Annotated in this window: 36 protein-coding genes and 1 pseudogene; 28 read left to right on the plus strand and 9 right to left on the minus strand. The window is 64.0% G+C overall.

Annotated elements, in window-relative coordinates:
* Positions 1-29: 29 nt before the first annotated feature.
* Positions 30-1,073, minus strand: a complete 1,044-nt coding sequence (locus tag R2601_RS22575) for a TRAP transporter substrate-binding protein (RefSeq protein WP_007803067.1) — start codon at positions 1,071-1,073, stop codon at positions 30-32.
* A gap of 304 nt (positions 1,074-1,377) precedes the next feature.
* On the opposite strand from R2601_RS22575, the gene R2601_RS22580 reads away from it, so the two are divergent.
* From R2601_RS22580 to R2601_RS22595, 4 genes are all read left to right on the plus strand, one after another.
* Entirely contained in the window at positions 1,378-2,118 is a 741-nt protein-coding gene (locus R2601_RS22580; protein ID WP_007803068.1) for a maleate cis-trans isomerase family protein, read from the plus strand.
* Positions 2,119-2,143: 25 nt separating this feature from the next.
* Positions 2,144-2,833: a GntR family transcriptional regulator gene (locus R2601_RS22585; protein WP_007803069.1), complete on the plus strand. Its 690-nt coding sequence runs from the start codon at positions 2,144-2,146 to the stop codon at positions 2,831-2,833.
* Between the two features lie 463 nt (positions 2,834-3,296).
* The gene (locus R2601_RS22590) at positions 3,297-5,138 is read left to right on the plus strand and encodes a sensor histidine kinase (protein WP_040545726.1); all 1,842 of its coding nucleotides are present in this window, start codon (positions 3,297-3,299) and stop codon (positions 5,136-5,138) included.
* Positions 5,135-5,764, plus strand: a complete 630-nt coding sequence (locus R2601_RS22595) for a response regulator transcription factor (RefSeq protein ID WP_007803072.1) — start codon at positions 5,135-5,137, stop codon at positions 5,762-5,764. Before R2601_RS22590 ends, R2601_RS22595 begins: the two co-directional genes overlap by 4 nt.
* A 152-nt stretch (positions 5,765-5,916) precedes the next feature.
* Here R2601_RS22595 and R2601_RS26830 read toward each other — a convergent pair whose 3' ends face one another.
* A complete protein-coding gene (locus tag R2601_RS26830; RefSeq protein WP_007803073.1) occupies positions 5,917-6,093 on the minus strand; it encodes a hypothetical protein in 177 nt (58 codons plus the stop codon).
* A gap of 525 nt (positions 6,094-6,618) precedes the next feature.
* Here R2601_RS26830 and R2601_RS22600 point away from each other — a divergent pair.
* The 7 genes from R2601_RS22600 (at position 6,619) to R2601_RS22630 (ending at position 13,441) form a co-directional block, all read left to right on the plus strand.
* Positions 6,619-7,134, plus strand: coding sequence for a nuclear transport factor 2 family protein (locus tag R2601_RS22600; RefSeq protein WP_007803074.1), 516 nt, complete (start codon positions 6,619-6,621; stop codon positions 7,132-7,134).
* A gap of 72 nt (positions 7,135-7,206) precedes the next feature.
* Positions 7,207-8,280 (plus strand): sugar ABC transporter substrate-binding protein, encoded by a 1,074-nt coding sequence (locus R2601_RS22605; protein ID WP_007803075.1) that lies wholly within the window; start codon positions 7,207-7,209, stop codon positions 8,278-8,280.
* 72 nt (positions 8,281-8,352) lie between these two features.
* A complete protein-coding gene (locus R2601_RS22610; protein WP_007803076.1) occupies positions 8,353-9,894 on the plus strand; it encodes a sugar ABC transporter ATP-binding protein in 1,542 nt (513 codons plus the stop codon).
* Positions 9,894-10,871 (plus strand): ABC transporter permease, encoded by a 978-nt coding sequence (locus R2601_RS22615; RefSeq protein ID WP_007803077.1) that lies wholly within the window; start codon positions 9,894-9,896, stop codon positions 10,869-10,871. Before R2601_RS22610 ends, R2601_RS22615 begins: the two co-directional genes overlap by 1 nt.
* Positions 10,872-10,875: 4 nt before the next feature.
* Complete coding sequence (locus tag R2601_RS22620; protein ID WP_007803078.1) at positions 10,876-11,850, plus strand: ABC transporter permease; 975 nt, start codon at positions 10,876-10,878, stop codon at positions 11,848-11,850.
* A gap of 33 nt (positions 11,851-11,883) precedes the next feature.
* Complete coding sequence (locus tag R2601_RS22625; protein WP_007803079.1) at positions 11,884-12,660, plus strand: SDR family NAD(P)-dependent oxidoreductase; 777 nt, start codon at positions 11,884-11,886, stop codon at positions 12,658-12,660.
* A gap of 31 nt (positions 12,661-12,691) precedes the next feature.
* The gene (locus R2601_RS22630) at positions 12,692-13,441 is read left to right on the plus strand and encodes an SDR family NAD(P)-dependent oxidoreductase (RefSeq protein WP_007803081.1); all 750 of its coding nucleotides are present in this window, start codon (positions 12,692-12,694) and stop codon (positions 13,439-13,441) included.
* Positions 13,442-13,538: 97 nt separating this feature from the next.
* Here R2601_RS22630 and R2601_RS22635 read toward each other — a convergent pair whose 3' ends face one another.
* Entirely contained in the window at positions 13,539-14,018 is a 480-nt protein-coding gene (locus tag R2601_RS22635; protein WP_007803082.1) for a nuclear transport factor 2 family protein, read from the minus strand.
* A gap of 478 nt (positions 14,019-14,496) precedes the next feature.
* On the opposite strand from R2601_RS22635, the gene R2601_RS22640 reads away from it, so the two are divergent.
* Positions 14,497-15,594 (plus strand): alkene reductase, encoded by a 1,098-nt coding sequence (locus tag R2601_RS22640; protein ID WP_007803083.1) that lies wholly within the window; start codon positions 14,497-14,499, stop codon positions 15,592-15,594.
* A 162-nt stretch (positions 15,595-15,756) separates the two neighbouring features.
* Here the strand turns inward: R2601_RS22640 and R2601_RS22645 are convergent, their stop codons facing one another.
* Complete coding sequence (locus tag R2601_RS22645; RefSeq protein ID WP_007803084.1) at positions 15,757-16,572, minus strand: IclR family transcriptional regulator; 816 nt, start codon at positions 16,570-16,572, stop codon at positions 15,757-15,759.
* 4 nt (positions 16,573-16,576) lie between these two features.
* A complete protein-coding gene (locus tag R2601_RS22650) occupies positions 16,577-17,395 on the minus strand; it encodes an IclR family transcriptional regulator (protein WP_007803085.1) in 819 nt (272 codons plus the stop codon).
* A gap of 462 nt (positions 17,396-17,857) precedes the next feature.
* On the opposite strand from R2601_RS22650, the gene R2601_RS22655 reads away from it, so the two are divergent.
* From R2601_RS22655 to R2601_RS22670, 4 genes are all read left to right on the plus strand, one after another.
* Positions 17,858-19,444, plus strand: coding sequence for a GMC family oxidoreductase (locus R2601_RS22655; RefSeq protein WP_007803086.1), 1,587 nt, complete (start codon positions 17,858-17,860; stop codon positions 19,442-19,444).
* A gap of 94 nt (positions 19,445-19,538) precedes the next feature.
* A complete protein-coding gene (locus R2601_RS22660; RefSeq protein WP_007803087.1) occupies positions 19,539-20,645 on the plus strand; it encodes a substrate-binding domain-containing protein in 1,107 nt (368 codons plus the stop codon).
* 67 nt (positions 20,646-20,712) lie between these two features.
* Positions 20,713-22,221, plus strand: a complete 1,509-nt coding sequence (locus tag R2601_RS22665; protein ID WP_007803088.1) for an aldehyde dehydrogenase family protein — start codon at positions 20,713-20,715, stop codon at positions 22,219-22,221.
* A 102-nt stretch (positions 22,222-22,323) separates the two neighbouring features.
* Entirely contained in the window at positions 22,324-23,412 is a 1,089-nt protein-coding gene (locus R2601_RS22670; protein ID WP_007803089.1) for a substrate-binding domain-containing protein, read from the plus strand.
* 19 nt (positions 23,413-23,431) lie between these two features.
* On the opposite strand, the gene R2601_RS22675 is transcribed toward R2601_RS22670, so the two are convergent.
* Positions 23,432-23,917, minus strand: a complete 486-nt coding sequence (locus tag R2601_RS22675) for a MarR family winged helix-turn-helix transcriptional regulator (RefSeq protein ID WP_007803091.1) — start codon at positions 23,915-23,917, stop codon at positions 23,432-23,434.
* 182 nt (positions 23,918-24,099) lie between these two features.
* On the opposite strand from R2601_RS22675, the gene hmgA reads away from it, so the two are divergent.
* The 12 genes from hmgA to R2601_RS22730 all read left to right on the plus strand — a co-directional run bounded on the left by hmgA (position 24,100) and on the right by R2601_RS22730 (position 37,449).
* Positions 24,100-25,467, plus strand: coding sequence for a homogentisate 1,2-dioxygenase (hmgA, locus tag R2601_RS22680; RefSeq protein WP_040545727.1), 1,368 nt, complete (start codon positions 24,100-24,102; stop codon positions 25,465-25,467).
* Positions 25,468-25,547: 80 nt separating this feature from the next.
* Complete coding sequence (gene fahA / locus R2601_RS22685) at positions 25,548-26,789, plus strand: fumarylacetoacetase (RefSeq protein WP_007803096.1); 1,242 nt, start codon at positions 25,548-25,550, stop codon at positions 26,787-26,789.
* Positions 26,790-26,806: 17 nt separating this feature from the next.
* The gene (locus R2601_RS22690; RefSeq protein ID WP_007803098.1) at positions 26,807-27,775 is read left to right on the plus strand and encodes an MBL fold metallo-hydrolase; all 969 of its coding nucleotides are present in this window, start codon (positions 26,807-26,809) and stop codon (positions 27,773-27,775) included.
* Positions 27,776-28,004: 229 nt separating this feature from the next.
* Positions 28,005-28,634, plus strand: coding sequence for a maleylacetoacetate isomerase (maiA, locus tag R2601_RS22695; protein WP_007803100.1), 630 nt, complete (start codon positions 28,005-28,007; stop codon positions 28,632-28,634).
* A 426-nt stretch (positions 28,635-29,060) separates the two neighbouring features.
* Positions 29,061-30,662, plus strand: a complete 1,602-nt coding sequence (locus tag R2601_RS22700; RefSeq protein WP_007803102.1) for an IclR family transcriptional regulator — start codon at positions 29,061-29,063, stop codon at positions 30,660-30,662.
* A gap of 497 nt (positions 30,663-31,159) precedes the next feature.
* A complete protein-coding gene (locus R2601_RS22705) occupies positions 31,160-32,341 on the plus strand; it encodes an NADH:flavin oxidoreductase/NADH oxidase (RefSeq protein WP_110740118.1) in 1,182 nt (393 codons plus the stop codon).
* A gap of 42 nt (positions 32,342-32,383) precedes the next feature.
* Complete coding sequence (locus R2601_RS22710; RefSeq protein WP_007803106.1) at positions 32,384-33,079, plus strand: EthD domain-containing protein; 696 nt, start codon at positions 32,384-32,386, stop codon at positions 33,077-33,079.
* A gap of 295 nt (positions 33,080-33,374) precedes the next feature.
* Positions 33,375-34,442 carry a TRAP transporter substrate-binding protein gene (locus tag R2601_RS22715; RefSeq protein ID WP_040545728.1) on the plus strand — a complete coding sequence of 356 codons (1,068 nt, stop codon included), beginning with the start codon at positions 33,375-33,377 and terminating at the stop codon, positions 34,440-34,442.
* Between the two features lie 114 nt (positions 34,443-34,556).
* A complete protein-coding gene (locus R2601_RS22720; protein ID WP_195903884.1) occupies positions 34,557-34,877 on the plus strand; it encodes a TRAP transporter small permease subunit in 321 nt (106 codons plus the stop codon).
* Between the two features lie 90 nt (positions 34,878-34,967).
* Complete coding sequence (locus tag R2601_RS27620; protein WP_007803111.1) at positions 34,968-35,090, plus strand: hypothetical protein; 123 nt, start codon at positions 34,968-34,970, stop codon at positions 35,088-35,090.
* The gene (locus R2601_RS22725) at positions 35,087-36,556 is read left to right on the plus strand and encodes a TRAP transporter large permease (RefSeq protein WP_007803112.1); all 1,470 of its coding nucleotides are present in this window, start codon (positions 35,087-35,089) and stop codon (positions 36,554-36,556) included. Before R2601_RS27620 ends, R2601_RS22725 begins: the two co-directional genes overlap by 4 nt.
* A 350-nt stretch (positions 36,557-36,906) precedes the next feature.
* A complete protein-coding gene (locus R2601_RS22730; RefSeq protein ID WP_007803114.1) occupies positions 36,907-37,449 on the plus strand; it encodes a VOC family protein in 543 nt (180 codons plus the stop codon).
* Here R2601_RS22730 and R2601_RS22735 read toward each other — a convergent pair.
* The 3 genes and pseudogenes from R2601_RS22735 to R2601_RS22750 all read right to left on the minus strand — a co-directional run bounded on the left by R2601_RS22735 (position 37,420) and on the right by R2601_RS22750 (position 40,806).
* Positions 37,420-37,959, minus strand: a complete 540-nt coding sequence (locus tag R2601_RS22735; protein WP_040545729.1) for a hypothetical protein — start codon at positions 37,957-37,959, stop codon at positions 37,420-37,422. The genes R2601_RS22730 and R2601_RS22735 overlap by 30 nt on opposite strands.
* 187 nt (positions 37,960-38,146) lie before the next feature.
* Positions 38,147-39,318 (minus strand): annotated as a pseudogene (locus tag R2601_RS26250) (IS5 family transposase).
* 357 nt (positions 39,319-39,675) lie between these two features.
* Positions 39,676-40,806 carry an IS110 family RNA-guided transposase gene (locus tag R2601_RS22750; RefSeq protein ID WP_040545730.1) on the minus strand — a complete coding sequence of 377 codons (1,131 nt, stop codon included), beginning with the start codon at positions 40,804-40,806 and terminating at the stop codon, positions 39,676-39,678.
* Between the last annotated feature and the right edge of the window lie 51 nt (positions 40,807-40,857).

Below are 40,857 nucleotides of genomic sequence, written 5' to 3' on the forward strand. Positions count from 1 at the left end.
CCCCGCACAGGGTCTTGCTCTGGACAGGCTCAGTTGATGGTCAGGCCTGCGGCGTCGCCCGCGGTCTCGTTCCAGGTTTCCGTGCAGGACGGGTCGACATTGTTGCAGGTCTCCTTCCAGATCGGCAGCACGACGGTCTCGGCGATCTCCTTGATCTTCGCGCGGTCGTCGTCGTTGATCTCGACCAGCTCCATGTCGAACTTCGTGTGATCCGAGCAGCTGTCGGCACCGGTGTTGCAGGCCACCGCGTCACCGTTGGCCGACACGGCGAGCTCCCACAGCTGGTCCTCAAGTGATTTGAACTCTTCTTCCAGCGCGGCCTGTTGCTCGGCCGTGAAAGAGTTCCATGTGTCGAGGTTGATGAAATGCCCCTGCACCGAGCCGGAGACCGACAACGGCAGCTGATGGGTGGTCACCTCGGGCCAGTTGCCGGTGTTGCCGGACGTCGGGGAGGTCACGCCGCAGGTCACGACGCCGCGCTGCAGGGCCGGGTAGACCTCGGAAAACTGCAGGGTCACGGGTGTGGCGCCCAGAGATTCCAGCATGGCGGACATCGACGGGGTGAAGCTGCGGACCTTCATGCCCTCAAGATCGGCCAGCGTCTCGATCGGCTCGTTGCAGTAGAAGACCTGCGGGCCGAAGGGCCAGAGGGTCAGCGCCTTGGCGTTGAACTTCTCCTGCAGGCGGGTGTCGAAGGCGTCGCGATAGGCATCGACGACGGTGTGCAGGCTGTCCATGTCGGTGGCGACGCCGATCAGGTCGATGCCCTCGAAGAACGGGTCATCGCGCGACGCCATGCCGATTTGTACCGACATCACGTCAAAGGCGCCGCTGCGCAGCAGGCGCAGGGCGTCAGGGGCCTTTACGCCCACCACATCCATCGGGTTGTAATTGACTTCGAGGTCGACGCCGGCGTCCTCGCCGAGGGTCTCGAAGAAGGCCTGCTCGATCGAGACCTGCTTGGTGTTCTGCGAGAAGTTGCCAGCGATACGGAGCGTATCCTGTGCCGAGGCGAGGGCCGGGACGCTGGCCAGAGCGGCGGCGGCCAGGGCTGTGGTGAACCTGTTGCGCATTATTGTCTCCCTGATATTGCATTCATTTTGTGACTGATTGGAGCGTCTCAGGAAGCCAGTGTCGCGATCAATGGAAATCCCGGCCTGCCGCCCAGCTTTCTGTAGATCTATTGGTTTTGGCGCAAATTTAGGCGAAAACAGCGGCGAAATGCCGGTGATGTGCCCGTTTCGTGCATTTTTTTGGCTTTACTGCGTTGACGTGGTTGCTCTGGCGTGGCGCAAGTTGTCAGGACAGATCTGAACGCGGAGCTGCAAGAAATGAATGCAATTCTTCCGCGACCTCCGCAGTGAATGGAACTTCTGAATGCAGACAAGCGCTTCTTCCGGCCCGACCATCATCGGCATGCTGACCCCGTCATCCAACACGGTGGTCGAACCCTACACTGCGGCGTTGGCGTGGCCGCTCTTCCCGGATGTCTCGGTGCATTTCGGTCGCCTGCAGGTTACGCGGATCGCGCTCGATGAAGGGTCCGACAAGCAGTTCGGGACCGATCCCGTCCTTGCGGCGGCGGATCTGCTGGCCGACGCCAAGATCGACGTCATCGCGTGGAATGGCACTTCGGCCAGCTGGCTGGGCTTTGACAGCGATGACCGGCTCTGCGCCGCGCTGAGCGAGCGCACGGGCGCCAAGGCGACCACGGCGATCAAGAGCCTCAACGCGCTGCTCGAGGCGTTCGGGGTGAAGACGTTGGGCCTTGTGACACCCTATACACCGGATGTGCAGCAGCAGATCATCGACAATTACGCGGCCATCGGGATCGAAACCGTGGCAGAGCGGCACAGCAACCGGTCGGACAATTTTTCGTTCTCGGAAGTCTCCGAAGAAGAGATCGCAGGCATGTGCCGCGAAGTGGCCGAGGCCAAGCCCGACGCGATCGCGATCGTCTGCACCAACATGCGCGGTCCCTTGGTGGCGGCCGAACTGGAGCGCGAGCTTGGCATTCCGGTGCTTGATTCCGTGGCCTTCACCCTGTGGGGCTGCCTGAAGGAGGCCGGGACGGACATGACGCCGCTGTCGGAATTCGGCATGATGTTCGCAAAATGACCTGCGCGCAGCACGAGGAGGCGGGATGGGGGACCTGGAGGTGAGGGATGATCTGCTACCGGCGGACGATGGCGAGGCCTCTCTGCACGAGACCCTTGTGAGCCGGATGCGTCAGCTGATGATCGAGGGCACTCTGGAAAACGGCCAGCGCATCCCCGAGGCCGAGCTTTGCCGCATGTTCGGAGTGTCGCGTACGCCGCTGCGCGAGGCGCTCAAGGTGCTGGCGGTGCAGGGGTTCGTTCAGCTCCGCCCCAACCGCGGAGCGATCGTCGCGCCAATCGATCCGGACCAGATTCAGCCAATCTTCGAGCTGAAGGGGGCGTTGGAACGGCTGATCGGTCTCACCGCCGCCGAACGGGTCACGCAGGAGGATCTCGACGCGATCGGCGCGCTGCACCACGAACTCGGCGCGGCGCTCGAACTGGGGCAGATGGATGAGTACACCCGGTTGAACTATGCCTTTCACAAGAGGCTGGCGCAGATCTCAGGCAATGCGCTGCTGTGCGAGACCTACGAGGGGCTGCAGCAGCGGATCTGGCGGTATCGCTTCGTTGTGAACGAGGATTTCTCACGCGTGGCGGATAGCTTCTCGGAGCACGAGCAGATCATGATCGCCCTTCGTGCAAAGACCCCGCTGGATCTTGCCGCGCGCCTTGAGGCGCATAACCGGAGGACCTGCGAAGCGATGCTGAGGGCGATCCAGCAGATCCCTTGAACGGTCTGCGGGGCAAGTTTCCTCGCGATGCGCACCTCGATCGTCCATGGTTTCTTTCTGTAGCCGAGTGGTCCAGGGCCGGTCGGCATGCGGCCTGCTGCCTTCGAGACCGAACCTCTGCGGATCCACGTCCGGAAAACACAGGTTGACCAGCATCAGTCCGGTCAGGATGTCGATCGCAGTAACCGTGCCCGGCTTGAGCTCGTCGTGCTCGTTGACGTGGAGCACGCGTTGGTGTTTCGGGCCGGACCGCCACCGGAAAGTCGATCTCGCCGGTCACGCCGCGATCTGCCTTGACTTGACGCCCGATGGAGAACCGGCATTCTGTCGGCGACCGGTGTGACTGGTCCACAAGCATCGCCCCCTTTTCGGAGCGTTGCGTGCGGTTCACTCGCGGTAGATTTTTGAATTCGACCTTTTGGGGGCAAAGCTGCGCAGCTTCGCCGAGACAATAAGACAGACCATGTCAGCCCGCGCCTGCAGGTGTGCCCTTCTTGGCATTGTCGCGCTGTTGTGGTGGTCTGCGGCCTGGGCTCAGGAAGGCCGGCCATCGTCCCAGCTCAGGGTCCTCGCGATCTACTCCGGGTCCAGCACGCTCGCGGCCAATGTTGCGGTCGAGGAGGGCATACGCTCTGTCTTCTCCGGGGCTGAGAGGACCTCGAGATACGAGATCTACGAGGAATACCGCGACGCGCAGCGCTTTCCTGATGCGGTGGACGAGCAACGCTTCATCGACGCGCTGGATGCGAAATACCGCGACCAGACCATCGACCTGATCATGACGATCGGCCCGGAGGCGGTGCCCCTGGCTGTCGGGATCAGGGAGCGCATCGCGCCCGGTGTGCCGGTGGTCTACGGGGGCATTCTCGAGGCCACGCGGCAAGCGTTTGCGGAGGTCGAGGGGCTGCATGCGGTGGTGTCGAGATTTGACCTGCGCGGCACCTTCGAGCTGGCGCGGCACTTGCAGCCGGAGGCGCAGCGCGCGGTGATCTTCACCGGATCGGCCGATTTCGATCGAAGATGGAGGTCCTTTGCGGAAGCGGCGCTCGCCGATGTCTCCGATATCGAGATCGCGTTCGTCTCCGACCTGTCGCTTGAAGGTTTTCGGGACCGGGCGGCGGCGCTCGATCCCTCGGACATCCTGATCGGGCTGACGATCTTCGAGGATGCCGACGGACGCCGCTTCGTGCCGGCGGATGCGCTGGCCTCGATTGCCGAGGTGTCCGCCGCACCGACCTACGGCGTCTACAGCTCCAACATCGGTCGCGGGGTGGTGGGCGGGAGCTTTTCGACCTTCGAGGACACCGGCGCCGCGATCGCGGAAAAGGCGCTCAGGGTCCTCGAGGACCCGTCCGGCGCCAGGCAGGCGGTGTCGGTGCCGGTGTCGGCGGTGCTCGATTGGCGGCAGCTCAGGCGCCACGATCTCGATCCCGAGCTGCGCCCGCCCGACAGCCGGCTGCTCTATTACGATCCGGGCATCTGGGAGCGCTACCGGCTGGAGATCCTGCTGGCGCTGGCGATCATCCTGCTTCAGGCCAGCACCATCGCCGCCCTGATCATCATGGAGCGCCGCCGGCGCCGGAATGCCGAGGAGCTTGCCCGGCGGCGCATGGAGATGGCCAGGCTGTCGCGCATCGCCCAGCTCGGCGAGCTGTCCGGGGCCATAGCGCACGAGCTGAACCAGCCCCTGACCTCGATCCTCGCCAATGCCGAGGCAGGCTCCGCGATGCTCGCCCAGCCGGCTCCGGACCTTGCGGAACTGGAAGAGGTGTTGCGCGACATCGCCCATGACGACCAGCGTGCGGCGGACGTGATCATCAATCTGCGGCGTCTGATGACGAGCGACAGTGCCGGCCTCGAGGACACGGATCTCAACAAGGTGGTGAGGTCGACCGTCCGGCTTGTCAGCAGCGAAATTCTGTCGCGCAAGATCGCGCTAGAGTTGAAACTCTCCAGCAATTCCCTCATGGTAAAGGGAGATGTCCAGCAATTGCAGCAAGTGCTGCTCAACCTCGTCATCAACGCGGCGGATGCGATGGCCGACCAGACGACCCGGCATATGATCATCGAGACCGGACTGGGTCCGAAGGATCAGCGCGTGCTCTCGGTGACGGACACCGGGCCCGGCCTGCCCGAGGCCTTGCGGGACAATCCCTTCAAGCCCTTCGCGACCTCCAAGGTCCAGGGCATGGGGCTGGGGCTGTCGATCAGCCAGACCATCGCCGAAGCGCATGGCGGATCGCTGCGCTTTGTCAGCAGCACAAGGGACGGGGCGCGGGTTGCGCTGTCCCTGCCGGCGCCATGAACGCGCCATCCGAAGAGCCCTTCGTCGTCCATCTCGTCGATGACGACGAGAGCGTGCGCCGTGCCCTGGCGCGGCTGATCCGGGCCGGCGGATTCGACGTGCATCCCCATGCGAGCGGCGAGACGTTCCTGGACGATTTCGATCCGGCGGTTGCGGGCTGCGCCATCCTCGACATGTATCTGCCCCGGCTCGACGGCTTCGAGCTTGCCGAGCGGGTCGCGGCGCTCCAGCCGGAGTTGCCCGTCGTGTTCCTGACCGGACGCGGCGACATCGGCATGGGGGTCAGGGCGATGAAGGAGGGGGCGTTCGACTTCCTCACCAAGCCGGTGCAGCCGAGCATGCTGCTGACAACGCTTGCCGCCGCGAGGGCGCTGGCCCGACAGGCGCAGGCCGAGACGCACTGCACCGCGCGCTACGAGGAACGGCTGCAGAGCCTGACCCCGCGCGAGACGGAAGTGCTCGATGCGGTGGTCTCGGGCAGCCTCAACAAGGAGATCGCCCATGATCTCGGTCTGGCCGAGAAGACGGTGAAGGTTCACCGGGCGCGGGTGATGAAGAAGATGGGCATGCGCACGATTGCCGAACTCGTGCGCGCCAGCGTCACGCGACGGATCGACGCCCCCTAATATGGGCGAAGAGGGCTCCCGTTTCGACGGAAACCGGTCGCGCCAGGTGATGTCATGATCGCGCACCGAAAATGACGTTGTGGCGAAGCTCTGAACGTGAGGGCTTCCTGACCATGAGGACAGTCAGCGAGACGACCGGTACGAGGGGCTCATCACGTGCCCGGCGACATGTACCGTGTCACCCCGACCGAGGCGGCGATATAGGTCAGCGGCTCGCACACTTGCCCCGCTTCGCTGCAGCGCGGGCCGAGGGTTGGGATGTCGCGCAGCCACAGTCCGATGACCCCGATCGCTTCGGCGTGACGGAGGGCATCGAGACGCGCTTCCATCCGAGACACGCCACTTGTCGGATAGGTTCGAGCGGCAGGTCGCGCCAAGGCCTCCTCTCGTCCGGGGAGAGGGGGCGTCGGAAATCGGCATGATGGGCCAGGGCGCTGTCCGCCGACGTCTCTGGTTGGCCCGGCATTGCGGGAGGCGCGCTCGTGCCGGTGTGGCCAGACTTCAACCCTGCTGAGATGCCGATCCACGCGGTCTAGCAGCGCGCACGTGGTCTGAAGTCCGGAAAGTAGGCAGTGATCGGCATGCTGCACGCGGCCGCATCGCGTAGGTCGCCGCATACTGGATGTGGCCGATTCTTCGCTCATCGCGAGAACGTTTTACATGCCACTCAGAAGTCAGAAAATAATTTTACTATACTTTACAGTTTATTGTCCCATCTGCGGCTGTGGCAATCATGCCGCCAAGGCTGCGACTGAAAGTTATGTATTGACGAATAGCTTCGTTAAATGACAAAGTTTGTTCTATCAGCGCAGGTGACGTGACCCCGTCCAGCGCCGGTAAAACGGGAGGGATTCATGACGGAACAGTCCAATATCACCGCCTCGGCGGTGAACGATCTTGCACGCCTTGTCGCGCTCGAAGAGATCCGGGCCCTCAAGGCCCGTTATTTCCACGCGGTGGACACCAAGGACTGGCCCGCCATCATTGACATCTTCACCGAGGACGCGCGCGTCGACTTTGGTGGCGAGTTGCAGCATCACGTCGGGCACCACGGCGTCACCGAGGCCGATGCGGACCCGGATGCCTGGGTTGTCATCGGAGGCGCAGCCACCGCGAAGGTCATCGAGCAGGCGGTCGGGAGCATCGTGTCGGTCCACCAAGGCCATGATCCGCTGATCACGCTTCAGTCGGCCGATGCGGCTTCGGGGCGCTGGACGCTCTACGACAGGCTCGAATACGGCCACGAGGTCATGCACGGCTTCGGGCATTACGACGAGACGTACCGGAAGATCGGTGGCCAGTGGCGGATCGCCAGCCTGACCCTGACCCGGCTGCGCGTGGCCTGGGAGGACACACGCAGGACAGGATGACGCGCCCAGGCGCTGGCTCGGAGGGGGCCGCGCAAAGGCAGCGAAATACGATTTCCAATAGGGAGGAGACCAATGGAAAACGGCAAGAAACTGCGCGCTGGCGCGGTAACGATGGCGCTTGCGCTCGGCGGCAGTGCCGCGCTGGCAGAGCTGCCCGACAGTGGATCGATCGTGATGTTCGGCCAGTCGCGCGAAAACCCCTATTTCGGGCAAAACGCCGTGGGGGCCGCCGATGTGGCGAAACAATTCGGCTGGGACCTGACCTACGTCGAATCCGCGACCCAGGAACAGCAGGACGCGGCGATCCAGCAGCTGCTGGCCACGGGTGGCGATCCCCTGGGCATCGTGCTGAACCCGGTTTCGGGTGCTGCGGCCGTCGCCTCTGAGCTGGCGATCACGTCGGCGGAGATCCCGCTTGTGCTGCTCAATCAGGTGCCCTCGGCCGAGCAGGGCGCGCTTTTCGTCGCCTATGGCGGCGTGAACGACTACCTCTCGGGCGTCAATGCGGCTCAGCTGCTGGTCGCGGGCGCGGAGAAAGCGGGCGTGACCCTCGGCGACGGGCTCGTGGTCAACACCGTTGCCGGACACACAGCGGCTCAGCAGCGCGTGCAGGGTTTCCGCGACGAGATGGCGCGGAGCTTTCCCGATGGCGTGTCGATCCTCGCGGACGTCAATTCGGGCGGCTTTCTCGAGAACGAGGGCTATTCCATCGGCTCCCAGATCATTCCCGCCAATGCAGGCAAGTTCAACTGGGTCTACGGTGTGAACGATGCGCTCGCCTACGGGGCCATGCGCGCGGCAAAGGAAAGCGGGCTGGAGCCGGGCAAGGACGCGCTCTTCGTTGGCGGGACCTGCATGAACGCGACCACCAACGAGGCAGTGATGAACGGCGAGCTGGTCGGGACTTCGATCCAGTCGCCCTATATCGAAGGCGCTGCCGCAATGTGGGCACTGGCGGCCTACCTCAATACCGGTGAGGTCGTGGATGGCGAGACGAGCCTGTCGCCCGATACGCCTCCGTCGATCGACGAGCCGCCGCACAAATGGAACTTCATGCCGAACACGATGCTGGATGGTTCACCTGCGTCCTACGAGCAGACCAAGATCTGGGGCAAGAGCGCCTCGGAACTCTGCGACTACAACTGAACTTCAACTGACATTTTCCCGAAGTGAAGCGACGAGGCCGCCGGCCCGAGCCAGGACCGGTGTGCCCGTCGCATGGCGAAAGCGGATATGATGAACATGACAGGACAGGGGCCGGGAGACGTGGTCCTCGAGATGAAGGGGATCTCCAAATCCTTCGGCGCGGTAAAGGCGCTGCGGGGTGTGGACTTTGAATTGCGCAAGGGCGAGGTGATGGCCTTGCTGGGTGAGAATGGCGCCGGAAAAAGCACGCTGGTCAAGGTGCTCGCAGGTCTGCACGCGCCTGACAGCGGTGAGACCCGCATCGACGGCAAGCCGTTCAGCCTCGGCAGCGCGCGCCTGTCACACGCGGCGAGCATTGCCGTCGCCGAACAGGAGCTGAGCGTAATCGGAGCGTTGAGCGCTGCGGAGAACATCTTTCTCGGCGGCGTGCCGTTCCGCGGCCCTTGGACCCGCAGACGGCTGGCCGAGAAGGCGCGGCCCTATCTCGAGGCGGTCGGCTTGCATCACCTGGATCCGTCCACGCGGGTCGAAACGCTCGCGGTTGCCGAGCGTCAGTTGATCGAGATTGCCAGGCTTCTGGCGACGGATGCGCGCATCCTTATCCTCGACGAGCCCACTGCCGCGCTCAACGATTCCGACATCGAGCGGGTCAAGGCGATGGTCGTCCGCCTCGCGCGGGCGGGGCACAGCATCATTTACGTCACCCACCGTCTCGGCGAGGTGTTCGAGATCGCCGATCGGATCACCACGCTTCGCAGCGGTCAGAGCAGCCCGCCGGTGAATGTGTCGGACATGACGCTTGAAAAGGTCATCAAGAAGATGATCGGGCGTCCGCTGGAGGAGATGTTCCCGCATCGCGCCTCGAGTCTGGGCGCGATCGCGCTCGAGATGCAGGGCGTGACCACGCCTGCACTGCCGCTGCCGCAGAACCTTCAGGTGCGCAAGGGTGAGATCCTCGGGATCGCCGGGCAGATCGGCTCAGGCTCGGAGGCTCTGCTGCGGGCGATTGCCGGTGCGGATATTGTCGAAGGTGGCAGTATCGAGGTGCATGGCAGAGCGTTTCCGCGGGCCCATAGCCTGCCCGAGGCGATGAAGCGCGGCGTCGCCTACTGCTCGAGCGACCGAAAACTCGATGGCATCTTTGCCGAGCTGCCGGTCTCGACCAATATCATCTCGCCCTCGATGCGGCGCGTGTCGCCCGGCGGGCTGGTCAACCGGCGGCGCATCCGTGCGTTGACCGCGGAGGTGTCGTCCCAGATGGCCATCGACGGCAGTCGGGCCGAGTACAAGGTTGGTGCGCTGTCGGGGGGTAACCAGCAGAAGGTCGCCCTTGGCAAGTGGCTCGGCATCGCGCCGCGCGTGCTGCTGGTGTCCGAGCCCACCCGCGGCGTCGACGTCGGCGCCCGCGCCGAGATCTACGGCCATCTGCGGCGTCTTGCAGAAGAGGGGATGGCGATCATTTTCGCCTCGTCGGACATCGACGAGGTCCAGGGCCTCGCCGACCGGGTCGTCACCATGTACCGCGGTCGTCAGGTGCGCGTCGTCGATCCCACCCGCGTCACCAGCCACGAGCTGGTGCGCGACATCACCCACCCGGAAGAGGAGGCGGCTTGATGTCGGATTCAGCCATGCAAATCAGTCAGGTACACCCCCCGCGCAGCCGAAGGCTGCTGAAGCTCATCCTGCTCGCGGCCGCTGTAGTCGCCCTCGTGGCGCTTGGCGGCTGGTTCAACCCGGCGTTCCTGACGCCCGAGAATGGACTGGCGATCCTGAGAGCGGCCGCAATGTCCGGCATCGTCGCGATGGGGGCGACCTTCATCACGATCTCGGGGCGGTTCTTTTCGCTCGCGCTCGGTCAGACGGCGATGTTCGCCGGTGTCTTCATGGCCGTGTTGATGGCGCAGGGGCTGCCGTTCGGGCTGGCGGTGGCTGTCATGCTGCTGGCGGTCGTTGCGATCGGCGCGGTGCAGGGGGCGATCATCTCGATGGGCGCGAACCCGATCATCACGACGCTCGGGGCAGGGGCGCTTCTTGCAGGTCTCGCCGGCCTGACGACCGGCGGACGCAACATCGCCATTGAAAGTGCCGTGGTCGAGTGGATCGGGAACGGGCGCATTCTTGGCGTGCCGACACAGACCTGGGCCTTCCTCGTGTCCGTTGCGGTGGCTTGGTGGGTCATCAACAAGACCCGCTTCGGGCGCGAGACCATCCTGATCGGCGCAAACCGCGCGACGGCGGGCGCCTCGGGTTTGAACGTGTCGCGGATCACGATCCTTGTCTTCATCATCGCAAGCCTCGCCGCCGCCATGATGGGCGTCTTCGAGGCGGCGCAGTTCAGCAAGGCGCGGGTGGCCGGCTTCGGAGCGGTGGATTTCGACGTTATCGCGGCGGTGCTGATCGGTGGCACCGCAATCCAGGGCGGCAAGGGATCTCCGTTCCGCGCGGCCTTGGGGGCGGTCTTCATCGCCACTTTGCAGAACTACATGCTGCTGCTCGCCTGGTCGTCGGGTGTGCGGACGCTGATCACCGGGGCCTTCATCGTGCTGATCGTCGCGGGCTTCCACATCGCTGGCCGCCGGAAAGGAGCCTGAAACCATGACCCTCCTCAAAAATCCACTCTTGCAGCGCGTTCTGCTTCTGGTGATCGTCTATGCCGCCATGGCGGCGAGCGTGACCAACTTCGGCACCACCGGCAATGCCTATGCGATCCTTGAATCCTCGGCCATGCTGGGCATCGTCGCAGCCGGGCTTGCGGTCAACATGATGGCAGGTGAGCTGGATCTCTCGGTCGGCTCGGTCGCCGCATGCGCGGGGCTTGTGGCGATCATGATGTCGGGCCACGGGCTTGTGATCGCGATCATCGCGGCGGTCGTTCCGGCGGTGCTCTACGGCATCCTGCAGGGCTATGCGATCGCGCGGCTTCAGATCTCGTCTCTGGTGTTCACGCTGGGCACGTTTATCGGCATTCGTGGCCTTGCCTATGTCATCTCCGACGAACGGACCCTGTCGCTGGCTCTCTCGGACCTCGGCATCTCGATGGCGCTGCGCGAAAGGATGCTTCTGATCTTCTCGCCCTTCAGCCTGCTGATGATCGGCGTTCTGGTGCTGACGGGCCTGCTGCTGCGCTACAGCCGGCCGGGGCGCGAGATCTTCGCCATCGGCGGCTCACGCAAGGAATCCCGGGCGGCGGGCGTGCCGCAGACCCGGCCCCTGGTCCTGAGCTTCGCCACCTCTGCGGGTCTTGCCGCGCTGGCCGGGGCGCTGGCTTCGCTCAAGGGCGGCAGCGCGACACCGGGCAGCTACGAGACGGTTCTGCTCGCCGCAGTGACCGCCGCGCTGATCGGAGGCGTGAGCCTCTATGGCGGGCGTGGCAGCATGCTGGGTGTTCTGATCGGGGTGCTGACTCTGCAAGTGCTCTTGTCGGGGCTGCAACTTCTGGGTGCGCCCAACTGGGCGGCGAACCTTGCCACCGGATTGATCCTGCTTGCCTTCCTCGGGGTGGACCTCGTGAACGGACAGTCGCCGGTCGCCGATGCAGTGCGGCGCTATTCGCTGAGGGCGCGGGCCTGACGGCCCGCCCAAACCAACTTCACGGAGACAGACATGACTGACACGACCACAACGGGCCGGCTGGCTGGCAAGACTGCCGTCATCACCGGCGCCGGTTCAGGCATCGGCCGCGCGGCCGCCAGCATCTTTGCCCGGGAGGGCGCTGCCGTCGCGGTCTGGGACATCGTGCCGGAGCGCATCGCCGAAACCGTCGAAGCCGTCCGGGCGGCTGGCGGCACCGCCGAAGGATTTACCGTCGACATCTCGGACAGCGCCAGCATCGCCGAGGCTGCACGTGCCACCGAGAACAGCCTCGGCCCGGTCCGGGTGCTGTTCAACAACGCGGGCATTCTCGACGATTATGCCGATGCGCTGACCACGGACGAGGCGCTCTGGGACCGGATCATGGGCGTCGATCTCAAGGGGATGTGGCTGGTCTCGAAGGCGCTGCTCCCCGGTATGATCGACGCGGGTGGCGGCGCCATCGTCAACGTTGCCTCGATCGCGGCCTTCATCGCGGGCGGAGGGGGCATCGCTTACACGACAGCCAAGCATGGCGTCGTCGGCTTCACCCGGCAACTTGCGCTGGAATACGCGCCCAAGGGGATCCGCGTGAACGCCGTCGCGCCCGGCGCGGTCGAGACCGGGATGACCTCGGAGATCCTCAACAACGAAGACCTGCCGGTGGTCCACGCCCTGCGTCAGGCTCCCGCCGGCCGTCACGCCCAACCCGAAGAGTTGGCGAATGTGGCCCTGTTCCTGGCGAGCGAAGAGGCGAGTTTCGTTCACGGGGCGGTGCTCTTGGCCGATGGCGGCTGGACCATCAAGTAGGCGGCCGCGTGTGGCGGGGGAAGGAGAAGACATGGACGTGACAGGAAAAGTGGTTCTGATCAGTGGCGCGGCGCGCGGTATGGGCGCACACGAGGCGCGCCGTTTCGCCGAGGCGGGAGCCTGCGTGATCCTCGGGGACGTGCTCGACGATGAGGTGCGAGCGTTGGCGGAGGATCTGGGTGATGCACGCGCCTTGGCGGTGCCTCTCGATGTGAGCCGGTCCGAGGACTGGGAAGGTGCGGTTGCCGCCGGGGTCGCCCGGTTCGGGCAGATCGATGTCCTGGTCAACAATGCCGGTATCCTGCGGTTCTCGAATATCGAAACCTGCAGCGACGAGGAGTGGGAGAAAGTGCTCTCTATCAATCTCGGCGGGGCTTTCAAGGGAATACGCGCCGTGCTTCCCGTTATGAAAAGAAACGGCTCCGGATCGATTATCAATATATCCTCCACCGCGGGCCTCAAGGCATTTGGCGGCGTATCTGCATATGTGACTTCGAAATTCGGGATCCGGGGTTTGACCAGGGCCGCTGCAGTTGAATTGGCGGGCCACGGAATTCGAGTAAACTCAGTTCATCCGGGGAATATAGATACGGATATGGTTGAAGATCTGTATCCGAATTTTAACCATGTACCGATGAAGCGCATGGGTCAGCCGGATGAAATTGCAAACCTCGTGATATATCTGGCCAGCGATGCCAGCTCATTCTCCACCGGCGCGGAATTCGTTGCCGACGGCGGAGAGACAGGCGGCATGCCGGATCTGTTCGCGCAGCCCTCCTGACGCCACTGTGTCGAGCTGAGGAAAAAGGCGCCGGACCTGATGTGGTCCGGCGCCCTTCGGCGTTCTCGGTGGCGCCCGGAGGCCGGGCGCCACGGGCTCACGCGTCGGTGCTGCCCCAAGGCACGTCGAGCCGGGTGTGCGAAATCTTCCAGGCGCCGTTCTCACGCACGTATTTGTCGACGTAGAGCCCGACCAGAAGCAGCGGATGCTGGTCGGCCTCGCGTCCCGTGACGAAATCCAGAAGGTAGCACTGGCCCTCGGCGCTGTCTGGGCCGGTGATGCGAATGTCATGGTTCGTCACCGCGTGCATGAAGGGATAGCTGTCTTTCTGCTTCCAGTTATAGAGGTCGAACGCCCCTTTAAGCCCTTCTTTTATGGCGCTAATTCCTTGCATGTCCCCCACTGTGACGGACAGGACGGCGTCCTCGGTGAAGACGTCGTCGAAGCCGTCGATCTTGCCGGTGTCGAGCACGTTGCTGTAGCGCACGCGCAGAGCCCGGATTTCCTCGATGTCCAGGAGGCGACGCAGTGCGGCCTCGGTGCTCTGGGTGTCTCTCGTCAGGGTGTCGGTGGTCATGGGTCTATCCATTTCTGCGGCATCGCTTGGGGTGAAAATCCGCTCGGGGACGGCCAGGCTGCGCGATGCCTCCTCCTCCCTGCCGTCCGTCCGGGCGTGATCTCCGGAAGGGCCGCTACGACGTCAGGCCGACCGGCTCTGCGGGCATGGCCAGCGACGAGCTGTCGTGACGCTTCCGGGTGGGCCGAAAAAAAAGGGGTTTTCGCGGTCCTTATTCAGAACACATAAAACGAAACGAGTCGTCAATGGAAAACGCCTGCATTTGTCCTTGAGGTGCCGAAATTTCTGAGGTCGCAGCTGAAATGAAACTTATCGTCTTCGTAAAAGGTGCATGCCGCCCATAAGCGTGCCGATGTCTGGAGGTGAGAAGTTTGTGTCAGGTGTACAGATTCGGTATTGACTAACACACGTGCTGAAATAATATCGCCGGCAAGCTTCGCTCGCGATTGTGCGGAGCGCTCTTCGAGGGAGGAATTCGATGTATGAGAAATTGCTGTCGCCCGCCAAATTTGGCCCCTGGGACCTGACGAGTCATATCGTCATGCCCCCGCTCACGCGTAATCGCGCCGAGGAGGATTTCAGTCCGAACCAGCGCGCGCCCGAGTATTACGGCCAGCGCAATAGCGCAGGCCTTGTGATCTGTGAGGCGACCCAGGTGAGTCCCGAGGCCACGGGCTACCCCCGCACGCCGGGCATCTGGAGCGAGGCGCAGACCGAGCGCTGGACCGAGATCGTGTCGCAGATCCACGCGGGCGGCGCCAAGGCGCTGATCCAGCTCTGGCATTGCGGCCGTATCGGGCACCCCGACAACCAGCCCGAAGGCTGCTTCCCCATGGGGCCGTCGGCGGTCCAGCCCGGGCTGCCGATCTACACCGACACGGCAGAGGATCTCGTCGAGAACCCGGTGCCCAAGGAGATGACCGAGGAGGATGTCCAGTGGGTGATCGACTCCTATCGCAGCGCCTGCGCCAACGCCAAGAAGGCCGGGTTCGACGGGGTCGAGCTTCATGCGGCGAACGGGTATCTCGTGGATCAGTTCGCCTCGACCAACACGAACCTGCGCACCGACAAGTGGGGCGGGTCGCTCGATGATCGGCTCAACTTCATGCGCGCGGTGCTGACAGCGATGATGGAGGTCTATCCGAAAGAGTGCATCGGTGTGCGCATGTCGCCCTATGGCACGTTCAACGACATCCAGGACGAAGACCCCAACGCCAAGTACGAAGCCATGCTGAAGCTCTGCGAAGAGATGGGTGTCGGCTATGTGCACGTCATCCGACCGGTGGTGAGCGGCAACATCCAGATGGAAGCCTCGGGCCGGGATGTCGAGGTGATCGACACCGCGCGGCGCCTCTACTCGGGTCCGCTCATCGCGGCTGCCGGATACACGCCGGAGAGCGCCGAGAAGGAGCTCGAGGCCGGCCGGGTGGATCTCGTCGCCTTCGGGCGCGCCTTCGTCAGCAATCCGGACCTGGTGCGCCGCGTGGCCGAGGGCATCCCCTTTGCCGAGGGCAACCCGGATACCTATTACACCCCCGGCATGACCGGCTACATCGACTACCCGATGGCGAGCTGAGGCGCATTGCGCTCGGGCGGAGGGCTTTGGCGTAGGCAGCCCTTCGCTTGCTCCTCGATACGTCGGAGCACTGGCCCGACGCGCATGTGAACAGCAGTCAGCTGCGGTCGCCGATTCTTCGGCGGCCGCGGTTTCCATTCAGGCGGTCCGCCAAGGGCCGCGTCAGCTTGAGTGCGTGTAGCCGAGCTCGGTCGACAGGCCTCGGGCGGCCTCGATCAGCGCGGGAATGAACTCATCCTCGGCGTGAGCTTCGAGGTAATAGTCCTGCCCGATGATGGTGATCGCCATGACCAGCTGTCCGGAGTGATCGAAGACTGGCGCGGAATAGGCCGAGATCCCGGGAACGGGCGGCTGTTCGACCGTGGCATAGCCCTGCTCGCGGATCTGGTCGATCTCCTTGCGCGACATGAAGCGCGCCGTCCCGACCCGGCCGCTGTCGGCTCGCTCGCGCTTCTCGCTGGCGATGGCATCTCGGACGATGGCATCGGGCAGGAATGCCGTGAAGATCCGGCCGCTCGCTGTGCCCGCCATCGAGTAAACCGTGCCGGGGCGAGTGTTCATGTTGAGTTGCCCGCCGCTCTCCTTGACCGAGACGACGGTCGGCCCGAACGAGCCCCAGACCACCAGTGCAACGTGCAGGGCGGTGCGTTCCGACAATTCGGTGATCGCATCGCCGGCCAATGCCATGGGGTCGGTCGTGCGCATGCTGGTGATGCCGAGATCGAGCGCGAAGCGTCCAAGCCGGTAGCGCCCGGTGTCGGCGTCCTGCTCGACCAGGCCCGTCTTGCGGAAGCTGACCAGATAGGCATGCGCCTGCGCGGGGGCAAAGCCGGCCACCTGCGCGAGGTCCTTGAGCATCATCGGCTCGACTTCCTCGACCAGGGCCGACAGCAGACGTGCGCCGATTTCGATGGATTGGACGCCGCGCCCCTCGGATTTCGGCTCGGTCGATTTTCGCTTGCTCGTGGTGGGGGGCATCGTGTCAGCTCCGTTCTGTAAGCTGGGCGTCGTGCGTCTCGGCAATGCCGCCGGACCTGATCCGCTTGCGCATGAGTTCGGACAGCTCCAGCAGGCCGACCTGGGCAGGCGATCCGTGCGAGACCGGCAACCGTTCGTCCGGACCGATGAGGCCCGCCGCGAATTGCAGAGTGCCTTCGGCATCAAAGATCGGCACGGAAATGGCGTTGGTCCGCGGGATCGGGGTGCCTTCGGCGATCGCGTAGCCATATTCCCGCGTGGTCTCGAGTTGGGCTTCGAACTCCGCGCGTTCCAATATCGTGCCGATCGATCCCGGAGGAGTATCCCTGTCGAATTCCGCCGCGATCTGCGTCTCGATCTCGGGGGACTCGCCGAAAGCCGCAAAAATGCGTCCCGTTGCGGTTCCCGTGACCGAGAAGGTGGTGCCCTGCCGCACGTTCAGCGCGCTTTGCCAGGCGCTCGCATTGATCTGGATGATGGTCGGCCCGCCCGTGCTCCAGGCCGCGAGCACCGACATCACGCTCAGGCTGTCAGACAGTTTCTTGATCTCTTCCGAGACTTCGAGCACCAAAGGGCTGCTGCGCAGCCACCCGATGCCGAGCCGCATGGCAAATGATCCGGTGCTGTAGAGCCCCGTCGACGGGTTCTGGTGCACGAGGCCGACGTGGCGCAGGCTGGTCAGGTACGCATGGCATTGCGCGGGGGCGAGGTCGGCAGCGAGGGCGAGCTCCTTGAGCATCATCGGCTGACAGGTTTCGACAAGAGCGCGGAGAATCCTTCCGCTAACCTCGATCGACTGAATGCCGCGCGCGCCCTGACGCATACATGCCTCTCCTTTCCTATCGCCGCGTCCTGAGGGGACGGGCCCACGCCGAATGATCGGCTTGAAGCTTGATACCGCGATTGCGCGCGACGGAAAACTCTTTTCGCCCGAACTGTGGTGGTGTTCTTCGCGGTGAGGTGACCGATTCGCCAGAAATCCGGCGCCGAACGGACCTGACGCAGAGCGGCCTCAGCACTTGCGAGGTCGTCAACCACTGGCCGAAGACGGTTGGGCGCCAGCGATTTGAGGGCCGTAACAGGCGGGTTTTGCCGAAGATCAGCGCCCTTATGCAAAGGATCTGCAGGGAGCCTCCAGTTCAGAGGGCGCGAGATAATAGATTCATTATTGACTAAGAGTTTTGCGGATGGCAAATGTTGCGACAGAGGAGGCACCCCGTCGAAAACGCTGGGGCGCAGAAGGCAAAGGCCCGGCCATCTTGCGTTGGCGGGGCGGGAGGAAAAAATGGCTGACTACATCATCATCGGTGCAGGCTCCGGCGGAGGCGTGCTTATCAATCGCCTGAGCCAGGACGAGAACGCGGAAATCGCAGTGATCGAAGCGGGCGGCTGGGACCGCAGCCCCTGGATCCACATGCCGATGGGCTATTTCCGGCTTATGCAGACGCTTGCGCTGGATTGGGGCTATCACACCGTCCCGCAGAAGAACGTCAACAACCGGGTGATGTTCGTCCCGCGCGCCCGCAGCGTCGGAGGCTGTTCGACGGTGAACGGCATGATCTACACGCGCGGCCACCGGAGCGACTACGACCGCTGGGCGCAGATGGGCAACCGTGGCTGGGACTACGACAGCATCCTTCCCTACATGATGCGCGCCGAGAACTGGGGCGGTGGCGGCAAGGAAGAGGTTCACGGATTTGACGGGCCTCTCGCCACGACTCGCAACCCGATTCAGGCAGAGCCCTGCGTTGCGTGGCGCGATGCCTGCATGCAGGCGGGCTATCCGTTCAACGAAGACCTCAACAGCGGCGAGCAATACGGCGTCGGCCCCTGTGATGGCACCGTCCGCGACGGGATCCGTTCGAGCGTTTCGCGCTGCTACATCACCCCGATCAAGAAGCGCAAGAACCTGACCTTCTACACCAACGCGATGGCCTCCAGGATCATCATGAAGGGCGGCCGCGCGGTCGGCGTCGAGTTCGTGCAGGGGCGTAGCAAGAAGACCGTCTATGCGGACAAGGAGGTCATCCTCTGCGGTGGCGCCTTCAACTCGCCGCACCTGCTTCAGATTTCCGGCATTGGCGATCCTGAGCACCTCAACCGCATCGGCGTCAAGGTCGAGCACGAGCTGCCCGGTGTCGGCCGGAACCTTCAGGACCACCTCGCGAGCTCGGTCAAGCAGGGCCTGTCCAAACCGGTATCGCTTCTGGGTCAGACCAAGCCCTACGCCGCGGCCATGGCGCTGCTTCAGTACTACACCACCGGCAAGGGGCCGGTAGCCGGTCACGGCGTCGAGGTCATGTCCTTCCTCAACTCTCGAGAGGGGCTCGAGGCGCCGGACATCCAGGTTCATTTCAACAACATCATGTACAAGGACCACGGACGCGAGATCATCAATGTAGAGGGCTGCATGCCCTACTATAATATTTCGCGCCCGCAGAGCCGTGGCACGGTGATGGCAAAGTCCTCTGACCCGCTCCAGCTGCCCGAGCTTGATCCGAACTTCCTCTCGGAGCCAGAGGATCTGCGGGTCCTGCGTGAAGGTCTGCGCATGATGCGCGACATCCTTGCGCAGCCGGCCTTCGACAGCATCCGGGGCGACGAGTATGCGCCGGGCAAGGGCGTCGTGTCCGACGCCGAGCTCGATGAGTATATCAAGAACGACTGCAACAGCGTTTATCACCCGGTCGGCACCTGCAAGATGGGCTCGGACGAGATGGCGGTGGTCGATGACGAACTGCGCGTGCGCGGTATCGGAGGCCTGCGGGTCGTGGATGCCTCGATCATGCCGACACTGACCTCCGGCAACACCAACGCTCCGACGATCATGATCGCGGAGAAGGCATCGGACATGATCCGCGCCGCCGCCTGAGCGCAAGCCGCCTGCTTCAGACAACACCACCTCGCGCGGCCGCCACCGGTGGCCGTGAGCGAGGAGACACGTCCCACGACGGGGAGAGAATCCAATGATCAATTCCATCATCACCCGCTCGACCGCACGCCTCTTGGCCGGTTGCGCCGGCGCAGCCGTTCTCGGGAGCGCTGTACTTGCTCAGGATGCGGGCCCGGCCCGTGTCGATCAGGGGGTCGATATTGCGCCTTTCTGCGGCACCGACCCGATCCGCGTGGCGCTGGTCGACGGCTGGGGTGGCGACACCTGGCGCAAGATCACCTTCGCCGAGCTTCAGGATGAAGCGGCCGCCTGCCCGAACGTGACGGTCGAGGATCACACCGACGCGGGCGGCGATCAGCAGACCTACAACGCCGCCATCAACGGATATGCCACGCAAGGCTACGAGATCATTCTCGCCTTTACGGATTTCGGCGATGCGGCGATCCCGGCCTACCGGATGTCGAATGGCAACGGAACGACCATGGTGCCTTACTTCAATCAGCTCGCAGGGCGCCCGGGCTTCGACTACGCGGTGAACCCCTATCAGGACTCCTTTGCCATCGGGAAGCAATACGCCGAGTGGCTCGGCACGGCGCTCGAGGGAGAGGGCAACGTATTGATGCTCGGCGGTCCGGCAGGTGCGACCTCGTCGGCGGTATTCCTCAAGGGGTTCAAGGAAGGCCTAGCGGCCCACCCCGGCCTGACCCTGCTGGACGAGAACTTCATTGCCACCAACTGGAACCCGGCTGACGCGCAGAAGGCCGCCGCGGGGCTGATCGCCAAGTATGGCGACACGATCGACGGCATCGCCTCGGATTACGGTGTCACCACGCTGGCCACGGTCAAGGCGTTCGAGCAGGCCGGAATGGCGGTTCCCGCGCAGGCGACCATCGCCACCAGCAACGAGTTGAACTGCAAGTACACCGAGGCCGTCGCCGCGAATGAGGGCTGGAAATATCTCGCGCTCGACGGGTCTACGGCAGATATCCGCTTCGCGCTCCGCCAGGCGCTGGCGGCGCATAACGGGATCGAGATCGACGAGCCGCTCGGCGTGGTCCCCTACATCTATGCCGATAGCACCACCGACACGATGCCGAAATGTTCGGACACGGCGCCGCCGGATGCCGACCTTTCGTCTCTCCTGCCCGAAGAGAAGCTGCAGGCGCTCTTCGCCCAGTAAGCCAACCAGACGCGGGCACCCCTTTTCCGGGGCGCCCGCCGCGACACCTTCAAAAGGGAGACTTCCCATGAACAAGCCCTTCTCCTTCGACAATCCGCTCGATTTCATCAGCACCGAAACCCGGAGCTTTCTCGGCCAGCGGCACAAGCTCTTCATCGGCGGCGAGTCCGTTGAATCTGTCGAGGGCGGCCGCCGCGACGTCGTCGATCCGGCCACCGGCAAAGTGATCTCGAATGTCGCCGACGCGACCGCGAACGACGTCGACCTTGCGGTCGCATCGGCCCGCAAGGCCTTTGACGGCGGCGTCTGGCGCACGACCAAACCGCTTGAGCGCGTGAAGCTGCTGTGGCGCATCGCCGAACTGATCGACAAACACGCGGTGCAGCTTGCGGAGCTTGATACGCTCGACGAAGGCTCGCCCTACGGCGTGGTCAAGAACGGCTACATTGCCGGTGCCGCAGAGCATTTCCGCTATTTCTCGGGTTGGGCCAACAAGATCAACGGCGACACGCTGCCCGTCAGCCTGCCCGGCGACTGGCACACCTACACCACGCGTGAGCCGGTCGGTGTCGTGGCTCAGATCCTGCCATGGAATGTGCCCTTCCTGATGATGGCCTGGAAACTGGCACCGGCACTGGCCGCGGGCTGCACCGTGGTGGTGAAGCCGGCCGAGGACACACCGCTGTCGGCGATGCTCTTCGCCGAGATCTGCCGTGAGGCAGGCGTTCCCGAGGGCGTGGTGAACATCGTCACGGGCGACGGCAAGATCGGTGCGGCGCTGGTCGATCACGCCGACGTGGACAAGGTCGGCTTCACCGGCTCGACCGCGACCGGCCAGGCCATCGTGCGCGGCGCGTCCGGCAATCTCAAACGGGTGAGCCTCGAGCTCGGCGGCAAGAGCCCTGTCTTCGTCTTCCCCGATGCCGACATCGACGCTGCTATCCCGCAGGTGGCCGAGGCGGTCTACCTCAACAGCGGTCAGGCCTGCTCGGCTGGCACGCGGCTCTATATCCACGAGGATGTCTACGACCGGGTGATCGAGGGTGTCGCCGCCTATTCGGAAACACTGAAGCTGGGTCATGGTCTCGACCCCGCGACGAACATGGGTCCGATCATCTCGGCCAAGCAGTTCGAGCGGGTGAACCGCCTGCTGGACACCGGCCTCAAGGAAGGCGCGCAGCTGGTCACCGGCGGCAATGCCGGTATGGACGGCTTTTTCGTCAAGCCGACCCTGCTGCGTGATGTGACCCCCGATATGTGCGTCTACCGCGAGGAGATCTTCGGCCCGGTGATCAGCGCGATGAAGATCGACTCGCGCAACATCGAGGCCTTGGCGCTCGAGGCCAACAATACCGAGTACGGCCTTGCGGCAAGCATCTGGACCAACGATCTGAAGTTGGCGCATGGGCTGGCCGGACGCATTCGCGCTGGCACCGTCTGGGTCAATGCCCACAACATGATCGACCCCTCCATGGGCTGGGGCGGTTTCAAGCAATCGGGCTGGGGCCGCGAGATGGGTCGCTCGGCGATGGACATCTACACCGAGCAGAAGACAGTCGCGATGAAGATCGGCTGATCGAACACGGGGGGCGGCCATGCTTGGGCGCCCCCACTGTATGCCGCCGCCGCGTCAGGAGGAGACCGGCGCCAAGCGGCGTGTCAACGGGAGGAGAAGACAATGACCGGATTTGGCCGCAAGGCAGCTTTCGTCGCCGGAACCGCGCTGGTATCCGCGCACGTCGCGGGGGCCGCGATGGCTCAGGATTTCGCCTATGTGAACGATCATGCGGACATCGCACCGCTGTGTGGCGAGGAGCCGCTGCGCGTGGCGCTGATCGATGGCTACGGGGGCAATTCGTGGCGTCGCACGGCCTTTGCCGAGCTCGAAGACGAGGCCGGCAAGTGCGACAACATCGGCGAGGTCACCTACGCCGAAGCGGGCGGCGATGTGCAGGCCTACAACGCCGCTATCAACGGCTTCGTGGCGCAAGGCTACGAGATCATCATCAGCTACACCGATTTCGGCGATGCAGCGATCCCCGCCTATCGGAATGCGCAGATGGCCGGAACCACCATGGTGCCGTATTTCTCGGACCTCAGCGGCCGGGTCGGCGTCGACTATGCCGCAAACCCCTATGAGGATGCGTTCTCGGCGGGCAGGATCTTCGGCGAGTGGGTTGGCGAGACCCTGGGCGAGGGCACGACCGTCTTCCTGGGAGGGCTGGCTGGCTCGGCCTCGTCGGTGACGTTCCTCGACGGCTACAAGGACGGGCTTTCGGGCTATCCCGGGATCGAGCTGCTGGACGACAATTTCATCGTCACCAACTGGAATCCCGCGGATGCACAGAAGGCCGTGGCCGGTCTGATTGCAAAACACGACCACATTGACGCGATCGCGTCGGATTACGGGGTGACAAGCCTCGCTGCCGTGAAAGCCTATGAGGCGGCTGGTCTGGACGTGCCGGCAATGGCCTTCATCGCCACCAACAACGAATATTCGTGCAAGTGGACGGACGCCAAGGCCGCAGGTGAAGCGTGGCCGCAACTCGCGCTCAGCGGCACGACGGCCGATGTGCGCTTCGCGCTTCGCGCTGCGCTGGCGGCGCGCAATGGCATCGAGAATCCCGAACCCCGCGCCCTGGTGGCTTTCCCCTTCGCCAACAGCGAAGAAGGGCTCGACCCACTCTGCGATCCGGCGATGCCGCCGGATGCGGACCTGTCGTCCTCGCTGCCGATTGAGAAAATGGAGGCGCTGTTTTCGCAGTGAGTCCTGCGGGGCGGGGCGCTCAGCCTCGCCCCGGCCCCTCGGGCATGTCCTCCGCGATCCGGGTGATCCGCTCCAGAAGCTGCCGCAAGGCAGCCTCGGCCTCGGGGGTCAGCGCTTCGCGCAGCACACGGTCGAAGGCGATCGCGGATCGGCCGATCCGGGCGTAGAGCGCGGATCCGTCTGAGGTCAGCATGAGGGTGTCAGAGCGCCGATCCCGGCTGTCCGCTTCGCGCCGGATCAGACCCTGACGTTCCAAGGCCGCGACGGCCCGACTGACCCGGCTCTTTTCTTCGTGGGCGATGGCACAGATGTCGCGGGCCGTGAGGCGCTCGTAGCGCCCGGTAATGGCCAGCACCCGCCACTCGGTCCGGCTGAGCCCGTGACCTTCTCGGTAGGCTGGCTGGAAGGCGCGGCCTGTCGCCTCTGCCGCCTGGTTGAGGATGAAGGGAAGAAATTGTTCGAGATCGAAGGAGGTCGTTTCGGACTGGCGATCGTCGGCGGGCAAGGGACATTCCTTCATTTGCGGCTGCGTGGGCGGAGAATGCCGACACAGACCTGCCAAGGCAACCGCACTCTTCGCAGTTCAGAATTAGGTAATAGACAACAAGTTCGCATAGTGGTTGCATTAGCAACAAGATCATGTTCTGCTCTGGCGTGACCGCCAGTCGCTTGAAAAAGGAGACTCAGATGTCCCGACAGGACCTGCCCCAAGGAATGATCCGTGCGCCCGGTATCAGTGCCCTGCACGAGGGTTACATGCCCGGCTTCGGCAATGATTTTGAAACCGAGGCGCTGCCCGGTGCGCTGCCCGAGGGGATGAACAGCCCGCAGCGCTGCGCCTACGGTCTTTATGGCGAGCAACTCTCCGGCACCGCTTTCACCGCGCCGAGCCATCAGAACGAGCGCACCTGGTGCTACCGCATCCGGCCGGCGGTGAAGCACACCGGGCGGTTCTCGAAGATCGACGTGCCCTACTGGCAGAGCGCGCCGAACGTCGATCCCGACGTGATCAGCCTTGGCCAGTACCGCTGGGATCCGGTGCCGCATTCCGAGGCCAGTCTGACCTGGCTCACCGGCATGCGCACCATGACCACCGCTGGCGACGTCTACACGCAGGTCGGCATGGCGAGCCACATCTACCTCGTCACGCAATCGATGCAGGATGAGTATTTCTATTCGGCCGACAGCGAGCTTCTTGTCGTGCCGCAGGAGGGCCGGCTGCGCTTCTGCACCGAGCTTGGGGTGATCGATCTAGAGCCGAAGGAAATCGCCATTCTGCCGCGCGGCCTTGTGTACCGGGTCGAGGTGATCGACGGTCCGGCGCGCGGCTTCGTGTGCGAGAACTACGGCCAGAAGTTCGACCTGCCGGGCCGCGGCCCGATCGGGGCCAATTGCATGGCCAACCGGCGCGACTTCAAGACCCCGGTCGCCGCCTTCGAGGATCGCGAGGCGAAGAGCCGCGTAGTGATCAAGTGGCAGGGCCAGTTCCACGAGACCTGGATCGGGCACTCGCCGCTTGATGTGGTGGCGTGGCACGGCAACTACGCGCCGGTCAAATACGACCTGCGGACCTATTGCCCAGTGGGGGCGATCCTCTTCGATCACCCCGATCCGTCGATCTTCACCGTGCTGACCGCGCCCTCGGGCGTCGAGGGCACCGCAAATATCGATTTCGTCCTGTTCCGCGAGCGCTGGATGGTGGCCGAGAACACCTTCCGTCCGCCCTGGTATCATAAGAACGTCATGTCCGAGATGATGGGCAACATCTACGGCGAGTATGACGCCAAGCCGCAGGGCTTCGTGCCCGGCGGGATGAGCTTGCACAACATGATGCTGCCGCACGGGCCGGACAATGAAGCCTTCGAGAAGGCCAGCTTCGGCGAGCTCGAGCCGGGCAAGCTCGACAACACCATGAGCTTCATGTTCGAGACCCGCTTCCCGCAGCACCTGACCCGCTTCGCCGCAACCGAGGCACCGCTGCAGGACGATTACATCGACTGCTGGGACAGCCTGAAAAAGCGCTTCGACGGTACGCCTGAGGGCAACTGGGACTGAGGCCTGGAGCGCGGCGGGCCAAGGTGTCCGCCGCACTCACGCACTGATGAACAGGGGCCGCGGCCCCGGAAGGACTTTTGATGAGCTTGATGACGAGCTGGGTCGCGGGGGCCAATGCGCCGGACTGCGACTTCCCGCTGAACAACCTGCCTTATGGCGTGTTCGAGGATGGCAAGGGTGCGCGCATGGGCGTGGCGATCGGCGACTACGTGCTCGATGTGGGCGCCGTCGATCACCGGCTCGACCCGGCGCTCTTCGCGGCGCCGTCGTGGAACGCGGTGATGGCCGCCGGCCCCGAGGTCTGGGCCGCGCTGCGCGCGCGGCTGATCGAGCTGTTGGGCGACGAGGCGCATCGCGCTGCGGTGGAGCCGGGTCTGGTGCCGCTGGCTGAGGTGGCGCTGCTTATGCCCTTCGCCGTGACCGAGTACACGGATTTCTACGCCGCCAAGAACCACGCCTTCAACGTCGGCTCGATGTTCCGCGGGCCGGAGAATGCGCTGCCGCCGAACTGGCTGTCGATCCCCATCGGCTACAATGGCCGCGCGTCTTCGGTGGTGGTGTCGGGCGCCGAGGTGCGTCGCCCCTGGGGTCAGCTCAAGGCGCCTGACGCGGAGCTGCCCGAGTTCGCACCCTGCAGGCGCTTCGATCTCGAGCTCGAGATGGGCGCCATCGTCGGTACGCCCTCGGACGGTATGGTCTCGGTGGCGCAGGCGGACGAGATGATCTTCGGCTATGTGCTGCTCAACGACTGGTCAGCGCGCGATATCCAGGCCTGGGAATACCAGCCCTTGGGTCCGTTCCAGTCGAAGGCCACCGCCACCACGATCAGCCCGTGGATCGTCACCGCCGCGGCGCTGGCGCCGTTCCGCATCTCGACGCCCGAGCGTGAGCGTGAGCTGCTGCCCTATCTCTCCGAACCCGGCCCGATGCTCTACGACATCGCGCTCGAGGTCGCGTTGGCTCCCGAGGGCGGTGAGGAGGTCGTGATCTCGCGCACCAACTATTCCGAGATGTACTACTCCGCCGCGCAGCAGCTTTGCCATCACACCAGCAGCGGCTGCGCCATGCGCACCGGCGACCTGCTGGGCTCGGGAACCATCTCGGGCACCACCCCGGACAGCCGCGGATCGCTGCTGGAGATGAGCTGGGGTGGCAAGGAGCCGCTTGCGCTGCCCGGCGGCGAGACGCGCAGCTTCCTTGAGGATGGAGACACGCTGACGCTGCGCGGTGCCGCGCAGGGCGACGGCTATCGTATCGGCTTCGGTGAGAGCACGGGCAAGGTTCTGCCCGCGGTGCCGCAGCCCGACTGGATCAAAGACTGAGGGAGGAGACCCCGACCATGACCGAGACCATCACAAAGACCAAGGCCTTCGCGTCGCAAGGCGACATGGAAGAAAAGACCATCAGCTTCACGCAGGTGGGCGAGGGGCTTTACGCCTTTACCGCCGAGGGTGATCCCAACACCGGCGTCATCATCGGCGACGAGAGCGTGATGATCGTCGAGGCGCAGGCCACGCCGCGGCTCGCACGGAAGGTGATTGAGTGCGTGCGCTCAGTGACCGACAAGCCGATCTCGCACTTGGTGCTGACGCATTACCACGCGGTTCGGGTGCTCGGCGCCTCGGCCTATGGCGCGCGCGAAATCATCATGAGCGACACCGCCGCGGCGATGGTCGAAGAGCGCGGGCAAGAGGACTGGGACAGCGAGTTCGGCCGTTTCCCGCGGCTGTTCCAGGGACACGAGGAAATCCCCGGCCTGACCCGTCCGACGACGACGTTCAGCGACCGCATGACGGTTTATCTTGGCAAGCGTCGCGTCGACATCATGCATCTGGGGCGTGCCCACACCGCCGGAGACGCGGTGATCTGGGTGCCGGATCAAGAGGTGATGTTCACTGGCGACATCGTCGAATATCACTCGGCCTGCTACTGCGGCGACGGGCATTTCGGAGACTGGCCGGAAACGCTGGCAAACATCGCAGCCTTCGAGCCGAAGGCCATCGCGCCGGGCCGTGGCGATGCGTTGGTCGGCGACGCGGCGGTGGCCGCAGCGCTCGAGAGCACGGCGGATTTCGTGCGCTCGACCTACAAGCCGGTGGAGCGCGTGGTGGCCCGTGGCGGCTCGCTCAAGGAGGCGTGGGACGCTGTGCGCGCTGAGTGCGATCCGAAGTTTGCCGATTACGCGATCTACGAGCACTGCCTGCCGTTCAACGTCGGTCGGGCCTATGACGAAGCCCGCGGCATCGACACGCCGCGCGTCTGGACCGCCGAGCGCGACCAGCAGATGTGGGCTGACCTTCAAGGCTGATTGCCCACCCCGGCGTCATCCTGCCGGGGCCACTGCAAGGCTCTTTCCGGCTTGTACGGGCGGCTCCCGGTCCAATCGGCTTGGGGTCGCCCGGCAGGCCCAATGGGACCGCAACGACTAGTGTGCTCCCAAGATCTCTCCCCAGCGCGCGCTCCGTCCGGGGCAGCGCTGTTTCGGCCCCCGGACTCTTGCCGGGGGCCTTTTTTGACCCCTTTGCCAGGAGACACCCATGACTGACGTGGTCCTCTACGACTACTGGCGTTCCACCGCCAGTTGGCGCGTGCGTATCGCACTGAACCTCGCGGATCTGTCTTATAGCGCTGTGCCGGTCGATCTCGTCGCCGGTGACCAAAGCGAGGACGCCCACGTGGCGCGCAACCCTCAGGCGCTTGTCCCGGTTCTCGAAATCGATGGGCTTCGACTGACCCAGTCCATGGCCATCCTCGACTACCTCGAGGACACCGGGCGACTGTCGCTGCGGCCCGCGGATCCGGCTCAGGCGGCGCGCATGCGCGCCGTACTTCAGGCCATCGCCTGCGAAATACACCCGGTGTGCAACCTGCGAGTGGCGGCCCATGCCGCAAGGCTGACGGGGCGCGACGAGACCCGCGCCGAATGGATGCGGCACTTCATTCGTCCGGGGCTCGTCGCAATCGAGCGGATGCTGGATGAGGCGGTGCCGTTCTGCATGGGTGCGTCCCTGACGCAGGCCGATCTCGCCCTGATCCCGCAGCTCTATAACGCCGACCGTTGGGGGGTCGACACGTCTGATCTTCCAAAGATCACCCGCGTCGCGGCAGCTTGCGCCGATCTTCCGGCCTTTCAGGCCGCGCATCCCGACGCGGTCATGCCCGAGTAGTACGAGGGCGCTGGACCGACATGAGAATGCCGCCGGCGCTGATGCAGATCGGCAGCCCTTGCAGGGGCATCGGCAAGGGTCATGAAGGTTGTCCAGAGGAAGGAGATGTCTTCCGTTCGGTGAGAGTGTCAGGCTGTCAGTAATTCGCCATATGGAAATTGATTCGCCGCATTGTGCCGACACTTTGCGATACAAGCCATGTCCTCCAGCCGCGAAACTTGCGCGTCGGCGCCGAGGGCGTCGGCGCGCGACAGTGGAGCGAGGCGCCCATGTCCGGGCGCGTCTTCCATTGGGTTCGCGACAGGCCTCAAGAGGCACCTCTCGGTTGCATTCGGGGGGCTGAGGTTTTTTCGGAGCTCACCCTGTCCCTGATCCGGCTGATGCAGTAGGTCGGACCACAAGGATCGGAATGAGGCGCAGGAAGAGATGAAAGCTGAGGACGATCTTGGCCGCGGCCTCAAATCGGTGGAGATCTTCGGCACCATCCTTGGAAGCATGACCGGACTGGGCGAGCGGCCGGGCCTGGTTGAGATCGCGGCCGCGTCCGGGCTTCAGCCAGCTCAGTTGCGACCGTATCTGACGAGCCTGCAACGTCTCGGGCTGATCGAACTCGACGCCGATGCGAAAGGTCATGCCATTGGGCCGCTGGCGGCGCGACTGGGACAATGCAGGCTCGAGATGATTGGCCAGTCCTATGGTGTCCTGCCACTGGCGCAGAGGATCGCAGCAGAGCGTGACCTCTTGGTCGCGCTCGTCTTCTGGGCCGGGCAGATGCCGACCGTAGCCAAGGTCATCCCATCGCGCAGCTCGCTCAATCTCAACCTTCGGCCGGGAACGGTCTATAATGTGACCGGCACCGCCACGGGGCGAGTCTTTCTCGCGCTGTCGGACGATCCCCGCGTGGCCGACCGCGCCGAGGACGAATTCGAGGCCCGCACGGATGTCCCGGGCATTGGCGATGTGCCGGAGCGCGCCACGCTTGAGGCAATGATCTCCGAGATTCACGAGACCGGCTACAGCTTCGTTCAGGATGCCTATTTTCCCGGGATCAACGGTCTTGCCGTGCCGGTCTTCGATGAGGGCGAGCGGCTGCTTTGCGTCATGACCATCGTCGGGAGCACGTCGGGACTGCCTCGACGGTCTGCCGTGGATCTTGCGGAGGAGATCTCCAGAGACCTGCGCGCTGCGCGCGATGAGCCTGCGGTGTTCGCCGAGTTGCCTGCCGGGATTATGGAGCCAGCCGAGGAGGCTGCGTCGGTGCCCGAAGACCGCCGCGGCGTCGGATCGGCCGAGATTGCAGGGCGGCTGCTATCCGCCATGGCGCTTTCGCCCGAGCCGCGCAAGCTCAAGGACGTGTGCAGCGACGCCGCGCTCGTTCCGGCCAAGGCGCATGGCTACTTGGTCAGCCTGCGGCGCACCGGACTGGTGGAGAAGGTCCCCGGCTCGCCACGGTATCGTCTCGGGCCGGTGGCCGCAGAATTGTTGCTGGTACGCCTGCACAGCTACGATGCGTTCGAGAGTGCGCGAAAGCTGATCGGCGAGCTGTCCGGCGAGACCGAAATGATGTGTTTCCTGTCGGTTTGGGGTACCTATGGGCCCGTGGTCGTAGACATCGTCCGGGGCCGTGAGGCGCGTCACACCGATATCCATATCGGGCGCAGCATGCCGCTTGCGCGCTCTGCCACCGGGCTGCTGTTTCGCGCGCATATCAGCGCCGAGTTGCGCGCCCCGGCGGTGCTGGCCGAACGCGCGGCCTTTCCGCGTCTGCACGACGCGAACCCCGAGGATGATCTGCTTGATGCGCAGGCGAGAGAGATCCGCGCCGCTGGCTGCGCCACCTGGGAGCAGCGTGGGCCGATCCGGCTCCGTTCTCTTGCAGCCCCAATCTTTGACCACAATGGCGAGATCTGGTTCGCCGTCACGATGACCGGTGAGCTCGAACGGGTCTTGGCTGATGAGACGCACCTGAGACAGCAGCTGCTTGCGGCGGTGGCGCGCATCTCGGCCGACCTCGGCCACGCGCCCTGATGTCGACCACTCCCGGGCGGTCATGAGCCAGCAACCAGCATTCGCGACCTGAGCGGTCACCGGGCTGCAAACCAAAGAGCACCGGCGTCGGGTGCCCCTAACTCCCTGCATCTCCGAGCGACCAGCGCCGCCCTCATGCCCGACCGTCGCGTGACCACGGCAGGTCATCGGGTTGATTGACCGCAGACCGGCGAGCTCGCCTCTGGAGCCTTCGGTCGGGGCTGCCAGGGCGCCCATGTCTGCAATACGGGGCAGGGCGCGCAGCGGCCCGGATCGCAAGCGGGGTCAATGCACACATATCGCCGCGAACCTCTGCGCCAGCAGATTGCCTCCCCGGGGCGGTGCCGGGATCTCTCGACCGGTCACGTTGAATCCAGGCGCTCGCCCGGAGGCAATCGGAAAATGATTTGCATTTGGTGAATCATTTTGCCAATAGATAACACCATGGCTGAGCCGACCCGCATGGGGTTGGCCCGGACACACGTGAGGAGGATACCATGTCGAGACCGGAAACGGGTGCGCCCGCTGAGGCCGTGGCGGCGCCGCCCGCGCTGTTGCAGCCGTTAAGCCTGCGCGGCGTCACGCTCAAGAACCGCATGGTGGTGTCGCCCATGTGCCAGCATTCCGCCGTCGACGGCATCGCACAGGACTGGCACCTCGTGCACTACGGCAAGTTCGCCCTTGGCGGCGCCGCACTGGTTCTGACCGAAAGCACGGCGGTGACCAGTGATAGCCGCGTCGGGTTCGCCGATCTCGGGATCTGGGATGACGACCACATCCCCGGCCTGCGCCGGATCGCCGACTTCATCCACGCCAACGGGGCCCTCTTCGGAATTCAGCTGGCCCACGCCGGTCGAAAGGCCTTCTCCGAACCGCTCTGGGAAGGCGGCCGCCCGCTCAGTGTCGAGGCGCTCGATGCCAGCGGACTCGACTGGTGCCGTGTCGGGCCGAGTGCCATCGCGGCCAGCCCTGAATGGTCTGTGCCCGATGTTCTGACGCTTGAGGCAATCTCAGAGATCAAGGAGGCCTTCGTGCAAGCCGCCCGGCGCGCGGATGCCGCCGGCGCGGATGTCATCGAGCTGCATTTCGGTCATGGCTATCTGCTGGCCAGCTTCCTGTCGCCGCACTCCAACAAGCGCAGTGACGCCTATGGTGGCTCGCTGGAAAACCGGATGCGTCTTGCGGTCGAGACCGCGCGCGAGGTGCGGGCTGCATGCCCCGAGGGCAAGCCTCTATTTGCCCGTCTCTCGTGCCTCGATGGCGCGGAAGGCGGCTGGGATATGGAGGACTCGGTTGCCTTGGCCGAGGCGTTGAAGGAGGTGGGCGTCGATGTCGTCGACTGCTCTTCCGGCGGTCTCAGCGAGGCCACACGGCGCAGCAACGTTCCACGCGGGATCGGCTTTCAGGTGCCGTTCGCAGAGGAGGTGCGCGCCCGCACCGGCATCGCGACCCAGGCCGTGGGGATCATTCTGACCCCCGAACAGGCCGATGCCGTTGTCGCAGAAGGTCGGGCCGACCTTGTCGCGCTCGGGCGCGAGATGCTGCGCACGCCGTATTGGCCCGCCGAAGCGGCCCGTGCGCTTGGCTGTGCCGAGACCTTCGAGCCCTGGCCGCTTCAGCATCGCGAGTGGCTCGCGAAGAGACAGGGGGCGTTGGAACGGCTCGACAAGGCCGACTGACTGCCCACGCCTGACGGACATGACACAGGAGGAGACAACGTCATGATCACCCGATTTGGTCTGCTGACCCGCAAGTCGGGCCTTTCGCCCGAAGACTTCAACGCGCATTGGGAAAAGAGCCACGGCCCGATGGCGGCGAAATTTCCGGGGCTACGGGCCTATTTCCAGCATGTCGTGACCAACAAGGATCAGTTCGGGATCAGCCATGCGCGCGGTTCGGAATGGGATCTCGACGGCTTCTCCGAGCTGCATTTCGACGACATGCAGGCGATGCTCGATGCGGTCAGCGGAGAGGTCTTCGCGCCGACGCTTGTGGATGAAGAGGCGTTTCTTGAGGACGTTCAACTTGTCGCCTGCGAGAAACACAAGGTCGTGCCGATGGACTTCGACGGTGGGCCTTTCATCAAGCGCATGACGCTGCTTAAGCGGCGGCCCGACGTCACCCCCGAACAGTTCCGGCACGAATGGCTCGACACCCATGCGGATTTTGTGCGGCGCTGGCCGAATGTCCTGGGCTATCACCAGAACATCGTGGTCGACCGCTATCATGGATCACGCACCGAACGCGCACCCTATTCGGCAGTTCCGGTCGACGGGATCGTCGAATTCTGGTTCCGCGATACCGAAGCCGCGGCAGAACTCTACGCCACTGACATCGTGACCGAGACCCAAGAGCACGCAAAAGTCTTTCTCGACACGATCACACCCTATTTCGTCGAAACCCGACAGGTCGTCTGAGCGGCCTTGCTCGACAGGGACACCGGCGAGATCCCGGGCGGAGCCGGTGCGCCCGCCGTCAAGCGCTGCGCCACAGTAGGAGGTCAGACGCGCGGGTTCAGCGGACACAAAATCGGCGATCTCCGCGGTTGACAGAAATTCGCCAAAAGTGAAACAGTTTGCATATAGCATACTAAAGCCTGACGGCTGTGACCGGGCCTGACCCGGGCCTTTCAGAGCGGCCCGGAGCGTTGCGCAGGCACGGAAATTCCCTTCTCCGATCCGGAGAAGGCTTCAAATACTGGGAGGAAAGATCATGGCACTACTCAACGGCTTCACACTTCGCGCAATGGTTTCGGCCGTCGCGATCGTCGCCGCCGGCGCCGCGGCCGCGCAGGAGACACGCAAACTGCGGATGCACAGCGCATTCCCCACGCAGACCCCGGTGATCGGCGAGATCACTCCGTGGATCGCCGAGCGGATCGAGAAGCTCACCGGCGGCAGTCTCGAGGTTGATGTGTTTGAGCCCGGCGCACTGGTGCCGAGCACAGACTATTTCGACGCCGTCTCGCAGGGCGCTGTCGACATGGCCTTCGGCACGCCGGGCTACGGTGCCGGGCTCGAGCCCGCGATGACGATCTTCACCGCCGTGCCCTTCGGCCCGCAGGCGACCGAGTTCATGGCGTGGATGCGCTATGGCGGCGGCAATGAACTGCATGACGAGCTGCTTGCCAACCTGAACCTGAAGGGCTTCGTCTGCACTCTCGGTGCGCCCGAAACATCGGGCTGGATGAAGCGCGAGATCAACTCTGCCGAGGACCTCTCGGGCATGAAGCTGCGCTATTTCGGCCTTGGCGGGCGCGTGCTCGACAAGCTCGGGGCTTCGATCCAGCTGATCGCCGGATCCGAGGTCTATGCCGCGCTTGAACGCGGCGTGATTGACGGCGGCGAATATGCCAGCCCATCCGTCGACCTGAACGCAGGCCTCGAACAGGTGGTGGACTACGTCTACTTTCCCGGCTGGCACCAGCAGGTGTCGATCGACACTCTGATCATCAACCTCGACACCTGGAACGCGCTCAGCGAGCAACAGCAGCTGGCCATCGAGACCACCTGTGGCGAAGCCACCTTGCGCACACTGGCGCAAGGGGCGGCGGACCAGCCGGCTGCCATTCAGGCGCTGATGGAAAAGGACGGCGATCCCGAGGTGCGCCAGTGGTCCGATGACCTGCTCGCCGCTCTCGAATCCGCCTGGGACGAGGTCGCTGCCGAGGAAAGCGAAAAGCACGAAAGCTTTGCCCGCGTGATGGCGTCCTACAACAGCTTCCGCGACGGGTACGCCGATTGGCAGAACCTGGGCTACCTCAAGCCCGCCACGGACTGAACAAGACGGGACCGGGCTCCGCGCCCGGTCCTGCCGAAACGGGCCCCGCCACAACCGCTGGCGGGGCGGCCATGCCGACGCCGGACCGGGCGTGGAGGAAAAATGTCCCCTTTGTTGAAACTGAGCGCAGCGATCGACGCCGTGCTGAACACGATCGCGCGTATCGCGGCCTTTGCGCTTCCGGCGCTGGTCGTCGTCGTGGTCTTCGACGTTGTCACGCGGCGCTTTCTGCAGATGGGGTCGACCCAGCTGCAAGAGGCCGAGTGGCATCTGCACACGATCCTGATCATGGGTGTGCTCGGAACCGCCTATATCCACGACCGCCACGTGAGGATCGACCTGCTTCACGCGACGTTCTCACCGCGCGGCAAGGCGCTGGTCGAGCTGCTGGGCATTCTGCTGCTGGTTTTTCCGTTCTGCGCCGTCACCGGTTAATACGCCACGAATTTCGCCCTGACCTCGTTCACACGTGGTGAGGTCTCGCAGTCGATCGACGGCCTGCCTTACCGCTGGGCGATCAAATCCATGTTGCCGCTCGGCATCTACCTCGTCGCGCTGGCCGGACTCAGCCGCGCCTGTCGCAGTGCTGCCGCGCTGATCGACCCGCACCGCGCCAATCTCGACCGCAAGGGGGCGGGCTCGCTGTGAGCACCTTCATCGAATTTCTGCCGCTTTTCATGTTCGCCACGATGGCGATGCTGCTGTTTTCCGGGTTTCCGGTGGCTTTCGTCCTGGGTGGGGTCGGTGTCGCCTTCGGCCTGATCGGCGTGCTGACCGGCGAGCTGATCCCGATCCAGCTCTATTCCATCACCCAGCGCATGTGGAGCGGGGCTGCCGAGAATCTGACGCTGACCACGGTGCCGCTTTTTGTCTTCATGGGGGTGGTGCTTGAGAAGGCCGGCGTGGCCAAGGATATGCTTGCCAGTCTCAACCGGGCGCTGGAACGCGTTCCCGGCGGGCTTGCGCTTTCGGTCACGCTATTGGGCATCATCCTCGCCGCGGCGACGGGCATCGTTGGCGCCTCGGTGGTGATGCTGAGCCTGCTGGCCATGCCGGTGATGCTGGAGAAACGATACTCACCGGCACTGGCCTCGGGAACCATCGCAGCCTCGGGCACGCTCGGGATCCTGATCCCGCCGTCGATCATGCTGGTGATCATCGCCGATCTTCTGTCGCGTTCCGTGGGCACGATGTTCATGGCAGCCTTCGGTCCGGGCCTGCTTCTGGGCGTCCTCTACCTGGTGTTCATCCTCGGTGTGAGCGTCTTTGCGCCGGGGGCCGCCCCGGCGGCGCGCAGCGGACATGGGAGCAAGGATCTCGGCCGGCTGATCGTCACGCTTCTGGTCGGACTCGTGCCTGCCTTTCTGCTGATCTTCTGCGTGCTTGGTTCGATCCTCTTCGGTTGGGCCACCCCGACCGAGTCCGCCGGGATCGGCGCGGGAGGGGCGCTGCTGCTTGCCTTCGTGGTGCGCCCGGTGATCTACACCGCGCTGAGCTACACCCGCTTCGCGATCGAAGGCGCGGCGGCCAACGCGGCCAAGGGCGGCGCGCTGTCGCGCTTCGCGGCCGAGAACCGCGGCTGGTGGCGGATCTTTCTGGACTCGATCCGGGAGTCCGCGCTGACCACCGGCATGATCTTCATGATCATCCTTGCCGCCACCGCCTTCGCCCTGACGTTCCGCCTGCTGGGCGGCGAGCATCTGGTGACCGACTACGTGATCGCGCTCGAGTTGAGCCCCTGGCACCTGCTGGCGATCGTGCTTGTCCTGGTCTTCGTTCTGGGCTTCTTCTTTGACTGGATCGAAATCACGCTGATCGTCCTGCCGGTCTTCGCGCCAATCATGCTCGCGCAGGACTTCGGCGAGCACGTCTCGCCCCAAGATCTGCCCTATTGGTTCGCCATCATGCTGGCGATCAACCTCCAGACCTCCTTCATGACACCGCCGATGGGGCCATCTCTGTTCTACCTCAAGGCGGTGGCGCCGCCCGAAGTGCGGCTGGGCCACGTCTATCGCGGGATCATTCCCTTCGTGGTGTTGCAGTTGATCGCCCTGATGCTGGTCATGGCCTTTCCGGAAATCGCAATGTGGATCCCGCATGCGATGCTGGATTGAGGCGCGAGCCACCTTTGCCTCTCTGAGCGCAACCGAGGAGGCCGGAGGGCGAAGAGTCTACAGCTCCGCCGCTGAAGTCTTCGCGTGCAAACTGCGTGTCGCCATCAAGGCAACCATCGCCTGACCGAAACTGCCTTTCGCCGAAGGTGAAGCGCGGCCTCCGAACGGGGGCCGCGCTTGTGTTTCAACGGGCGAAGAGGAGCGGAGCCAGCTCCGTTGCGGGGCGATCTGCAAGGGAGCGGTCCCGCCAAAAAAAGCGAGTTTGATATTGCGTAACTGATTTGGATCAAGTCGCGCTTACGGCTGAAAACCTACTAGTTGCATATGCAACTAATAATGGAGCTTGTACCGTGAAGATCGAACGCATTCACCACGTCGCCTATCGCTGCCGTGACGCAAAGGAGACCGTCCAGTTCTATACCGAGATGCTCAATATGGGCTTCGTGCTGGCGATCGCCGAAGACAAGGTGCCCTCGACCCACGAGCCGGACCCCTACATGCATGTCTTTCTCGACGCCGGGGCGGGTAACGTGCTGGCATTTTTCGAGCTTCCCACCAAGCCCGACATGGGGCGTGATGAGAACACACCCCCTTGGGTCCAACACATCGCGTTCCAGGTGAAGGATCGCGAGGCTCTGCTGGAGTACCGAGATCATCTTGAGAAGAATGGCGTTGAGGTGCTCGGCGTGACCGATCACTCGATCTTCCACTCGATCTACTTTTTCGATCCGAACGGCCACCGGGTCGAGCTGGCAGCACCGGATCCGGATCAACAGAAGGCGCTGGAACGACTCGATTCTGTAAAATGGGACATGCTCGAAGAGTGGAGCCGGACCAAGCGCGCCCCAAAACACGCAGATTGGCTACACGCGAAGGAGTTCGAAACGTCGTGACCGCGCCAAAATACCATCGCCGGTATTGGCTGCCGATAAGTCCTTGAAGGCAAAGGTGGTTTTTGCTGTTCGAAGTCCGTTTTTCCGACAGTAGGGCAGGCGCTCGGAAAAGACGACCTTCAGCACCATCCGCTTCCACCCGAAGTCCCGATTTCTCCATATTTCACAGGGGTTCGACAGTACCTCCATGGATTGTTCGAACAACTCCTTGAACTGGGGCTGTTTCTTGCCGAGATTCTGGGCTTCTTCCTTCCAAACCAGCGCATCGCGTTGCAAGTCAGAGATCTTTTTCTCGTAAGCCGCAATGATGTTCGGGTTCGTGGTGTTCACGATCCGATCCAGAAATTTTCTGATCTCGGCCTCAGCCTTCCGGGCGAGCTTCTGGGCATTTTTTCTACGTTCGGAACGGTGCGCCTCGCGTTGTGACCACATGTCCGCGAGGATCGCATGTGCGGCATCCCTGACCTCGGTGCAGGGCTGAAGTTCATCGAGGTGGTTCAGGAACTCCATCTATAGTTTGTCTCTGGGGATTACTTTGTGACAGCTTTCGCAGCCTTTTCCTCGGCATGAGTAGTAGGGATACTTGTTACCCCTAGCAGGCCGCTGAAAAGGTCTGCCTTGAGGAAGGGTTTCCCTTGAGCAGGAGCTCGATGCGGCCTGGTTTGCGAACCGGCAGTCCGAGTAGCCGCTTGCCGGCTCAGTTGGCGAGCAGTTTCGGCAGCCTCGCGAGGTTGCAGGCCGCCATCGCCAAGGTGAAGCGGGCCCGTACGCGCTCGATGCCGCGGTACAGGGGCTGCGCCATGCCACCGACGGTTTTGGTCCAGCCGAAAGGTTCCTCGATCTTCTTCCGGCGCCGCTGTGACTTGGCGTAGCCGGGGTGCCGGGTGGTTCTGCCGTCGATGGCGGAGTGTCGAGACTTCTGGGCGACATGCGGCGTGACCACCATTTGGCGCAGCTCGGCGACGAAGTCGGCGCTGTCGTAACCGCGGTCCGCTGCCAGGGTCAGGCGCCGGGTCGATCCCGGCGAGTGGCGGTGAAGCATGTCGATGGCAGCACGCCGCTCGGCGTGGCCGTCCGCCCGCGTCAGGTCGGCCTGCACGATCAGGCCGGAGCGGTTCTCCATCATGCTGTGCCCCATGAAGCACAGCATGGCGCCGGCGCCGGGGGGGTCTTGAACAGCCGGGCCTCCGGATCGGTCATCGAAGCATGGGTCGCGTTCGACCGTCGTTCGCCACGGAAGTCGACTTCGGCGTTACGGTTGCGGCGTGTGGGGCGGGTCATCGGGTCGGGCTCGACGGTGGACTGGTCAGAGGAAGATGTGGGCGGCGCGCTGCCATCTGGCGGATCGCCGGAACCCTCGTCCCCGCCCAACGTCGCTCTTTCCTTCGGCTGGAAACTCTTCATCGACGCCCAGGCCTTCACAAGGGTGCCGTCGACCGAGAAATGGTCGTCCGACAGCAGCGGTGCCACCTCGCGATGCGCCAGAATGGCGGCCATGTTCTTGCGCGACATGTCCGTGGTCAGCAGCCGGTCGCGGTTCTTCGTGAACACGGTCGGGACCCAGACAACGTCATCGATCCCAAGGCCCACGAACCAGCGGAACAGCAAGTTGTAGTCCATCTGCTCCATGAGCTGCCGCTCGGACCGGATCGAGTAGAGGATTTGCAGCAGGCTGGCCCGGATCAATCGTTCCGGCGCGATCGAGGGGCGGCCCTCACCCGCGTAAAGCCGGTCGAACTCTGCATCCAGGGAGCGCAGTGCGTCGTTGACGACGGCCCTGATCTTGCGAAGCGGGTGTCGCACTGGAATGCGCTCCTCGAGATCGACGTAGCTGAACAGCGAGCCCGTCACCTGATCTGATCCACGCATCCCACACTCCGTCGCCATCGTAGTGGCGACGGTGAATCATGTTCCGCGACAGGCGTCGAGGCAGGAGTTTTTCAGCGGCCTGCTCTCATGATCGCTGTCAACCGTTTGGTTCACGTCAAATAATCCGGCGAGGCCGGGCGCAATGTAGTATAGATGCGCAAGGTAGGAGACGGAACTGAGACGACGGTTGAGCAAGCTCTCATGCGCGGGTTGGCTACCGCATGACCGTGGTTTCGTCTTGGGGCTGCCTCGTTCTAAGGGACGAGCGTCGACCGTGTCGGCTCATAACAGGGCACGAGGATTCCCCACCGCGTTCCGCCCCCAACCTTGCGCATCGGCATGATCGGGACGCCTTTCTCAGCTATGAGCGGGCGCTCCGACGTCATGTGGCGAGGTGACAGCTCTGGCGATGGCCCAGATGAAACCAACCATCTCGCGCGCGATGGCCGTGGTGACGACAACCTTCGCTTTTCCAGCCGCAACCAGATGTCGGTAGCGTTGGCACATCCGCAACTGTCCCTTCCACGCAATGTCACGCACGGCTTTGGGTAGGCCCTCGAGCCTGTCGTGGAGTTTGCGGCTGACGCGGGCCTGCATGCGGTAGCTCCACGCTCCTTCGATCAGCGCCCGCCGGGCGAGACCACTGCCGGCCTTTGTGATGCCACCACGGCGCACAGTGGCCCCACTGGAATATTCCGAAGGCGTGAGCCCGAGGTAGGCCATCAATTGACGTGGGTTATCGAACCGCTGGAAATCGCCGACCTCGGCCACCACGGTAACTGCGACGATGAAGGCTACGCCCCTCATCGCTTGCACCGCCTCGACCACCGGGGCCAGCGACCAGGTCGGGAGCAGGTCGGCAATCTGTGTCGTGAGCCTCTCGACACGGACTTCGGCGTCGGAGACCGCATCGACATAGTCCTGGAACACGATCTTCTGGGCAGGGTGCTCAAAGCGCACCGTGGTCAGCCAGCGACGGTAGGCGACTGTCCACCCCTTCTTTCCGGGATAGATGCGACCGTGCCTTAGCAGAAACCCCTGCAAATGCTGACGCGCCTTTCCCAGCACCTGCATCGCCGTAGCGCGCGCTCGTACCAGGTCGCGCATCGCCTCATGCGCCGCATCCGGCACCCAGACCGCTGTCAGCTCTCCTGCACGGTGCAACTTCGCCAGCATCACTGCATCGCGGCGGTCGGTCTTCACACGGTCGCCCGTCTTCACCGGAATGAGCGATGGTGCGACCACGATGCAGTCATGCCCCATGTCGACGAGTTGCCGGTGCAGACCGTAGCCGCAAGGCCCGGCCTCATAGCAGAAACACAACCGGCCTCCGCTCGCAGCCAGCTTTTCCACCAGCTTACGGACATAATCAGGGCGGTGCGGCACCGTCCCCCAATGCCGGACCTCTCCACCGCGCTCTCCCATCGCAACCGCGACTGAAATCGTCGCCTTATGGACATCCAATCCGATGAACGTGCTACCCTGCATGTGGTCTCTCCCCCATTCTTGAGGCTCGGCGCCCGCCACCGGACGCACCCT

Source organism: Salipiger bermudensis HTCC2601 (genome assembly GCF_000153725.1).
GTDB lineage: Bacteria > Pseudomonadota > Alphaproteobacteria > Rhodobacterales > Rhodobacteraceae > Salipiger > Salipiger bermudensis.

Coding starts and splice junctions, on each gene's coding strand:
- R2601_RS22690 (WP_007803098.1), top strand. CDS start 26,807: ATGACCGAGACCATCACAAAGACCAAGGCCTTCGCGTCGCAAGGCGAC.
- fahA (WP_007803096.1), top strand. CDS start 25,548: ATGAGCTTGATGACGAGCTGGGTCGCGGGGGCCAATGCGCCGGACTGC.
- R2601_RS22715 (WP_040545728.1), top strand. CDS start 33,375: ATGGCACTACTCAACGGCTTCACACTTCGCGCAATGGTTTCGGCCGTC.
- R2601_RS22615 (WP_007803077.1), top strand. CDS start 9,894: ATGTCGGATTCAGCCATGCAAATCAGTCAGGTACACCCCCCGCGCAGC.
- R2601_RS22595 (WP_007803072.1), top strand. CDS start 5,135: ATGAACGCGCCATCCGAAGAGCCCTTCGTCGTCCATCTCGTCGATGAC.
- R2601_RS22735 (WP_040545729.1), bottom strand. CDS start 37,959: ATGGAGTTCCTGAACCACCTCGATGAACTTCAGCCCTGCACCGAGGTC.
- R2601_RS22635 (WP_007803082.1), bottom strand. CDS start 14,018: ATGACCACCGACACCCTGACGAGAGACACCCAGAGCACCGAGGCCGCA.
- R2601_RS22605 (WP_007803075.1), top strand. CDS start 7,207: ATGGAAAACGGCAAGAAACTGCGCGCTGGCGCGGTAACGATGGCGCTT.
- R2601_RS22660 (WP_007803087.1), top strand. CDS start 19,539: ATGATCAATTCCATCATCACCCGCTCGACCGCACGCCTCTTGGCCGGT.
- R2601_RS22610 (WP_007803076.1), top strand. CDS start 8,353: ATGGCGAAAGCGGATATGATGAACATGACAGGACAGGGGCCGGGAGAC.
- R2601_RS22625 (WP_007803079.1), top strand. CDS start 11,884: ATGACTGACACGACCACAACGGGCCGGCTGGCTGGCAAGACTGCCGTC.
- R2601_RS22665 (WP_007803088.1), top strand. CDS start 20,713: ATGAACAAGCCCTTCTCCTTCGACAATCCGCTCGATTTCATCAGCACC.
- R2601_RS22655 (WP_007803086.1), top strand. CDS start 17,858: ATGGCTGACTACATCATCATCGGTGCAGGCTCCGGCGGAGGCGTGCTT.
- R2601_RS22620 (WP_007803078.1), top strand. CDS start 10,876: ATGACCCTCCTCAAAAATCCACTCTTGCAGCGCGTTCTGCTTCTGGTG.
- maiA (WP_007803100.1), top strand. CDS start 28,005: ATGACTGACGTGGTCCTCTACGACTACTGGCGTTCCACCGCCAGTTGG.
- R2601_RS27620 (WP_007803111.1), top strand. CDS start 34,968: ATGTTGCCGCTCGGCATCTACCTCGTCGCGCTGGCCGGACTCAGCCGC.
- R2601_RS22630 (WP_007803081.1), top strand. CDS start 12,692: ATGGACGTGACAGGAAAAGTGGTTCTGATCAGTGGCGCGGCGCGCGGT.
- R2601_RS22590 (WP_040545726.1), top strand. CDS start 3,297: ATGTCAGCCCGCGCCTGCAGGTGTGCCCTTCTTGGCATTGTCGCGCTG.
- R2601_RS22575 (WP_007803067.1), bottom strand. CDS start 1,073: ATGCGCAACAGGTTCACCACAGCCCTGGCCGCCGCCGCTCTGGCCAGC.
- R2601_RS22640 (WP_007803083.1), top strand. CDS start 14,497: ATGTATGAGAAATTGCTGTCGCCCGCCAAATTTGGCCCCTGGGACCTG.
- R2601_RS22585 (WP_007803069.1), top strand. CDS start 2,144: ATGGGGGACCTGGAGGTGAGGGATGATCTGCTACCGGCGGACGATGGC.
- hmgA (WP_040545727.1), top strand. CDS start 24,100: ATGTCCCGACAGGACCTGCCCCAAGGAATGATCCGTGCGCCCGGTATC.
- R2601_RS22705 (WP_110740118.1), top strand. CDS start 31,160: ATGTCGAGACCGGAAACGGGTGCGCCCGCTGAGGCCGTGGCGGCGCCG.
- R2601_RS22750 (WP_040545730.1), bottom strand. CDS start 40,806: ATGCAGGGTAGCACGTTCATCGGATTGGATGTCCATAAGGCGACGATT.
- R2601_RS22710 (WP_007803106.1), top strand. CDS start 32,384: ATGATCACCCGATTTGGTCTGCTGACCCGCAAGTCGGGCCTTTCGCCC.
- R2601_RS26830 (WP_007803073.1), bottom strand. CDS start 6,093: ATGGAAGCGCGTCTCGATGCCCTCCGTCACGCCGAAGCGATCGGGGTC.
- R2601_RS22580 (WP_007803068.1), top strand. CDS start 1,378: ATGCAGACAAGCGCTTCTTCCGGCCCGACCATCATCGGCATGCTGACC.
- R2601_RS22600 (WP_007803074.1), top strand. CDS start 6,619: ATGACGGAACAGTCCAATATCACCGCCTCGGCGGTGAACGATCTTGCA.
- R2601_RS22700 (WP_007803102.1), top strand. CDS start 29,061: ATGAAAGCTGAGGACGATCTTGGCCGCGGCCTCAAATCGGTGGAGATC.
- R2601_RS22670 (WP_007803089.1), top strand. CDS start 22,324: ATGACCGGATTTGGCCGCAAGGCAGCTTTCGTCGCCGGAACCGCGCTG.
- R2601_RS22645 (WP_007803084.1), bottom strand. CDS start 16,572: ATGCCCCCCACCACGAGCAAGCGAAAATCGACCGAGCCGAAATCCGAG.
- R2601_RS22650 (WP_007803085.1), bottom strand. CDS start 17,395: ATGCGTCAGGGCGCGCGCGGCATTCAGTCGATCGAGGTTAGCGGAAGG.